The sequence below is a fragment of the Cytobacillus sp. Hz8 genome, assembly GCF_042263505.1.
Classification (GTDB): Bacteria; Bacillota; Bacilli; order Bacillales; family Cytobacillaceae; genus Bacillus_BE.
Genome location: NZ_JBHKFI010000021.1, coordinates 1 through 57,671, shown reverse-complemented (window position 1 = coordinate 57,671; position 57,671 = coordinate 1). Strand labels below are relative to the sequence as shown.

54 protein-coding genes and 1 pseudogene (1 of these 55 running past the window's edge) are annotated in these 57,671 nt (G+C 38.3%); 7 read left to right on the top strand and 48 right to left on the bottom strand.

Translation table 11 applies throughout. The features are described from left to right. From ACE38V_RS19655 to ACE38V_RS19630, 6 genes are all read right to left on the bottom strand, one after another. Nucleotides 1–501, bottom strand: partial view of a spore germination protein gene (locus tag ACE38V_RS19655; protein WP_375843969.1) — the beginning only. It extends 1,089 nt beyond the left edge of the window; only the first 501 of its 1,590 coding nucleotides appear in the window; it begins with the start codon at nt 499–501; the stop codon falls past the left edge of the window. Nucleotides 502–792: 291 nt separating this feature from the next. Further along, nucleotides 793–1,098, bottom strand: a complete 306-nt coding sequence (locus ACE38V_RS19650; protein WP_375843967.1) for a barstar family protein — start codon at nt 1,096–1,098, stop codon at nt 793–795. Nucleotides 1,099–1,407: 309 nt separating this feature from the next. Continuing rightward, the gene (locus tag ACE38V_RS19645) at nt 1,408–3,288 is read right to left on the bottom strand and encodes a beta-glucoside-specific PTS transporter subunit IIABC (protein WP_375843965.1); all 1,881 of its coding nucleotides are present in this window, start codon (nt 3,286–3,288) and stop codon (nt 1,408–1,410) included. Between the two features lie 75 nt (nt 3,289–3,363). Next, on the bottom strand, nt 3,364–3,813 hold the full coding sequence (gene rpiB, locus ACE38V_RS19640) for a ribose 5-phosphate isomerase B (protein ID WP_375843963.1): 450 nt from the start codon (nt 3,811–3,813) through the stop codon (nt 3,364–3,366). Beyond that, a complete protein-coding gene (rpe, locus tag ACE38V_RS19635) occupies nt 3,813–4,481 on the bottom strand; it encodes a ribulose-phosphate 3-epimerase (protein WP_375843962.1) in 669 nt (222 codons plus the stop codon). The genes rpiB and rpe overlap by 1 nt, the downstream gene beginning before the upstream one ends. 183 nt (nt 4,482–4,664) lie before the next feature. Then, nucleotides 4,665–5,678 carry a LacI family DNA-binding transcriptional regulator gene (locus ACE38V_RS19630; RefSeq protein ID WP_375843960.1) on the bottom strand — a complete coding sequence of 338 codons (1,014 nt, stop codon included), beginning with the start codon at nt 5,676–5,678 and terminating at the stop codon, nt 4,665–4,667. Between the two features lie 298 nt (nt 5,679–5,976). Between ACE38V_RS19630 and ACE38V_RS19625 the strand changes: the two are divergent. After that, nucleotides 5,977–6,825 (top strand): annotated as a pseudogene (locus ACE38V_RS19625) (transposase); the annotation flags it as partial. A 590-nt stretch (nt 6,826–7,415) separates the two neighbouring features. On the opposite strand, the gene ACE38V_RS19620 reads toward ACE38V_RS19625, so the two are convergent. The 3 genes from ACE38V_RS19620 to ACE38V_RS19610 all read right to left on the bottom strand — a co-directional run bounded on the left by ACE38V_RS19620 (nt 7,416) and on the right by ACE38V_RS19610 (nt 11,166). Then, the gene (locus ACE38V_RS19620; protein ID WP_375843958.1) at nt 7,416–8,483 is read right to left on the bottom strand and encodes an endonuclease/exonuclease/phosphatase family protein; all 1,068 of its coding nucleotides are present in this window, start codon (nt 8,481–8,483) and stop codon (nt 7,416–7,418) included. A 190-nt stretch (nt 8,484–8,673) separates the two neighbouring features. Further along, nucleotides 8,674–9,141 carry a UPF0158 family protein gene (locus tag ACE38V_RS19615; protein WP_375843956.1) on the bottom strand — a complete coding sequence of 156 codons (468 nt, stop codon included), beginning with the start codon at nt 9,139–9,141 and terminating at the stop codon, nt 8,674–8,676. Between the two features lie 831 nt (nt 9,142–9,972). Then, nucleotides 9,973–11,166, bottom strand: a complete 1,194-nt coding sequence (locus ACE38V_RS19610; RefSeq protein ID WP_375844001.1) for a PDZ domain-containing protein — start codon at nt 11,164–11,166, stop codon at nt 9,973–9,975. Nucleotides 11,167–11,513: 347 nt separating this feature from the next. Here ACE38V_RS19610 and ACE38V_RS19605 point away from each other — a divergent pair, with 347 nt between their 5' ends. Then, nucleotides 11,514–12,119, top strand: a complete 606-nt coding sequence (locus tag ACE38V_RS19605) for a cupin domain-containing protein (RefSeq protein ID WP_375843954.1) — start codon at nt 11,514–11,516, stop codon at nt 12,117–12,119. A gap of 69 nt (nt 12,120–12,188) precedes the next feature. Here the strand turns inward: ACE38V_RS19605 and ACE38V_RS19600 are convergent, their stop codons facing one another. The 4 genes from ACE38V_RS19600 to rpsN all read right to left on the bottom strand — a co-directional run bounded on the left by ACE38V_RS19600 (nt 12,189) and on the right by rpsN (nt 15,136). After that, the gene (locus ACE38V_RS19600) at nt 12,189–13,037 is read right to left on the bottom strand and encodes a metal ABC transporter permease (protein ID WP_375843952.1); all 849 of its coding nucleotides are present in this window, start codon (nt 13,035–13,037) and stop codon (nt 12,189–12,191) included. After that, nucleotides 12,971–13,690 (bottom strand): metal ABC transporter ATP-binding protein, encoded by a 720-nt coding sequence (locus tag ACE38V_RS19595; RefSeq protein WP_375843950.1) that lies wholly within the window; start codon nt 13,688–13,690, stop codon nt 12,971–12,973. Before ACE38V_RS19595 ends, ACE38V_RS19600 begins: the two co-directional genes overlap by 67 nt. Nucleotides 13,691–13,788: 98 nt before the next feature. Beyond that, nucleotides 13,789–14,760 (bottom strand): metal ABC transporter substrate-binding protein, encoded by a 972-nt coding sequence (locus ACE38V_RS19590; protein ID WP_375843999.1) that lies wholly within the window; start codon nt 14,758–14,760, stop codon nt 13,789–13,791. Between the two features lie 106 nt (nt 14,761–14,866). Then, nucleotides 14,867–15,136 (bottom strand): 30S ribosomal protein S14, encoded by a 270-nt coding sequence (gene rpsN, locus ACE38V_RS19585; RefSeq protein ID WP_375843948.1) that lies wholly within the window; start codon nt 15,134–15,136, stop codon nt 14,867–14,869. 481 nt (nt 15,137–15,617) lie between these two features. Between rpsN and ACE38V_RS19580 the strand changes: the two genes are divergently transcribed. Together ACE38V_RS19580 and ACE38V_RS19575 are read left to right on the top strand one after the other, a co-directional pair. Beyond that, entirely contained in the window at nt 15,618–16,616 is a 999-nt protein-coding gene (locus ACE38V_RS19580; RefSeq protein WP_375843946.1) for a permease, read from the top strand. A gap of 12 nt (nt 16,617–16,628) precedes the next feature. Next, the gene (locus tag ACE38V_RS19575; protein ID WP_375843944.1) at nt 16,629–17,570 is read left to right on the top strand and encodes a TIGR03943 family putative permease subunit; all 942 of its coding nucleotides are present in this window, start codon (nt 16,629–16,631) and stop codon (nt 17,568–17,570) included. A gap of 442 nt (nt 17,571–18,012) precedes the next feature. Here the strand turns inward: ACE38V_RS19575 and ACE38V_RS19570 are convergent, their stop codons facing one another. The 10 genes from ACE38V_RS19570 to hpf form a co-directional block, all read right to left on the bottom strand. Further along, on the bottom strand, nt 18,013–19,128 hold the full coding sequence (locus ACE38V_RS19570; protein WP_375843942.1) for an RNA-guided endonuclease TnpB family protein: 1,116 nt from the start codon (nt 19,126–19,128) through the stop codon (nt 18,013–18,015). A gap of 218 nt (nt 19,129–19,346) precedes the next feature. Continuing rightward, nucleotides 19,347–20,783, bottom strand: coding sequence for a S41 family peptidase (locus ACE38V_RS19565; protein ID WP_375843940.1), 1,437 nt, complete (start codon nt 20,781–20,783; stop codon nt 19,347–19,349). Between the two features lie 231 nt (nt 20,784–21,014). After that, entirely contained in the window at nt 21,015–22,265 is a 1,251-nt protein-coding gene (locus tag ACE38V_RS19560) for a murein hydrolase activator EnvC family protein (protein ID WP_375843937.1), read from the bottom strand. Nucleotides 22,266–22,428: 163 nt separating this feature from the next. Then, entirely contained in the window at nt 22,429–23,322 is an 894-nt protein-coding gene (gene ftsX, locus ACE38V_RS19555) for a permease-like cell division protein FtsX (RefSeq protein WP_375843936.1), read from the bottom strand. Further along, nucleotides 23,312–23,998, bottom strand: coding sequence for a cell division ATP-binding protein FtsE (ftsE, locus tag ACE38V_RS19550; protein WP_375843934.1), 687 nt, complete (start codon nt 23,996–23,998; stop codon nt 23,312–23,314). The genes ftsX and ftsE overlap by 11 nt, the downstream gene beginning before the upstream one ends. A gap of 560 nt (nt 23,999–24,558) precedes the next feature. Then, nucleotides 24,559–24,912: a cytochrome c551 gene (gene cccB, locus ACE38V_RS19545; RefSeq protein ID WP_375843932.1), complete on the bottom strand. Its 354-nt coding sequence runs from the start codon at nt 24,910–24,912 to the stop codon at nt 24,559–24,561. A gap of 51 nt (nt 24,913–24,963) precedes the next feature. Next, nucleotides 24,964–25,824, bottom strand: coding sequence for a YitT family protein (locus tag ACE38V_RS19540; RefSeq protein WP_375843930.1), 861 nt, complete (start codon nt 25,822–25,824; stop codon nt 24,964–24,966). Between the two features lie 451 nt (nt 25,825–26,275). Then, nucleotides 26,276–27,386, bottom strand: a protein-coding gene (gene prfB / locus ACE38V_RS19535) for a peptide chain release factor 2 (protein ID WP_375843928.1) whose coding sequence is annotated in 2 segments (ribosomal slippage) — nt 26,276–27,313 and nt 27,315–27,386 — 1,110 coding nt in all. Because the reading frame shifts where the segments join, the coding sequence is not laid out codon by codon here. 187 nt (nt 27,387–27,573) lie between these two features. Continuing rightward, on the bottom strand, nt 27,574–30,087 hold the full coding sequence (secA, locus tag ACE38V_RS19530) for a preprotein translocase subunit SecA (RefSeq protein WP_375843926.1): 2,514 nt from the start codon (nt 30,085–30,087) through the stop codon (nt 27,574–27,576). A 436-nt stretch (nt 30,088–30,523) separates the two neighbouring features. Continuing rightward, nucleotides 30,524–31,078 carry a ribosome hibernation-promoting factor, HPF/YfiA family gene (gene hpf, locus ACE38V_RS19525; protein ID WP_375843924.1) on the bottom strand — a complete coding sequence of 185 codons (555 nt, stop codon included), beginning with the start codon at nt 31,076–31,078 and terminating at the stop codon, nt 30,524–30,526. 390 nt (nt 31,079–31,468) lie between these two features. Here hpf and ACE38V_RS19520 point away from each other — a divergent pair, with 390 nt between their 5' ends. Then, the gene (locus ACE38V_RS19520; protein ID WP_375843922.1) at nt 31,469–32,536 is read left to right on the top strand and encodes an HD-GYP domain-containing protein; all 1,068 of its coding nucleotides are present in this window, start codon (nt 31,469–31,471) and stop codon (nt 32,534–32,536) included. 78 nt (nt 32,537–32,614) lie between these two features. On the opposite strand, the gene ACE38V_RS19515 is transcribed toward ACE38V_RS19520, so the two are convergent. The 21 genes from ACE38V_RS19515 to ACE38V_RS19415 all read right to left on the bottom strand — a co-directional run bounded on the left by ACE38V_RS19515 (nt 32,615) and on the right by ACE38V_RS19415 (nt 50,000). Continuing rightward, entirely contained in the window at nt 32,615–32,995 is a 381-nt protein-coding gene (locus tag ACE38V_RS19515; protein WP_375843920.1) for a DUF8042 domain-containing protein, read from the bottom strand. Between the two features lie 79 nt (nt 32,996–33,074). Further along, a complete protein-coding gene (gene fliT, locus ACE38V_RS19510) occupies nt 33,075–33,428 on the bottom strand; it encodes a flagellar protein FliT (protein WP_375843918.1) in 354 nt (117 codons plus the stop codon). Beyond that, nucleotides 33,428–33,829 carry a flagellar export chaperone FliS gene (gene fliS, locus ACE38V_RS19505; protein ID WP_375843917.1) on the bottom strand — a complete coding sequence of 134 codons (402 nt, stop codon included), beginning with the start codon at nt 33,827–33,829 and terminating at the stop codon, nt 33,428–33,430. Before fliS ends, fliT begins: the two co-directional genes overlap by 1 nt. 30 nt (nt 33,830–33,859) lie before the next feature. Beyond that, on the bottom strand, nt 33,860–35,983 hold the full coding sequence (gene fliD / locus ACE38V_RS19500; RefSeq protein ID WP_375843997.1) for a flagellar filament capping protein FliD: 2,124 nt from the start codon (nt 35,981–35,983) through the stop codon (nt 33,860–33,862). A gap of 24 nt (nt 35,984–36,007) precedes the next feature. Continuing rightward, complete coding sequence (gene flaG / locus ACE38V_RS19495) at nt 36,008–36,379, bottom strand: flagellar protein FlaG (protein ID WP_375843915.1); 372 nt, start codon at nt 36,377–36,379, stop codon at nt 36,008–36,010. 284 nt (nt 36,380–36,663) lie between these two features. Further along, a complete protein-coding gene (locus ACE38V_RS19490; RefSeq protein WP_375843913.1) occupies nt 36,664–38,271 on the bottom strand; it encodes a flagellin N-terminal helical domain-containing protein in 1,608 nt (535 codons plus the stop codon). A gap of 221 nt (nt 38,272–38,492) precedes the next feature. Next, nucleotides 38,493–38,711 carry a carbon storage regulator CsrA gene (gene csrA / locus ACE38V_RS19485; RefSeq protein ID WP_375843911.1) on the bottom strand — a complete coding sequence of 73 codons (219 nt, stop codon included), beginning with the start codon at nt 38,709–38,711 and terminating at the stop codon, nt 38,493–38,495. A 3-nt stretch (nt 38,712–38,714) separates the two neighbouring features. Then, nucleotides 38,715–39,161, bottom strand: coding sequence for a flagellar assembly protein FliW (fliW, locus tag ACE38V_RS19480; RefSeq protein WP_375843909.1), 447 nt, complete (start codon nt 39,159–39,161; stop codon nt 38,715–38,717). 16 nt (nt 39,162–39,177) lie between these two features. Further along, the gene (locus ACE38V_RS19475) at nt 39,178–39,747 is read right to left on the bottom strand and encodes a DUF6470 family protein (protein ID WP_375843907.1); all 570 of its coding nucleotides are present in this window, start codon (nt 39,745–39,747) and stop codon (nt 39,178–39,180) included. A 46-nt stretch (nt 39,748–39,793) separates the two neighbouring features. Next, nucleotides 39,794–40,693 carry a flagellar hook-associated protein FlgL gene (gene flgL, locus ACE38V_RS19470; protein ID WP_375843904.1) on the bottom strand — a complete coding sequence of 300 codons (900 nt, stop codon included), beginning with the start codon at nt 40,691–40,693 and terminating at the stop codon, nt 39,794–39,796. Nucleotides 40,694–40,708: 15 nt separating this feature from the next. Then, complete coding sequence (gene flgK, locus ACE38V_RS19465) at nt 40,709–42,295, bottom strand: flagellar hook-associated protein FlgK (protein ID WP_375843901.1); 1,587 nt, start codon at nt 42,293–42,295, stop codon at nt 40,709–40,711. 14 nt (nt 42,296–42,309) lie between these two features. Beyond that, nucleotides 42,310–42,792 (bottom strand): flagellar protein FlgN, encoded by a 483-nt coding sequence (locus tag ACE38V_RS19460; protein ID WP_375843899.1) that lies wholly within the window; start codon nt 42,790–42,792, stop codon nt 42,310–42,312. 17 nt (nt 42,793–42,809) lie between these two features. Then, nucleotides 42,810–43,076: a flagellar biosynthesis anti-sigma factor FlgM gene (flgM, locus tag ACE38V_RS19455; protein WP_375843897.1), complete on the bottom strand. Its 267-nt coding sequence runs from the start codon at nt 43,074–43,076 to the stop codon at nt 42,810–42,812. Nucleotides 43,077–43,243: 167 nt separating this feature from the next. Then, nucleotides 43,244–43,645: a TIGR03826 family flagellar region protein gene (locus ACE38V_RS19450; RefSeq protein ID WP_375843895.1), complete on the bottom strand. Its 402-nt coding sequence runs from the start codon at nt 43,643–43,645 to the stop codon at nt 43,244–43,246. A gap of 96 nt (nt 43,646–43,741) precedes the next feature. Beyond that, on the bottom strand, nt 43,742–44,464 hold the full coding sequence (locus ACE38V_RS19445) for a ComFC family protein (RefSeq protein WP_375843893.1): 723 nt from the start codon (nt 44,462–44,464) through the stop codon (nt 43,742–43,744). Next, nucleotides 44,464–45,900 (bottom strand): ATP-dependent helicase ComFA, encoded by a 1,437-nt coding sequence (locus ACE38V_RS19440; protein WP_375843891.1) that lies wholly within the window; start codon nt 45,898–45,900, stop codon nt 44,464–44,466. The genes ACE38V_RS19445 and ACE38V_RS19440 overlap by 1 nt, the downstream gene beginning before the upstream one ends. A gap of 34 nt (nt 45,901–45,934) precedes the next feature. After that, nucleotides 45,935–46,777: a DegV family protein gene (locus ACE38V_RS19435; RefSeq protein WP_375843889.1), complete on the bottom strand. Its 843-nt coding sequence runs from the start codon at nt 46,775–46,777 to the stop codon at nt 45,935–45,937. 95 nt (nt 46,778–46,872) lie between these two features. After that, nucleotides 46,873–47,109, bottom strand: coding sequence for a hypothetical protein (locus ACE38V_RS19430; RefSeq protein WP_375843886.1), 237 nt, complete (start codon nt 47,107–47,109; stop codon nt 46,873–46,875). A gap of 569 nt (nt 47,110–47,678) precedes the next feature. Next, nucleotides 47,679–47,822: a sporulation histidine kinase inhibitor Sda gene (gene sda / locus ACE38V_RS19425; protein WP_375843884.1), complete on the bottom strand. Its 144-nt coding sequence runs from the start codon at nt 47,820–47,822 to the stop codon at nt 47,679–47,681. Between the two features lie 317 nt (nt 47,823–48,139). Next, nucleotides 48,140–48,826, bottom strand: coding sequence for a response regulator (locus ACE38V_RS19420; RefSeq protein WP_483863921.1), 687 nt, complete (start codon nt 48,824–48,826; stop codon nt 48,140–48,142). 25 nt (nt 48,827–48,851) lie between these two features. After that, nucleotides 48,852–50,000, bottom strand: coding sequence for a sensor histidine kinase (locus ACE38V_RS19415; protein WP_375843882.1), 1,149 nt, complete (start codon nt 49,998–50,000; stop codon nt 48,852–48,854). A 519-nt stretch (nt 50,001–50,519) separates the two neighbouring features. On the opposite strand from ACE38V_RS19415, the gene ACE38V_RS19410 reads away from it, so the two are divergent. Next, a complete protein-coding gene (locus ACE38V_RS19410; protein ID WP_375843881.1) occupies nt 50,520–51,152 on the top strand; it encodes a YigZ family protein in 633 nt (210 codons plus the stop codon). A 150-nt stretch (nt 51,153–51,302) separates the two neighbouring features. Beyond that, entirely contained in the window at nt 51,303–52,397 is a 1,095-nt protein-coding gene (locus ACE38V_RS19405; protein ID WP_375843879.1) for an LCP family protein, read from the top strand. A 398-nt stretch (nt 52,398–52,795) separates the two neighbouring features. Here the strand turns inward: ACE38V_RS19405 and ACE38V_RS19400 are convergent, their stop codons facing one another. The 4 genes from ACE38V_RS19400 to ACE38V_RS19385 form a co-directional block, all read right to left on the bottom strand. Continuing rightward, nucleotides 52,796–53,857, bottom strand: coding sequence for a glycosyltransferase family 4 protein (locus tag ACE38V_RS19400; RefSeq protein WP_375843877.1), 1,062 nt, complete (start codon nt 53,855–53,857; stop codon nt 52,796–52,798). Between the two features lie 235 nt (nt 53,858–54,092). Continuing rightward, nucleotides 54,093–54,815, bottom strand: coding sequence for a WecB/TagA/CpsF family glycosyltransferase (locus tag ACE38V_RS19395; protein WP_375843874.1), 723 nt, complete (start codon nt 54,813–54,815; stop codon nt 54,093–54,095). Nucleotides 54,816–54,994: 179 nt separating this feature from the next. Next, complete coding sequence (gene tagH, locus ACE38V_RS19390; protein ID WP_375843872.1) at nt 54,995–55,804, bottom strand: teichoic acids export ABC transporter ATP-binding subunit TagH; 810 nt, start codon at nt 55,802–55,804, stop codon at nt 54,995–54,997. 13 nt (nt 55,805–55,817) lie between these two features. Then, entirely contained in the window at nt 55,818–56,618 is an 801-nt protein-coding gene (locus tag ACE38V_RS19385; protein WP_375843870.1) for an ABC transporter permease, read from the bottom strand. Between the last annotated feature and the right edge of the window lie 1,053 nt (nt 56,619–57,671).

The window sequence follows — 57,671 nt, the reverse complement described above, 5'->3', positions numbered from 1 at the left end:
CGCTTCTGCAGTTGGTTCTTCAATATTTCTCTTTTCAGATCCTCCAATTTCCACAAGTAATGCCTTCCTGCTTCCTTCAACTAAAAAGGCGACTCTCCCTCTTAAGATGCCATTGACCATATTGATTATTTTTGGTTCTTTTTGGACTTGTGCGATGGCTACAAGCTGCTGTTCGATCATTTGTTCTACTTTATAAATACTCTCCGGTGAATCCTGAAGCACATCAAGGGTTAATGGTTTTAATACGGCCTGATCCAAAGTCATAGAATCGCTTAAACCATCAATATAAATCAAAAGAAGTTTCATTCCACCTTGGGAATCAATGTGACGGAATACGATATCTGAACAATCTTGAAAAATCTCTCTGAGAATCCGCTCATTTATAGCAAGTTCCCTATTTAAATCGACCTCTTGAATATTAGGAAGCTTAAACATTCCAGATTCAATTTCGTTTAAGATTTGGTCATATACAAAACGCTTCCGATTCCTTTTCCAGCTCATATCAAAATCGTCTCCCTAATGCTCAATGAATGCCTTAACCAAAAATAAACCAATTCCACTTTAACTTGCCCTTCAGCTTAATTAAGTATTCATAACATAAGCGGCCAACCATTCCTGAAACATACTAGGATAAGTACAGCAAAAAATTGCGTCGCTACGTAGATTAATATCAAAAATGGGGACTAGAGGATGGTTCCTTGCTTCCAAATAAAAAGGAAGCAGAGAAGCGTCCCTTGCTTCTATAATAAGCAAAAACCTTGAAGGCAAACAGCCAATCAAGGTTTTAGAATTTTACTTATAAACGACTTTGCATTTCCAATGCGGATATTGTTCGTTAAAATCATTTAAGAGATTAATGAAAATTTGGGAATCTTTTGGTAGTCTCTCTTCAAAGTTATTCCATCCCTCAAAAATCAAAGTTTCAGGTAATTCAATTAGTCCAGTAATTGCATCCCAAAATGCATCCCAGTTCATTCCATAAAAATCGGGTAATTCAAGATTCTTTTTTAACAAACAATGAAGTTCAGTTGAATTTTGAACTGCACTCACATCCAGTATAAGCTTATCTTGTTTTGATTCATTCTCCTGTGACTTCAATATAATCCCTTCCTTTATTTATAAGCTCCAATAAAATGAACAACAATTATGTTGCTTTCACTCTCTTTACATTTGAATATAAATAGCCCAATATTAAATCACTTATTTAAACTAAAATCATAAAGGGTAAGTACAGCAAATAATGGCGCCATTTACAGAATTAATATCAAAAATGTAAGCTAGAGGCCGATTCCTTGCTTCCTTCCAAATAAAAAGGAAGCAGAGAAACGCCCCCCTGCTTCTTTCGTAGAATTAATTAACCTTCTGAACGGCCACTATCTCACCTCATCAGCTAAGTAAGCTTATAATCTAATTTAACTGTAAAACTCTGCTTCCGTGTGTTACATTTCCAAACCTTAAAGGTTTAATGGTTTCAAATGAAGGTGTATTAGTAATAATAACAGGTGTATAAATAGGATATCCTTTTGCTTTAATTTGTTCTAAATCAAATTCAGCAATTAAATCTCCTGCTTTGACACGTTGATCATGCTGTACATGTGCTGTGAATAGGCTACCGTTTAATTCTACTGTATTAATACCAATATGAACTAAAACCTCTGCTCCATCTTCAGTTGTAATTCCATATGCATGTTTTGTTGGGAATACGGTAGTCATTACACCATCAACTGGCGCATAGACTTTTCCTTCCGATGGAATAATAGCAATTCCTTTTCCTAATAAACCTTCAGAAAAAACTCCATCTTCAACTTCTTTTAAATCAACAACTTTCCCATTGATAGGGCTGTTAATTACTTTTTCTGCTAAAACAAGTTGTTTAGGTGTAGCTGTGTTGTTTTGTCCTTGTACTTCAGTTGTTGGTACTTCGCCTTTTACATCTTTATCTTCTTTAAAACCTAGAAGGAACGCAACGACTGCTGACACTACGAAACAGATTAATAAACCAATTAAATAATGAATTAATGTATCACCAGCAAATGCAGGAATTGTTGTTAATCCGCCAAATACGAAGGCATTAGAGATAACTCCATTTCCTCCCATATAGGCACCACCAGCTGCACCACCAATAATAGCTGCAATGAAAGGGCGTTTTAATTTAATCATAACACCGTAAATCGCTGGCTCTGTGATTCCGGCAAAGAAGATTGATAAAAGTGCAGATGCTGAAAACGATCTCATTTTTTTGTCTTTGGTTTTTAATAGAACTCCAAATGTCGCTCCTGCTGTACCAAAGTTAGCAGCAGCTGTCCATGGAACGATACGGTCATAACCAACAGTACTGATATTACTGATCATAATTGGGTTTACTGCCCATTGTAATCCAAATACAACAAATACATTCCATATACCACCGACGATTAGACCTGTTAACCAACCATTTGCTTCACTTAAATAGTTAATACCGCCGGCAATCCATTCACCTACATACACACCGAACGGACCAAATACAATTACAGTTAAAGGTACTATGAGAGCAAAAGAAATTAATGGAACAAATAGAATTTGAATATTTTTTGGAATAACTCTTTCTAAATATCTTTCCAAATATGAATAAATCCAAATAGATAAAAGAATCGGAATAACGGTTGATGAATAGTTCATTAGGATAACCGGAATTCCAAGGAAGGACGACATGGCACCATTACCTAAGTCTCCCATTAGGGCTGTAAAATCTGGATGCATAATCGCTCCACCAATAACAGCAGCGACATATGGATTGACACCAAATCTTCTAGCTGATGTAAACGCTAATAAAATTGGTAAAAAGTAGAATACACTTAGTGATGCAGCAGATAAAATACCGTATGTACCTGAGTCTTCACTAATCCAACCTAATTGATTACAAATCATCAGGATTCCTCGTAATACCCCAGCACCAGCTAAAGCAGGTAACAACGGTGTAAAAATACCTGAAATGACATTAAAGAAACGGCCGATCACATTCCCTGATGGTTTTTCATCTTCCTTATTAAAGGTACCTGGTTGAACGTCAATAAGTTTTACCACTTGCTCATATACTTTAGGAACCTGTGTACCAATGATGACTTGGAATTGTCCCCCTTTATTGACAACAGATAAAACATCTGAAGATTGCGTTATAGCCTCTTTATTAACTTTAGAATCATCTTTTAATTTAAATCGAAGTCTAGTTGCACAATGCGTTACTGAAGATATGTTGCTTTTACCGCCGATATTTTCGACAATCACTTGAGCCAATTTTTCATATGCCATTTCTTGTCCCTCTCTTCTTTTCTCTATCTGAATTTTTTGTTTAAGTATATGAAAGAAAATTAGTATTGATATGAATTAGCATAGATAAGCTTCTTCAATTTCCCTAAGCATATTCACTCGATTAGCATGTCTTCCCCCTTCAAACTCTGCATCTAACCAAGTTTTTATAATCATTTTGGCTAACTCACTGCCAACCACTCTTGATCCAAAAGCCAAAATATTTGTGTTGTTATGTTGTTTTGATAACTGAGCTGTATATGGTTCACTACATACAACCGCTCTTACCCCTTTTACTTTGTTCGCAGCAAGTGAAATACCTACACCTGTTCCACAAATTAAAATACCACAATCAACGTTTCCTTTTGCTACTTCTTCCCCCACTTTTTTACCATATATTGGATAATCGGTACGTTCAGTTGTTTGCGCACCATAATCCACTACTTCATGGCCTAAGCTCTTTAAAAATTCGATGGTAATTGCTTTTAATTCAATTCCAACATGATCATTTCCAATTGCAATTTTCATTATATAGCCTCCACCAATTCTGATTTTTTAATTTCATTGATGATCGTTTTATAATCTTGTTCTTTACCAAACAATGCAGAAGTCCCTAAAATAAATCCTTCTACTCCTAAAGGACTTAATTCATTAATTTTTTCACGTGAAATCGCGCCATCAACCATAATCGTAAAATTCTTTTCTTCACGTAATATAGCTAATTCCACAATTTTTTCATTCACAAAATCTAAATATTTTTGTCCGGCAAAACCAGGATTAACTGTCATAACTAACACATAATCTACTAGACTTAATAATGGTTCAACTGTCGTTACAGATGTTCCAGGATTAATTGCGATTCCCGGCTTTACTCCATTGGAACGGATTCGCTCAATCGTTCTAGCTGGATGCATATCTGTTTCTGGATGAAAGTAAATAATGTCAACTCCCTTTTCTGAAAACAAGTCGATGTACTCAGCAGGATTTTGAATCATTAAATGAACATCCACTAATTTATTTGTCTTATTTCGGATATACTCTAAGTCCTGTAATCCCATTCCAAAGTTTGGAACAAAGCTACCATCCATAATATCTATATGATAGATATCTATGTTTGCATCATCGAGTGCCTTAACTTCTTCTTCTAATGATCTAAAATTAGCACACATCATAGAAGGACAAATCAATTTTTTCATTCTTGCACCTCTTAAAATTTTTAGGGTAATCGTTTACTCAATACGCAAAAAAATAGGATTTTTTAAAGTGAAAATACCAGGTATTTGTTATACTTTGATTAATCGATTACTCATTCTACAAAAAATAATAACAAATAAGGGTAATCGTTTTCTCATTTGGCATAAAGGAACCATTTGTTTCCTTTACGTTGTTTTTCTTACAATTAACTCTACTGGTATCTTGATGTGTTTTTGATTAATGGCCATATTTTCCTCAGTTAATAATTCATAAAATAACTCAGAAGTTACTTCCGCTATCTTGTGAACATCTTGTCTAATAGTAGTAAGTGGAATCTCTGAATAATTAGCAATAGTATCGTCATCAAAACCAACTACCTTCACATCTTCAGGAACCTTTAAGCCTAAATCTAAAAGTTCCCTTACCACACCAAGCGCTAACCAATCATTTGTAGCAAAAACGCCATCGAAGGTTCTTCCACTTTTTAATTCATTACGAATGGCTTCCTTGGCTTTATCGATATTATGTTTTCGATCGTCAGCAATTTCAACAACTGAATGAAGAGTAAAAGGATATATTTTCTCTGCCAATGCCTTTTTAAATCCTTCAATACGATCATTAACAGAGGAAAGGCTGCTTTGTTTTGTTAATACGATAATGTTTTTACATCCTTTATCAATTAAATGCTTGGTTGCTAGGTATCCGCCATGTAAATGATCCGATTCAATTATCGCTAGGTTATTCGCCATTCTTGGTCTTCTATCGATCGTGACAATCGGAATTTTTCTACTTAACAAGGATGCCTCGATCTCCTCTTGACCTGAAATGCAAATAAGACCATCAACCATTTTTGAATCTAAGGATGAAATGTAAGCCTTTTCTTTTTCCTTACTCTTATCTGTGTTACAAATAAAGGTAGAAAATCCTTTATCAAAGAAGTAACTTTCAATTTTGTGAACAATTGTTGAGAAAAACTCATTACTTATGTCAGGAACAATAATACCAATTGTATTAGACTTGTTCATCCTCAATGTTTTTGCTACAGTATTAGTACTATATTGGTATTTTTCAATGATATCAAGAACCTTTTTTCGCGTTTCCTCTGAAAAACGACCGTTATTATTGATTACCCTTGAAACAGTAGCAACAGATACATCGCAAAGCTTTGCAATTTCTTTAATAGATATTTGATTTTTCATAACTCACTTCTTCCTACGCGAAAACGTTTACCCTTTTATGTATTTATTTTAGCATATTTATTTGATAATGCAAACGCTTTTTAAAAAAATGGTTAATCGTTTACTCGAAAATAGCAAAATTGAAACAGGGACAGAAATTGGGTACCAGGTACCGTCTGGAAATTTCCATAGGATGGAAACCAATCGAGAACTAGAAATATATTACCTGAATTATCCATAGAAATTCATTGATGTACTATTTGGGGTATCATCAGGAAATCACATTCCCTGACAGCACCCCAAATAGTATTTTTTATAAGAAGAGAGAGAACAATGGTTGATTGAGAAGGCTGAACGCGAAGCTAATCTCCCTCTTTTTGAAAAGAAAATAGAAGAACAGTTGGACGTTCCTTTAGATCAACTTCGTGCCGAAATTTTCCAAAATCCAGAATGGGGTGTGAAGAAAAACAGCGAAGAAAAGAACGTTTTTTGGTATGGCTATAAGGCGCATTTAACTGTTGGAACAAAAAGCCAGTACATTCTTCAATCCCTCTTTTCTTCTGGTAATTTGAATGACGGAAAGGCAGCGATTCCTTTATTAAAAGGAAGCCATGAACGTGTACAACTTCCCACTTTACTTTATCAAAAGATGGATGCAGGATATGATTACGAACCAATTTATGAACAAATTCATCAAATGGGCCAACAATCGATTATTGCCTATAACAAGCGTAATGAGCCGGAGTCAGTCGGTTTTGATAAACATTTCGCGTCCACTTGTTTCCAGGAACACTCGTATCGGTATGATAGTTTAGATCCAAAGTACGAAACACTCAAATACACACGTCCAAAGGAATGTAAAGACTGTCCCTTAGCCAATGAAGGACTATGTCAAAAGATTTATAAAGTAAAGATCACAACAGATCTTCGAAAATATACAGCACCTACCCGTGGTTCAAAAGTTTGGAAAAACATCTTTAAAGGTCGTACAGCCGTGGAACGAGTGAATGCTCATCTTAAGCTATACTTCCAATTAGACAATGTACGTTATCGGACTGGAAAACGCGCCAAAGTTCATTTTGACCTAGTGACCTTAGTATATAATGCTTCAAAATTAGCTGCTGATCGCATAAATGCCGCATTAAATAGTCAGAAACAAGCTGTATAAGTTTTAAAAATTAAAGAGAGTAAAATTCTGAAGGTCTGTGTTTCTTTTAAAATAGGAATTATGAAATTGACTCTAGCAAACGTTTATTAAAAATAAAGAGAGTGAAAGCAACAACAATTATGTTGCTTTCACTCTCTTTACATTTGAATACAAATAGCCCAATATTAAATCACTTTATTTAAACTAAAATCATAAAGGGTAAGTACAGCAAAAAATTGCGCCGCTACGTAGATTAATATCAAAAATGGGGACTAGAGGATGATTCCTCGCTTCCTTCCAAATAAAAAGGAAGCAGAGAAGCTTCCGAGGCCACTAAAAAAGTCCAACTAATTTAAAAGCTAAGACAAAACATTACAATATATTGAAAATCAACATTCTTTAAATACTAGTTATAGATGTCCTTATAAGTTGTTTTTGATGTCTAGGTACTTTTTCAGCAATCTCCAATTTATTAAGGGAGTTTTAAATAAGTTGAGCTCTGATGAACCTATTTAAAGTATTGCACGTGGTTTCCTACATTTTATGAAGGGAAAATAACAAATTGTTCATATTCAATCTTTTAGGGACGTCTTTTATCCTTCCCTCTACCTTTACCTCTGTGGTGGTCCACTGGTCTCATCGCAACTAGAACTTTCATCTGAACTTTCGTCGCTGCTTTCATCATGGTAATGGTCATGATGTTCTTCTAAATGTAAACTTGCAAACACTCCTGCATGGTCAGAAGGCCATAGTGCCGTTGGTGTACGATCCTCTTGCTCTTCTCCTACAACGTCCACTTTTTCAACTTTGAAATTGCCTCGAAAGAGAATTAAATCTATTCTAACAAATAGTTGCGAGATCAAGTTTAATAAATCAGCATCCTGGCAACATGTTAATCCATCGCCTTTTCCTGCGATCTCCCATGCATCTTTAAATCCAGCAGCAATCAAATTGTTGTATGTTGGACCACTGCCGTCAGAATTTGAGTTGAAATCCCCTATGAATACTACGGGAAGTTCAGTAGCTCCCGGGCCATTTAAAAGTTCATTAGCTTGAGCGAGTTGTATTTGAAGTGTAATGGGTTCTAAAGGTGAAACGGGTTGTAAATGAGTATTTACGAGTCTAAATTTCTTTCCGAATATTTCGACATCAACAGACACCCAACCAAAAAGGAGTTTTTCAATATTACCGCCAATTGGAACGGGAAGAAAAGCTGCAAAATTCTTTGTTTGTATATTTGAGAACTTAAGTCCTGAATTTTTTTGCACCAAAATCACATCTCGATCTAAAAATCGAACGTTGAAGCCGCTAGTACTAGGTAACGTAACATCCGTAGTGTCTACAATTGCTAAAACCTGATAATGCAATCCTCTTTTTTTTAACTCCTTGAGAAGGATCGAAACAAAATCATACTCTACTACTACTTTAGAATTTTGAGGTAACAAAAGTTGCCATATTGCTGCTTCTTGAAGACCTATTATATCTGGTTTTTTTCTTGCAATTTGATCAGCAATAGCTCTTGCTCGTACCGGAAAATTTGTTGCTTGAAACTGTCTAAAGATCTCAGTAACACGTTGTGGGAGTTCCGCTGGAGTGGTTCCTACTGCAGGCCTTAAGCTAGCTCCAAAATAGATGTTCCATGTCATGATTGTTTCACTTTTTTGTGGTCGAATACCCATTTATGAAAACCTCCTATTAATGTATCAGAATATACTATTCTAATAATCAATCTACTGTATCAGCAGCTGTAGGAGAAAATAAGTGGATTTACAAACGTACTATAATCAAGTTGTTATTGCACTAATCTGTCCCTTTAGTTCAATAAGAAAAGATGATTTCCTTTTATTTTAGTTCACATCGTATTTTACTCTATTCAATAAAGTCTATTTTATTTTCCTGGCACCATTCAATCGCAATTTGTTTAAAACACTCGTCTCGATATGAATACCATTGGTCTTCTAATCCATAATCAATAATTTTATCCTTAAATCTCCTAAAGGCTCCCTTTCCCTTAATTGCCGTAGATAAAGAATCCTGCTTTCGTTGATCACTCACTGTTAAGCAAAAGTTTTCCATTATCTCATATTCATTCACATCATATTTAGTAGGTAGTTCTATATAATTTTCAAAGTTTTCCACCACGTCAATTGCCAATATTCTATTTTCAGCTTCCCATTCAGGTAAATGATCAAATGGTTGCTCGTCCTCAGCAGCTCTCAAATCCTCCGAGGTGACTATCACTATTTCACCCGTTTTAATATTTAGTAAAGAACGTGATTCTTCAAACTGTATTTCCATTTCCTCAATAATATCTTTTACTTTGACTTGTATACTCATTAATAGATCACCTTTTGATATTTTTTTACTAAAGCCCCGTTACTTTATGTACTTTCCTTCACAAATAGATGAAGATAGCCTATATTTTATAGTAACCATTTTTTTAATCTCGCTAAATTTTCTTCTAGAAATAAAGTATTTTTTCAATTCTTCGACGTTTACACCATCCAATACTATTGAAAGCATCAGTAAATCGATAGAAAGGTACATAACCATACGTCCTTTAATTTTCTACAAAAAGGATATTTGGGTTTGCTTTTGGGAGAGTCCTCGTAAGCTTTTAGAAAAGAGAAGAAATTATTTGGCCATTCCTCAAAAATCTGTGTGATTCTCGTTATCATATCATAGAATCTTTTATCCTTCGGGTTGTATTGAATTAAACTACTACCCAATTTAGTTTCGTCTCTAAGAAACAGCTTTTTAAAAAATGGATAAATTAATAGTATATACTTCAGCTCGAAGTCTATTATTAGTGGGTTAAAATAAAAGTTGTTAGGTAAAATATTCCGTGGTCCGTGATGTAAGTGTATATTTACCTTATTCAGTATCCAAGCATTTGAATCATACTCGTTCCCTATAGTTAGACTATTTATAAAATTAAAAATATTTTCATCGTATCTTGATCTGCTCACGCAAAGTAACTTATCCCTAATACATTGCCCATTTAAAAAATAGAGAAACGACTAGGTCGTCTCTCTATAAAATCATTTCAGTTAATCTTCAACTCCCATTTACATACCTATTCCTGGGATCTATGAATACAATCCGAAAGATTATAAAAATCATTCCGGCTAAATATGCTTTCATTCTGGAAGTCTATGAAAATTTACATCAAACCGCTTCATTTCCCCACTTATTATCGTCTTGCACAAAGAGAATCCCTAATTCATGATGATCTCCTTCATATAATGCACGTTGGACAAAGCGGACCTCACCGTTCACATCGAGGATTTCTAACTTACAGTGAGCACGGTTTTTTTGCAGGGATTCATAGAAATTTTTTTCATCGTGAATAATGGTGCCATTCACCTTGCTAATTAATTCGCCAACCTCTAATCCCATTTTATATGCTGGGGAATCCGGAATAATCCCGAGAATCATTAAACCGTAATTCTTTTTGGAAAAATAAAACGGGAGATTTTCTTCAAATAATCTTTGACGATAGGAAATGAATTCTCTTCCGATGATTGCTAGAGCTACAATTGCAATGGCAACAAGCGGAATCCAGATACTTGCGATGGATAACAAGGCAAGTACTCCGCCAAAGAGAATGACCCGCTTTCCAACAAAACGGATTGCATCCCTTGGAAGCATTCCTTGTATCAATTGATAATAGCCTACAGCAAAAGGAACGAGGAAAAGAGAATAGCTTTCCCCCCCAATGGAAAACACCGGCCACCATCCGAACGGCAGTGAAATCGCATCACCTGGAATTAAGAGAAAAATCGGAACCATCCACAATCTTTTAACCTCATGGACTCCAACACTCAACCCCCGTTTGCTTTTCACAATCTTGGGTGAAGTGCCTTTGACGCCATTCTTTACTATCAAAATTCCCTCTCCAATGAGAAGAAGTGTTAATAACAGAGCGATTGATGGAAAAATTCCCCTGTCTAAATCCTTAAAGGCTCCATTAAAAAATGGAAGGGATAAATCTTTTCCAGCAAGAAAGATCAAAGCAAAAAAGGCAAATCCAACGGTATAAATCGGCGATAGCCAGCGAATCTTTGTCGTCGCACCCCATAATAATGTAAAGGCCGCTGTTAAAAGAATAAACGCAACCGGCACAACTAACCCGACAGCCATAATCATAATCGATGCAACCAGCCCAATAACTATTCCAAGCGGAAGCAGCTGCCGCAATTCAAAATAAGCATTCTCTACCCGTATATGAAAATTTCTTCTTTCCCGTTTGACACGAGATACTCCGAAAAATGCAGCTAATAAAAAGAGATAATAGAAAATTGGATGAAGAAATAACATCCCCAGTCCCTTTAATAGTTCCAATAGCCATTCCTGAACCAATCTTGCCACCAACCTCTTCACATGGTTCTCCATGATCACGAATTTTAACTCTATTACTCTCTATTTTACCAAAACCAATAGGTAAAACCTATTGCTAGTTTTTTGAAATCCGAAAAAATTAGGAAAGTCTTTGGAGAGATGTTTTTGTCACCAGTATTCCGGTTCCATACGTTGATAGAGAAAAATCATCATAAGAGTGGCTAGCATTTAGAAGGGTAGTAGAACTCAACTCAGGTCATCTTCTTAAAATGATTGCTAAAATCGTTTTTTTATTTATCACACCAATCATCATTTATGTGCATAAGATGCCTATTAGTAAATGTTGAAAAGAGAGGTGAAGAATATTAATGGATTATACATCCCCATCGGCTCAATACAGTTTTGACATTAATAAAAGCCCTTTTTTCATAAAAGATAGTAAAAACTATATAAACATTTTGGGTATTAAACAACTGAATACGCTCGAAAATATATCTCTATTAGATATTTTCCTTAGCACGAATAATGTTGTGGAACCACACTATCATCAAAATGCAGCTGAACTCGTCTATTGCATTTCTGGTTCTGCGACTGTGTCGATTTTAAATCCATTTACCAAACAAGTCCTCCATTACACCATTACCCCAGGACAGGTGGCAAATGTTCCACAAGGCTGGTGGCATTATGAAATAGCCATAGTTGATAATACTCATCTTTTAGCCATTTTCGATGCTCCAACACCAGAAGTCATCCTAGGTTCGGATATTTTGAAGTTCACTCCTGCAAATATCATGGCCCATACCTATTGTCTGGACGAAAATCAATGGAAACAAACGGTTGCACCTGTTAAACCTTCAACCTATATCGGCCCACATAAGGGCTGCGAAAGAGAGAGGAATGCAGCTCAGCAACCTATCGCTCAACAGCATTCACAGTCTTCTTACGCTCCTTCCTATTGGCCATATTGGTATTAAACAATGGACATGGAAGACCCATGTCTTTTTTGTCTCTATTTTCTTTCAAAAAAAAATATTTTGGATGAATCAATTGGATTGATAAAGATTTTTCTGCCCTTTTCTTCGTTTTATCGATACAGCCATTTTTTGCACGATAAAACCAAACATTAAAATCATGACTAATAGTAAAGCAACCGTAGCACCTGGAGGCGTTCCAAAAGAATAAGAGGAAACCAAGCCACAATAAATACTAATGATGGCGATAAGGATTGCCGTCCCAATGACCATCTTAAAGCCCTTAGCAAAGCGAATGGCAAAGGCAGCGGGCAAAACCAATAATGCAGACACTAAAAGAACACCGATAATCGGGATAATCACAGAAATGGCTAGACCAACCAATATACTGAAAGATACGGACAGCAAATGAATATTAATGCCGCTCGTAAAAGCCGTATCCTCATCAAAAGTCATTAAAAACAGAGGCCTTCTGAAAAAATAGAAATAGAATAGGATAAGGGCGGTGACTCCTGCTAATACATAAAGCTGTTCTGAGCTAATCGTGACAATCGAGCCGAATAAATATTGTTCGATATTGGTGGACATTCCACCTGAACTAATACTTAGCAAAACCAATGCAAACGATAATCCCGCTGTCATTAAAATCGCGATGGATACCTCTGAATAGGCTCGATAGGCCCGTCTCATGTATTCAATTCCAACAGCTCCTAATATGACTACAAGAATACTTGAAACTGTTGTATTTTGCTGAATAAAAAAGCCAATGGCAACTCCAGCTAATGAAATATGCGACAAGGTATCTGCCATCAAGGCCTGTCTTCTTAATACAAGAAAGATACCCAGAATGGGAGCTATAATGGCAATGAATCCACCTGCCCAAAACGCTCTCTGCATGAATTCCAGGTTAAACATGTCCATCCAGTCTGTTCTCCTCTCTCTAAAATTAGCAATTTATCTATATATTTTTCTACTTCATCTCGTTCATGGGTAACCATCACAACCGTTTTTTGATGGGCCTTCACTTGATGAGAAAGAAATTTGTAAAACTCTTTCCTGCTTTCAGCATCCATTCCCGTTGCCGGTTCATCCAATATAAGCAAATCTGGATCCGAGGCAAGAACCCTCGCTATAACGAGCTTCTGCTTTTGTCCCCCAGATAATTCACCAATCTTGCGATAGCGCAGCTCCCACAGGCCGACCATTTTTAAAGCATTTTCTATATACTCACGATCCTTTTGGTCTAATTTTCTGAACCAACTTCCTTTTTTATACCTGCCTGAACGGACTAATTCATAGACTGTACTGGGAAATCCCACATTAAATGAAGCAATTTGCTGCGGAACATAGCCAATGGTAAGAGCTTTTCCAGCCGCATTTGTTTTACTGACGGTAACGGTGCCTGTCCATGGTTTGATAAGCCCAAGCATAATACGCAGCATGGTGGATTTGGAGGCTCCATTCGGGCCAACAACCCCAACAAATTCCCCGTTTTCTATTTGAAAGGACACTCCATTTAATGAAGCCGTATGTTCATACCCAAAGACAATATTTTGCAAAGAAACAAGCTCCATCTCCTACTTCCCTCCTCCAATGAAATGAAGAGCTTCCTCATAATCTAAAACATTAAGGAAGCCCTTATCTGACTTGAAAAATATTTACCTAGTAATCTTTATTTAAGAGAGTTTGCCAGTGATTTTAAGTTATTCTCCATCACTTCAATGTAGTCTAAACCCTTTTCTTGATCCTCTTTACTTAAGCCTTCCAATGTATTTAATACCTCTGTTTTGGCTCCCAACTCATCAGCTAATGTTTGTGCAACCTTTGGTGAAGTCGTTTCCTCGAAATAAATGACTTTGATATGATGCTTTTTAGCAAAATTCTTGAGTTCGGCAAGCTTGGAAGGACTTGGTTCTTCCTCTGGAGATAATCCGGCAATCGGAACCTGAATGAGCCCATACTGTTTTGCTAAATAACCAAAAGCGGCATGTTGTGTAATGATTTCCTTGCTAGCAGTGTTTTGTAATGTCTTTCGATAAAGCTGGTCGAGGTCCTTCAGCTTTTGAATATAAGCTTGACTGTTTTTCTCATAATCAACCTTATTTTGTGGATCCTGCTTGATTAGCTCCTCCGTAATCATTTGGACTTCATGCTGGGCAAGAACCGGGCTTAGCCAAACATGCGGATCTAAACCATGCTCCCCTTCCTTTTCATGGTGTTCAGCATCGTCCCCGTGTTCATGTTCATCTTCTTCTACTCCTTCCATCAAGGAAATGCCTTTACTTGCTTCAAGAAAAATCGGACCGTCTTTCCCCAAACTCTTTTGCAGGGAGGAAATCCATGTTTCCATATATGAACTGTTATAGACAAGAATATCCGCCTTCTGAATCGCTGCCATATCCTTTGGTGATGGCTCCCACTCATGCGGCTCCACATTTGCCGGAATTAAAAGATCGACTTGTGCCTTGTTCTTGGCAATATTCTTGGTGAATTCATACATTGGATAGAAGGTTGTAACAATATGTAATGGCTTCTTCTGCTCCTTTGACTTTTCGCTTGAGTCAGCACCTTTACTGCTGCACCCACTGCCTGCAATGACGATCAAACAAGCCATCAACAGACCTAATAATGTTCTCCAATTCATTCGTTTCATTTTATTCTCCTTTTCTATAAAAAATGAAATCGAAACGATTATGAAAATCGTAATCATTTCGATTTTAAAATCAGTCCTATTCGTTTTTTCAATCTTATTACCAGCTTGCCTTTTTCACTCCAGGAATCTGTCCTTTATGTGCAAACTCTCTAAAAGCAATTCTAGACATTTGAAACTTTCTTAAATATCCTCTAGGTCTCCCGGTTACTTGGCATCGATTCCTTAGACGAGTTGGCGATGAATCTCTTGGAAGTTTTTTTAGTGCCTCATAATCCCCATTTTCGATTAGCTCCTTTCGAAGAACGGAATATTTCCTCACCAGCTCTTGCCGCTTCAGTTCTTTTACTATCTTTGATTTCTTTGCCACTCAATGACCTCCCTTGTTTTCATCTACTAAGCTCAAATGGCTAGCGGATCGTTACCCAATAATAGACTTATTCATTATAAAACGTAATGATTCCTATTTACAAGCTTTTTTTCTCTTTTATTTTCCGATCCTCTCGTCACTCCCCTTCTCATACGGCTTTTAATAAATAAAAATGACTCATCTACATAACCGTTCAAAAGGCCTAATATATCAAGGGTTTGTCCTTTTCCTTACAACGGATAAATATCAATCTAGACCCATCTTCTCATTTACAAAAATAAATTTTTATTTTACAATTCAAATCGTAATTATTACGATTTGTTTCAAATAAGTTGATTTGGCCATCCTTCAAGATCTTCACATCCATTCTTATAGCTTTGCCTAACTATTAGGAGAAACTCCATTTTTTATTCAAGAAACAAACATACTCTATTATCGAGCCCATATATTTAATAGAAATATCGATTTTTAGGAGGAAATTATGTATCGCATTGTCCGAAATCATATCATCGATGTCTCTGGTATGATCCTCATTGTATTAGCTTTAATCCTTTTGTCTATCAGTTCCAAAATAAAACTATTTAACGAGCTGGATCCGTCATTATTAAATTTAAATACGATTTTTTTAAGTATTTTAATAGAGGCACTCCCCTTTGTATTAATTGGGGTTTTGATCGCAGGTGCTATTCAAATCTTTGTCACAGAAGAGCATATCAGGCGGTGGATTCCTCAAAATAAGTTTTTCGCCGTTCTCATGAGCTGTGTTGTTGGAGCGCTTTTTCCTGCTTGCGAATGCGGAATTGTTCCCATCGTTCGCAGACTCATTGGAAAAGGAGTACCGCTTCATGCAGCGATTGGCTTCATGCTGACAGGCCCCTTAATCAATCCGATCGTCATTGCTTCAACCTATATGGCATTTGGAAACAATATCAAGATGGCCGGATTGAGAATGGGACTAGGCTTTCTGATTGCTGTCATCATCTCACTTCTCGTCAGTTGGTTATATAAGGGAAATCAGCTAAACTCACCGATACATATAAACGAATCCCATACCCATTCAGAAAAAGCATCATTTTCAAAAAGATTTTGGTCTATGCTAATCCATTCGATTGATGAGTTTTTCGATATGGGGAAATATTTAATCTTCGGCGCTTTTTTAGCTGCATTTGTTCAGACTTATTTACCTGCGAAAACGTTGCTCGAAGCTGGAAATGGGACCATATCATCTTTATCGATTATGATGGGACTTGCTTATGTGTTATCCCTTTGCTCTGAAGCAGATGCCTTTATTGGAGCTTCCTTTAGCAGTCTCTTCCCAACTACAGCGATTTTAGGCTTTCTCATATTAGGTCCAATGATGGATTTAAAAAATACAATCATGATGGTGAGTGTATTTCGCTGGAAATTTGTTTTTGGGCTTCTTGCTATCATAATTTCTATCATTTTTGCAATGCTAATGCTTTTTAACCGATTTCTATAAGGGGGAAAAATCGTGAAGTTTCATTTTCAACAGGCGATAAGAGCGTTTATTTTGCTCTCTTTCTCCGTCCTACTATTCAAAATGCATTATTCCGGGGAAATCACCAGATTCATCAATCCGAAATACGAAGGTCTTAGTCAATACGCCTCCGTGATATTCCTGATCTTATTTTTTATCCAAATCACAAGAATCTGGAGTGAAAAGAGCCATCATCATGAACATGGCAGTCATAAAGACCATCACCACGACTGCGATCATCATCATGATCATGGAGATTCTCCGTTAACCTTCAAAAAGGCTTTTGCCTATTTCATTATTATTTTCCCATTGCTTACTGGATTTCTGCTTCCTTCAAAGGTGCTTGATGCCGCAATTGCCGAGAAAAAAGGTGGGATGTCGGTTTTAGCAAAACAAAAACAAGCAAGTAAACAGGCTAAAAAACCTCCGCAAAGCCAGGAAAAGCAAATTGCACCAGAAGAGCCCGTTATTAACGAAAAGCTCGTTGACATTTCTCGTGTGGGTGAAAAGGAGCTAACGCAGGAAGAATACGATCAATTAGTCAAGCAATTAGATCAAAGTCCCTCTATCGTGATGAATGATGATCTCTTTTCCAGCTACTATGACGAAATTAGTATGAATGTGAATCATTTTAAAGGTCGAAAAATTGAATTAAAAGGATTTATCTATTCAGAGGATGGACTAGCACCCAACCAGCTGGTGATTGCTCGATTTTTAATTACTCATTGTGCTGCGGATGCAGGAATCATTGGATTTTTATCAAAGTTCTCAGATACAACATCACTAACAGCCAATTCATGGATAGAGGCCAAAGGTGTTCTAGATACGACCACTTATAAAGGGACGAAAATTCCATACATTAAAATTACCAAGTGGAAGAAAGTAAAGGAGCCAAAGGAACCATATTTGTATCCCATTAATGTAAAAATACTATAATGTGTGATCCAACGATCAAAACTTTGAAGGGTGAAATGGAGAAAAAAACACTGATTATCTCCATTTCACCCTTTTATCAATTTCTTTTTCATTTTTTTAAAAAACCAAAGGTAATATCGATAAGAAATAAGCAAGGTTACATACATGGTTATCCAAGACCATGTATGTAATTTATTAAATCCATTTTTCTTTCTAAAATAACTTCAATCACCTTGATAACAGTTGGAAAGAACATGGTATACACAATCTTATTAATTTGAAAACTCGAAGGAGTTCGAATCGATTTTAACGTTCATTCAGGGAATTTCACAGCAAAGTGAACTACCCACCACTTAGCTAACCTTACGGTCTGCTTGTCGTGGGGGCTTCTCGACTTATCGTTCCTTTTACTAGCTAACGAAAAATGACCGAGCTAACCCTCTTGTTCCAAGAGTTTTTATTTTTATGCCAATGCTAATAAGTGTAATCCTTCGTTTTTGATATTGATGGCTGAATTATAGTCTCGATCTGCCACATAACCGCAAGAGCATTGATATATGCGTTCAGATAGTGACATTGGCTTTTCTGCACCACAACAAGAACATTTTTTTGTAGAAGGAAACCATTTATTAATTTTTACTAATTGTTTCCCTTGTTCTTTTAGTTTGTAGCCTAAGAACGTAGTGAACATGCCCCAACCATTATCATGAACGCTCTTACCAAAGCGCAGGGCTTTAGATAGACCTTTCATATCTAAATCCTCAATAATAACGGCATCATAGTTTGACGATAATTCTTTTGAATTATGATGAAGAAAGTTCTTACGTTGATTTGCAGTTTTTTCTTGCAGTTTAGCTACTTTCAAACGTTGTTTTTCCCAACGTGCAGAACCTTTCTTTCTGTGAGATAAGATACGCTGTTCTTTAGCTAGTTTGTCCAATGATTGTCGATAGAAACGAGGGTAATTGGCTTTCTCACCCTGTTCGCTTTCAACATATAGACCATCCATAGCAAAATCTAGTCCAACAACCTTTTGAACGATGACAGACTTAATCTCTTTCTCATATTCTGTCAAAATAGAAATATAGTATTTCCCTGACTTTGTTTTGGAAATGGTACAGGATTTTATTTTGTAATCAGCAGGAATTTCTCTATGTTGTTTGATTTTCACAAGCTTTATTTTAGGCAATTTGATACAACTGCCTTTCAATTCGATGTTTCCATTTACCAAATTAGTCGTGTACGACTGCTTATTCTTTCGACTTTTGAACTTTGGAAATTCAGTACGACCTTCAAAGAAATTCTTATAGGCATTTTGCAAGTTAATTTGTGAATTGGCTAAAGCTAATGAATCCACTTCTTTTAAGAATGGAAATTCATCTTTATACTTAGCAGGAGTCGGAAACTTTTGTTTTTTGAGCCTATCTTTGTCATCTTTGTATTTTTTGTAAATCTCTTGTCGTTCTGCCAGCATTTTATTATAGACAAATCGGGCACATCCGAAAGTCTTTGCTAATAATACTTCTTGGTCTTTATTTGGCAATAAACGAAATTTGAAGGCTTTATTTTGCTTAGTCATATCCATTCACCTCATACATTTAGAACATTTGTTCCTATTGTATCATAATGAGGAAGATTTTGGCTATCACCAATCGAAATTCATCTCCCACCTACTCATCGGGCTACGTCCTTCGTATTCCTTGAGGATGGGAGACTTCTTTCGGAAATCTGTTAAAATTTAACCTCAAAAATCCCCCTGCAAGAATTAATCATTCACAGGGGGATTTTTTTGCTGGGTCAATCCTCGGCCAAATATCGCAATGCCGTCTGCAATTGCAGATCATTGCTTTCCTTTTTCATCGTTTCGACTGCTGCTTGTTCTAATGCTGCAGCTGTGGTTGAGTCAATTTTCCCTGTTAACGGAAGCTTGTTTTTCTGCTGAAAAGCCTTTACGGCGATTTCCGTTTGTTCGCTAAAATAGCCATCCTTTCTCCCAGGAGTAAGTCCCAGACCATCTAATATTTGCTGTGCATTTTTGATCTGTTCATTATTCATATCCTTTTCTAAAGGCTTTTCGATATCTAACGGATGCGTTTGATAAATTTCTGGTTGTTGAATTGCAATATCCGGCTTAATTCCTTTTTTATGAATCCAGTTTCCATCTGGAGTTAGCCATTTATAAAGGGTTAATTTAATATTGCTTCCGTCTCCCATCGGCACCGCCTGCTGAACCGTTCCTTTTCCAAAGGTGGTTTCTCCAATAAGTTTATAATCTTCTGCTTCCTGAAGAGCCCCTGCTAATATTTCTGCAGCAGAAGCACTTCCTTTATCCACAAGGACCGCTACAGGATATTCTTTTTCTGATTCAAGTGTGGAAAAATAGCGTTTCTTTGCCCCATCGCGATTTTCGATTTGCACGTATGGATGGTCCTTGGAAACAAATTGCTTTAAAATCTCCTGCACGCTGGATAAAAGTCCTCCAGGATTTCCCCGGACATCAATTAATAAGCCATCTAAGCCTTTTTGTTCTAAAGCCTGCAATTGTTTTGAAAACTCTGATGCAGTGTCTTCAGAAAAGGTGGTAATCTCCATATAGCCAATGTTCTTTCCATCCTTTTCTTTTAAATCGGAATAAACCGTAATCTGCGGTATTTCGTCGCGAGTAATCTCAAGCGTAATCGGTTCATTTAATCCAGAACGAGCAATTTGCAGCTTTACCTTGGTTCCTTTTTTTCCTTTAATTTTAAGTGTGGCCTCCGATAATTCTAATCCATCGACACTTTTCCCATTGATCTTTAAAATTTGGTCATTGGGCTTTAAACCTGCCCTTTCTGCAGGTGAATCCTTAAATGGGGAGACGATGACAATCTTGCCATCAACCTTGCTGACCTCAGCTCCAATCCCTTCAAAAGTGGAATCAAGCGTCTCGCTAAATTGCTTACTCATCTCTCGGTCCATATAGACGGAATATGGGTCTTCTAATGTTGATAACATGCCTTGAATGGCCCCTTCGACTAAAGTGTCTTCCCCCACCTTTTCCACATAATTATTGACAATAAGATCATAAGCCTTTTCTACCTTATCTAAGTCTTCGTTCACGCTTGCGTGAGAGTTGTGTTCGGATAAATCTGCTGAACCGTTTTGAAAATCCATCCATGAGAACATGGTGTACATGCCCCCGGCACCGATTAAAAGCGATCCTATGGCGATAAGGGCTACCCATCTATGCTTCATAAGCATCCTCCATTTCTTGCTGAAATCTAGGCTACCAAAAAAATAATTCTCATTGAGCTTTTCGATTCAGTTCAATATATGTAGGAAGAGGACAAGTTATGAAAGAAACTCGAAGATAATAGAAAGCATCCTCCATTTCACAGAAATTTTTTTAGGTGGATTTTAAAGCAAAATAAAAACAGCGAAAGAAGCTTTTCGACTTCCTTCGCTGTTTTTATTTAATATATCCGATTAAAACGGAACAATACTTCTTGGGTCAATCGCATTAGATTTAGCTTGGTTCCATGGACCACGGTGCAACTCAAAATGTAAATGTTGTCCTGTTGAATCCCCGGTGCTACCCATAATTCCAATTTGTTGTCCCTTATGAACCGTTTGTCCTGCGCTCACTAAGCGTGAACCGGATCTCATATGAGCATAAACCGTTGTATAGACTTGTCCATCAATATTGTGAGAGATAAATACGACTTCTCCATAGCTGCTAGAACGATAAGATTGAATAACGACACCGTCGGCTGCTGCTACAACTGGATTTGTTCCACCTTGGGCAATATCGATCCCAGCATGATAGCTTCCCCAGCGATATCCAAGACCGGATGTTATCATACCAGCTGCTGGTCTTGTAAAAGTTCCAGAGGAAACATGTGGTGCACTATTGACAGAACCACCGCCACCGCCTCCATTGCTACCGCTTGAAGAACTACTTTGACGTTGCTTTTCAAGTTCTAGTGCTTTTTGAATCGCTGATTGCTGTGCTGCTAGAAGACTTTCTTCTTCTTCAAGAGAAAGCATTTCAGCATGAGCATCGTCCTCTTTATCTTCTAACTCAGACATCAGCTTATTCTTTTCAGTCTTTTTCGCATTTAGGCTATCTTTCATCGTTTGCAAATCCGCATTCTGTTTCTCTAAATCTGCTAATTTATCTTTAATTTCTTTTTGTTTCTTCTCTAAAAGGTCTTTATCCGCTTTTTGCTCACGGAGAATATCTTGGTCAGCTTCCACGATGGTCGCTACAGCACTAACGCGGTCAATAAAGTCGCTAAAGCTTTGTGCCCCCATTAATACATCCAAGTAACTCACATTTCCGCCGTTTTCTTGGAAGGAACGGGCGCGCTCTTTAAGAACCTCATTACGCTTTTCAATGCGTTTTTCCAATTCGTCTATATCTTTTTGAAGCTTATCAATTTCCTTATTAGTATCTTCAATTTGCTCTTGCTTTTCAATAATTTTGTTTTGGGTATCTTGAATCGTCATATTCAACTGCGAAATTTCTTGCTTTACATCCGCTTGTTTCCCTTTTAACTGATCAATTTCATCATTTTTGTCGCCAATTTTCGAGTTGACGTTTGAACGTTTATTTTTAATTTGATTTAATTCGTCCTGTTTAGAAGCAAATGCCTTATGAGAAGTAGGAACTCCTGTTGCAAATGTACCAATTGTTAATGTTGCGATGACTGATAGTGTTAATATTGATTTCTTCATCGATTTCTCCTTTCCATTATGTACGGGTTAATCGTTGTACTCTCTACTAACCTTCAAATCTACTTAATTAACACAAAAATGAAAGAAGGAGCCTGTCCAAAAAAGCGAAAAATCGCTACTCCTACAGGCCTCCCCTTCCTATGTGTAGGCAAACTAGTGCCTATTAAACTTTTAAGAACTTTCTTACTGACATTAAGCTTCCCCAAATTCCAATTAGGGCTCCCATGACAACTAGTAAAAAAGCGACTTGGTAGACAAACGGACTATAATCCAGAATCTGAATAAAGTTCCCTTCCAGTCTTGGCTGTAAATAGCCATAGGCATAATAATAGGCGGTGCTAACAAGCGCAATTGGAATGATAGAGCCCAATAATCCTAACCAAAGGCCCTCTAAGAAGAACGGCCAGCGGATAAACGCGTTCGTTGCGCCAACCAATCTCATAATCTCAATTTCATTTTTGCGGGCAATAATCGTAATTTTGATGGTATTTGAGATTAAGAACATCGCCGTAAAAAGCAAGCCAATGATCAACACTAATCCAACATTTCGGCTAACTTTAATGGATTTGAAAATATTTTCTACTTTCCCTTGGCCATATTTCACCTTATCCGCATATTGGAATTTCTCAATTTGCTTCGCTACTTTGATTGTATCTGTAGGATTTTTCGTCTTTACGATAAATACATCGTTTAGTGGGTTGTCCTGCTCAAATAGCTTGTAGGCTTTCCCTTCTTCTCCCATACTGTCTATCAGATGCTGTAATTCCTGTTTCTTGGATGAAAATTGGACACCCTTCACTTCTGGGATATTCTCAATTTCCTTTCTCAATAAGTCCCGTTGTTGTTGATTAGCAGTGAGATCGATGTGCACGCGGATTTCCACGTCCTCCTCGATGGTTGTCGCCACGCGGTTAAGATTCATCATAATGACGAAAAAGACGCCGACTAAAATTAAGGTCACAGTCACGGCACTAACAGACGCAAATGTCATCCAGCCATTTCTGCTTAAGCTTTTTGCACTTTCACGAAAGTGACGTCGGAGAGTTCTAGCCTTCATATCCGTAATCACCTCTTTGTTCATCACGTGCGATTCGACCGCTTTCAATCGCAATAACCCGATGCTTGATTGTGTTCACAATTTCTCTGTTGTGTGTAGCCATGACCAACGTTGTACCCCTTGTGTTGATTTCTTCGAAGATATTCATGATTTCCCATGAAGTATCAGGATCCAAATTACCAGTTGGCTCGTCGGCAATCACGACTTTCGGAGAATTCACAATCGAACGGGCGATGGACACCCTCTGCTGCTCGCCGCCTGAAAGCTCGGTTGGCAGCATTCTTGCTTTATGCTTAAGACCAACTAAATCCAATGTTTCCATGACGTGTCGTTTAATGGCCTTCGGTTGCTCTTCAATAACTTCAAGCGCAAAAGCAATATTTTCAAACACAGTTAGTGTTGGCAACAATTTAAAGTCCTGGAAGACGACGCCGATGTTACGTCTTAACTGAGGGACGCGATTATTTCTCAATTTCCCTAAATTCACACCATTGATCATAATCGTTCCTTTTGTCGGCTTTTCTTCACGATACATCATTTTAATAAAAGTAGATTTCCCTGCTCCACTAGGGCCTACTACATATACAAATTCACCCTGCTTAATCCGAACATCAATCCCATTCGCAGCAATGACACCGTTCGGATATTTTTTATATACATCTTGCATTTCTATCATTCATATCACCTAAGTTTTGTTTTAAGTTTTTTGAGTAAATAAGAACTGCGCTAATCTAAGATAGCGTGTCCATGTTGCGATATCCGAGGCAAAAGGTTTTTATTTAGGTTCAAAATAAGCAATCCATTTCATTTCATATACCATTTTTTCATAGAACAATAAAAATAAGAGGACGATTCGACAAAATTCCTCATATTCTTACAAAATCTTCTTCACTTCAGCACATTAACCATTATAACATCATATATCTGCAAATTGGTCGGTAAAAATATTACATTTTCTTTTCAAGAAACCATTATATCCGACATTTTCCTCTTTTTTAAATAAAATACGATAAAAAATGCCAATATCCTGCTTTTTAGGTCGAAAGTTGTATGATGATTTTATTATAAATATCGATCATTTTTCCGTTAGAGGGTATTAAAGCCCAGCATGAGAGAATATGTTAATTTTTAGTAAGTGAATTTTTGAGCAAAAAAAAGAAGGAATCAATTGTCACTTTGGATTTGTAGGTAAAAGTTGACTAATTGATCCTTCTCTTTTGTATTCATTTTGTCATATTATTTTTTGCTAGCTAACCATTCAGCAACAGTTGAGGCGTCATCGCCTTGTAATTGACCGGCAGGCATTGCATTTTTTCCGTCTAAGATGATTTTTTCAATTTCATCTTTGGAATATTTTGCCCCTACTTTTTGTAAATTTAGGCCTACTCCACCTTCTAAATTTGCACCATGGCAGCTAGAACATTTTTGGCTGAATAATTTTTCAGCATCTCCGCCACTGGCCGTTTCCGTTGTTGTTTTGCCTGAATCACTTGAGCTAGTATCTTTCTTTTCCCCAGCGTCATCCCCGCCACCACACGCAGCAAGTACCAGAGAAGTACCCATTAATAATGCTAGCAGTTTTTTCTTCACATAAACTCCCCCTCAGGATAATAAACGTAATACATGAATATTATACCAACTCTATGCCCTTTTGAAACCCTCACCAAGCACCTCAGCAGCATCCATGACAATGACAAATGCAGAAGGGTCAATGGTTTTTACAAGATGTTTCAATTTTGTGAATTCTGATTGATCGACTACTGCCATCAATACTAAGCGCTCAGATTCTGTATAACCGCCGTATGCTGATAGTTTTGTCACTCCACGGTTAATTTTATTCAAAATCCCATCGCGAACTTCATTTTGCTTATCGGTAATGATCATCGCCATTTTCGAATGGCCAAAGCCAACCTGCACCAAATCAATCGTTTTGCTGGTCACAAACAACCCAATTAACGCATAAAGTCCACTTTCAATGTTAAACACAATCGCTGCTGAAAGAACGATTAATCCGTCAATCATCATTACACAGGTTCCAAGTGTGAGCCCCGTATATTTATTAATGATTTGCGCAGCCAAATCCGTTCCACCTGTTGAGGCATTCCCACGGAAAACGATGCCTAAGCCCGTTCCGACACCAATCCCCCCGAATAATGCCCCCAATAAATGATCATTCGTCCATGGTTCGACATCTTTCGTCAAAAACACAATAAACGGTAAGAAAATGGTACCGACTAAAGTTTTTACTCCAAAATGTTTTCCTAAAAAAATAACCCCGGCAATAAATAAGGGAATATTAAAAGCCCACTGCACAAACGCTGGTTCCCAGCCAAAAACCGTATGAGTAATCGTACTAATCCCACTCACCCCACCGGAAGCCACCCGATTCGGCAGCAAAAAGACATTAAAAGACATTCCTATAATGGCTGATCCGATCAAGACGAAAAGATATTCAAACGCCATTTCCCATTTTGGATGATAGATACGCTGTTTTCGTTTCATTATTGTCACTCTCTCTCCTTTGCAATGATGCACGACGTCAATTTATGTGATAGCTTTTGCTTTCGTTTTAGCTTTAACTCGCATGTGAGTATGTAATCTACTTTATTGATAGTTTGGATGTTGTATTGTTTTTCTATGAGGAGTTTCTCGGCGCATTCCGAAGAATCCTATCATACAAGACGTTCCGTGTTATGCCGAAAGTGAGTATATCATGGACATTGGAAATGTGTAAATGCCAGCGTGTTGCCGTATTAAAGGGGTGAATTTGTGAAGGTGTGAAGTCGGTTGGTTCATGTTGGGGGCGGGAAGGTGCATTTTGGTGAGCTTTATTGATAAAGAACACTCCTTCTTCATGTTCTCCCCACAAAAAAACACACAATCCCCCCAAAAAATCCACAAAAAAAGCCCTTACCACCCAAAATCGATAGTAAGGGAAAAATTTTCCTAAATATTATTCCGCCAAACTCAACTTCGACCGCAAATAAGCATCAATGAACACATCAATATCTCCGTCCATCACTGCTTGCACGTTCCCAACCTCGGTGTTGGTGCGGTGATCCTTGACCATGGAATAGGGATGGAAGACATAAGAGCGAATTTGGCTTCCCCAGCCAATTTCTTTTTGTTCGCCGCGAATCTCGAGTAGTTCTTGCTCCTGTTCTTCGATTTTGCGTTGGTAGAGTTTTGCCGTTAACATTTTCATCGCTTGTTCACGGTTTTTGATTTGTGAACGCTCGTTTTGACAGGTTACAACGACACCTGTTGGAAGGTGGGTAATTCGAACCGCTGAGTCAGTTGTGTTGATATGCTGTCCACCTGCACCCGTTGCACGATACGTGTCGATTTTTAAATCGGTTGAACGAATTTCAATTTCGATTTCATCATTGAATTCCGGCATCACTTCACAGGATACGAAGGAAGTGTGACGGCGGCCAGATGCATCAAATGGAGAAATCCTGACAAGGCGGTGCACCCCTTTTTCAGCCTTTAAGTAGCCATAAGCATTATGACCTCTGATTGCAAGCGTCACACTCTTAATCCCTGCTTCATCACCTGGAAGATAGTCGAGCGTTTCCACCTTGAAGCCTTTTTTCTCCGCCCAGCGAGTATACATCCGCAGAAGCATGGAGCCCCAGTCTTGGGATTCTGTTCCGCCAGCACCAGGATGGAGCTCTAAGATGGCATTATTTTTATCATATTCCCCGCTTAAAAGCAGATTCAATTCGAATTGGTTGAGACGATTGGCAAGCTCACTCATTTCGTCCTCTAATTCCTGCTGAAGCTCAGCGTCACTTTCCTCTTTGACAAGTTCGTAAGTGAGTTCAAGATTTTCATAGGTTTCATTCATGTCATAAAACTCGTTTACCTGATCCTTTAAACCATTGGCTTCAGAGATAACAGTTTGTGCTTTTTGCTGGTCATCCCAAAAGTTCGGATGCATCATTTCATCCTCAAGCTGGGCAATGCGCGCCTCTTTGTTTTCTAAGTCAAAGAGACCCCCTAAAGTCAGCTAATCTCTTAACTGTTTTTTCTAATTCATTGCGGATATCGACTAATTCCATGTACATTCACCTCAAAAATATTTATATTCAACATTACTTTATTTGCTGTCTGGTTTTTTATTATCAAGTTTCCTCATTCAGATTGCAACCTTTAAAAATGGGCACGGGCGAAAGTCCCAAAAAAAGAGTCGGCAAACCTATTATTTCAGCTTTGCCGGCCCCTTTTTTTATCTAAGCGATATCGACTTTATTCAAATCTTCCGTGGCAGTTCTTGTATTTCTTGCCGCTGCCGCATGGGCATGGGGCATTGCGGCCGATGTTTTCTTTCTTACGGACTGGTTTTTTCTTCACCGTTTCTCCTTCTTCTTTCGGATTCACGGCTTGACCTTTGGCGACTTCTTCACGCTCTAGGTTATTGCGAATTTCTGCCTTCATGATATATTTCGCCACATCATCCTCGATGGAGGAAATCATCGCTTCAAACATCGCAAAGCCTTCTTGATTGTATTCGCGTAAAGGATCGATTTGTCCATAGGCGCGTAAATGGATTCCTTCACGAAGGTGATCCATGGCATCGATATGATCGGTCCATTTGGAATCGACGGAGCGAAGCACGATAACCTTTTCGAATTCACGCATTTGCTCGTAGCCAAGCTGCTCTTCTTTCTCATCATAGCGTTCTTTGACCTTCGCGAAGATGAGATCCACCATTTCTTCATTGTCTTTATCAAGCAATTCTTTCTTCGTAATATCGCCTTCATGAAGAAGATTTCCTTCCACATAATCAATAATGTTTTCCAGTGTTTCTTGCAATTGTTCATCATTATCCAAATCATGGGCACTAATATTGCGCTCAATGGAGGTTAAAATCATATTTTGAACAATATCGTGAAGACTTTCTGATTCAAGTACTTCATTCCGTTGCTTATAAAGAATTTCGCGTTGTTGGCGAAGAACATCGTCATATTGCAATAATTGTTTACGAGCATCAAAGTTGTTTCCTTCCACGCGTTTTTGCGCAGATTCAACGGCTTTGGAAACCATTTTACTTTGAATTGGCTGCGTATCATCCATACCAAGCCTTTGCATCATCGATTTCATATTATCGGAACCGAAGCGGCGCATTAATTCATCTTCCATGGAAAGATAGAATTGCGTTACCCCTGGGTCTCCTTGACGACCAGAACGTCCACGAAGCTGGTTGTCTATACGACGGCTTTCATGTCGTTCTGTACCAATGACAGCAAGTCCGCCTCTCTCTGTCACACCTTCACCAAGCTTAATGTCTGTACCACGACCAGCCATGTTTGTTGCAATCGTCACGGCACCCTGTTGTCCGGCATCGGCAATGATTTCTGCTTCACGACCATGGTTTTTCGCATTTAAGACATTATGCGGAATCCCTTTTTTCGTTAAATATTTGGAGATTAATTCGGATGTTTCAATCGCAACCGTACCAACAAGAACCGGTTGTCCCTTATGATGGCGTTCTGCGATATCCTCCACAACCGCTCGGAATTTACCGTTCATGGATGAAAAAATTAAATCAGCACGGTCATCCCGAATAATCGGTCTATTCGTTGGAATGACGATAACATTCATATTGTAAATGTTACGAAATTCTTCTTCTTCTGTTTTCGCAGTACCAGTCATCCCGGCTAATTTTTCATACATTCGGAAGTAGTTCTGGAAGGTGATGGTCGCTAAAGTCATGCTTTCATTCTGAACCTCTAGACCTTCTTTTGCTTCAATCGCTTGGTGCAAGCCTTCACTATAACGGCGACCTTTCATTAAACGACCTGTGAATTGGTCAACGATGATAATTTCGCCTTCTTGAACAACATAATCAATATCAAGGTGCATGCTGGCATGTGCTTTTAATGCTTGCGAAATATGATGATTTAACGTCACGTGTGAAACATCAAAGAGATTTTCAATGCCAAAGATCGTTTCCGCTTTCGTCATCCCTTCTTCGGTTAACTGAACACCCTTTGTCTTCTCATCATAAGTGTAATCTTCATCCTTTTTCAGCATGCGAACGAAAGTATTAGCCTGATGGTATAAGGATGTTGATTTTTGCGCCGTACCAGAAATAATCAAAGGCGTACGGGCTTCATCGATTAAAATGGAGTCAACTTCGTCGATGACAGCATAATAAAGGGGACGCTGCACTTTTTGCTCTTTATAAAGAACCATGTTATCCCGTAAATAGTCAAAACCCAACTCATTATTGGTGCTATAGGTGATATCGCAAGCATAAGCAGCTTGTTTTTCTTCTTTTGATAAGCCATTTGTATTTAAGCCAACCGTTAGACCTAAAAATTCGTAAAGTTCACCCATTTCAGTCGCGTCACGACTAGCCAAGTATTCGTTGACAGTGACAACATGAACACCTTTTCCAGAAAGTGCGTTTAAGTATACAGGCATGGTAGAGGTTAAGGTTTTACCTTCCCCAGTTTTCATCTCGGAAATATTCCCTTCATGTAGGGAAATACCTCCCATGAGCTGAACTTTATACGGATATAATCCTAATACCCGTTTCGCTGCTTCACGCACTACCGCGAAGGATTCCACAAGCAAATCGTCTAAAGACTCTTCATTTTGATATCTTGCTTTAAATTCTTCCGTTTTTTCACGCAATTGGTCATCTGTTAATTTTTCCGTTTCAGAGGCAAGTGCTTCAATGTGATCAGCCATTTTCTCAAGACGCTTTAAATCCTTTTTGTTCTGATCAAACACCTTATTTAAAATTCCAAGCATACAAACGCTCCTTTTATATTGGATACAAGAGAATTTTTCAAGCCCATTAAATAGGCAAAAGTAGGATAAAAAGGACTGGATGATTGTCCTTCTTTTATTTAAAGAAAAAAATTCGCCTTTTAATAAGCCGAATCCTCCCATAAATTTTCGAGTCATTCTGTATTAATATTACCACTTACGATTTAGAGTGACAACTAATGTGAGAGAGCGCTGTGAAATTGGGCTTTGCGGTCATCACCTAAATGCTTTTTTTGCTCAGCCTGAGTTGCTGGGCGAGCGGCAAGTCTCCTCGTCGTCCCGTACATTCCTACAGGAGTCTGCATGTATTCAGGATGCTAAGTTCTACTCCTCATTTATTAACTTTGAGAAAACTTGCCGTACCTAAAAACCCCTACGAAATTTTCGCAGGGGTTGAACATTCCAATTTAATGTACAATTAATGAGCTTCAATTAAGCCATAACGACCGTCTTTGCGTTTATAAACAACGTTTGTCCGATTCGTTTCGGCATTTGTGAATACGTAGAAGCTATGTCCTAGCATATTCATTTGGAGAATCGCTTCTTCGCTATCCATTGGCTTTAAGTCAAAGCTTTTTTGGCGAACAAGCTCCAAATCTTGATCATCTTCAACAGCTGGAGTGTCCACATCTTCGGTTCCACTCGTAAATAGAACATTAACATTCCCTTTTTCCCGGAATTTACGGTTTACTTTTGTTTTATGCTTACGAATTTGACGTTCTAATTTATCAGTAATTAAGTCAATAGCCGCATACATATCTTCATTAGATTCCTCAGCGCGCAACACCAATTGTGGAAGCGGAATGGTTACTTCAACTTTTGACTTTTTATCACTATAAACCTTAAGGTTCACATTGACATTTGCATTAGGTATTTCAGTAAAATAGCGCTCCAATTTAGTAATCTTCTTTTCCACATACTCTCTAATTGCTGGAGTTACCTCAATGTTTTCTCCACGAACGTTATAATTCATAGATGAACTCCTCCTTCTTATATACAAATACTCTGGCTTTCTTCGGACAATCCATCCCATTTCTCATCTTCCCGAAGGCCACTTAGTCTTATAAAAAGACTATGTAGATACATTCTATTTTAACCTATAAAACTCCTGCTAAAACAGGGAAAAAGATTGAATAATTTTGTCGAAACTGTGAATGACGAATTGGACCGCCATCTTCTGCGCTTAGCTACAAACGTATATCATTCGTAAAAAATTTTACAAATTAGTAGTAGTTTGAAATGATGCAGGGTAAATGACAGGATTTGTCGAATTATTGATATAGAGAGAAAAATGACGTCCTTAAATGAAGTCCGAAGTTATGAATATTGTCCAGGTTCTGAACCTAAGTGAGGAGAGAGAAAAATGGAACAATCACAAATTTCACTTGATTTGGTCGGCAAAGCACTCGGTGAAGATATCTACTCTGAACAAGGCATTTTACTTTTAAAAAAAGGTACGATTTTAAAGGAAATTCATATTCTATTGCTGCAAAATTACCGTTTTGGCGAGAAAATCTCCATCGATTTAAACCAAGCAGTTCCCTCCGTGGATCCGAAGAAATCCCGTACAGCCAAGCCTTATAAATCCTTCCTCGAAGAAATAAAGGACCTCTTCCATCACATCATGAATGGAGAAAATGTTGATTTTTCCGAAATAAGAGGGACATATAAGCTACTCGTTGAATTATCCCTGCAGGACTTAGCCATTATTCCTGTGATTCAGACCGAAATCAGCAAGGAAGAATATTTATATCAGCATAGCGTCAACACAGGAATTATTGCCGCCATCATTGGAAAAATACTTCGCTTTAGTCAAAATGATTGCTTCTTGCTTGCCGATATGGGGCTATTCCATGATATTGGCATGCTCAGAGTCGATGAGGAATTATATGAACAAGAAGGTCCACTCACGAAAGAGGAGTTTGAGCAGGTGAAAAAGCATACCGAACTGGGCTATTCATTTTTAACCAGCATTGCTAGGTTGGACCCTCTCATCCCTCAAGCGGCTCTTTCTCATCATGAAAGATTGAACGGAACCGGGTATCCTCGACAGCTGAAGCAAGAGGAAATTCCGTTACTTATTCAAATCGTCTCCGTCGCTGACTGTTTCAACGCCATGAGTATGAAACGAAATTATGGAAAAAGGAAATCCCATTTTGATGGAGTGTATGAGCTCATTGACCAGACCCATAAAAATTATCTAAACCCTGGGATCGTGATTCCGTTTGTCGAGTATATTATGAGGCAACATCTGCATCAGCAGGTTCGGCTCAGCAATAATGAAATAGCGGAGATTGTTTTTATTCATGAAAGTGAGCCGCATCAGCCTTTGGTGAGAGTTGGAGAACAATATATTGATTTGCGGGAGGATTTGTCTTTGCGGGTAACGGGGGTTGTAGAGGCAGATGTGAAAGAGAGTGTGTTGAATTAATTTTTAAATGGGAAAAACCGACTGTCAAGTCTTTAGCAGTCGGTTTTTGTCATCCTAAAATCGTGTGATATCTTCAATCTAATTGACCATCCGCAGCTGCCCCTGAACCATAACCTTCCATGCAGAAAAAGCAGGATACAATTGCTCCCGAATGACGGCTTGCTTCGCATTAGGTTCATTCCAGACTCCATCTAACTTCTCAGCCTGTTCCACTACAAGCGCAAAAGCTTGAAGATCGTCTACCAATGACGATTTATCCTTTAACAGAACAAATAGTTGTTCATTCGTTTTATTGATTTGCTGAAAGGCGGAAAAAATATCACCAATTAGCTGATTGACAGCCGTAAGTTCAATATTTTCATAACTATTAAGGATATAGGAAAAGGCCTCTTCAACGGTATCAAGCAAGTCTATATATTGACCAATCATTTGAAATTGATCTTCGGTTAATTTTGTCAAAAGATTCACCTATTTTCTTGGTAGGATAGAATGCCTGTCACCGCCTGAATTTGACAAAATCCAGGCGGTGACAGGCATCTTATTTTCTCCGATCATAAAACATCCCATCAGAGGCGGATAGTTTTTGATAGGGATTCACGTATTTATTCGTTGAGACTTTTTTCTGCTTTAACCCTTTGATATCTAGCTGGATTTGTCGTTTTTGCTTTTCAAGGAGATTCGACAATTTTTGATTTAAAGCAAAAATCTTTTGCATCATCGCTTGATCCTCTTGGTTTAACGGCTTTTTGATCTCCCTCATCGTGGTTTCACGCAGATTGAGAAGCTGCTGGACGCGTTCAATTCTACCATCACGTTCTTCTGGTTGTACCGATTTTTCCAGAATTTCGATTAATTCACTTGTGTATTGATAGAACTGCTGAACAGGATTCATTATATTTGTCCACCTTGGCCAAATTGCTTTTGGCGATTGATTTGAATGACTTGTTTCCAGGTGTCGCGAAATTCAGTAACAATGCCAGCTGCCTCATCAAGTGCAGCAATATCATTTTTCGTATTTGCCTCAATCAGCTGACGATTGACAAAATCGTATAAGCTCATCATATTTTTTGAAAGCTCAATATCCATATTTAATGTAACCATTAGTTCGCTAATGATATTTTGGGCTTTTTGTAAATTAACGTTCTTTTGTTCGACATTTTTTTCAGTGATTGCTTTACGAGCTAGGCCAATAAATTTCAAGCATCCATTATATAACATTAAAGTTAATTCACTGGGTGAAGCCGTCGTAACTGCATTTTGTTGATAGGATTCATATGGATTCTTAATTGCCATTTATTTTTTCTCTCCTTTTTGTTTCAGGAATTAACTACTAAAGTAGTTAGACAAATATGCTGACTGTGAATTGAACTGTTGAATTGCTTGCTCCATGGCGGTAAATTGGCTATAATAACGATCTTCCATTTGTGTGAGTTTATCCTCGAAAGCGTCTATTTGATCACCCACGCTATCAAGCTGCTTCCCTAGTGTGAATGTATCATTGACTGAATTTGCGTTCCCAGCCTTCAATTTTAGCGTATCCATTGTATTTGATACTGTATCATATAAGCGTTGAACAATACCCTTTTGATCACTAGTTACTCCGTCGCCTCTAAAAAGATTTTCAACAGAATCAGGATCGGTTTCAATCGCTTTTTTTAGAGCAGCTTCATCAATCTCCAACTTTCCACCTTCAAGATAGTTGGCAGTTGTGGTAATTCCTATTTTTGACAATTGATTAAAAACAGACGATACTTTATCATTCATTACCGATTGAGAGAAGTTTGAACGCATTCCATATAATACAGATGATAGGGTTGAATCATTTTTCAACAGCCCACTTTTTGCCTTGTCTTCCCATTGTTCTTGTTGTGTATCTGAAAGCTGTTCACGCTGGTCATCCGTTAATGGAGCGTAATCACGGTCCCGATCTTCATCGATTTTTGATTGTATTTTTCCTATTAAGTCATTGTATTTTGTGACGAAATCCTTGATGTTGTTGAAAATAGTATCCGTATTATTGCTGATTGAAATGCTTTCAGCATGATCCGAGAATGTTTGCTTAATAGTAAAAGTAACTCCGTTCATTTCAAAGGTATTGGAGGTTCTTTCTGTTTCAAGACCGTTTATAGATAGTTTTGCATTTTGACCCTTTACCGTAATATCTGAATTATCAAATCCTAACAATTTATTTATAAAGTCGCCAGATGTTGCCATTTCATTAGCATCATTGCCATTTCCATCTGGATTAGACGTATTAAAATTCCCTGTTTCCGACCGAGTCAATGAAAATTTTCCTGTAAATGAATCATAGAACATGGTTGCTCCAACACTGGAATTGTTTATTTTACTTATTACACTATTTAAAGACTCAGAACCAGAGATTAGAAAATTAGCATGCCTTTCTCCATTTGATGTGGAAGTATCCATGGAGAAGTCCGTATATTGGTGATCATAGGTAACGGATAAGGTTGATATCGTATCAGCATCTTCAGCTGGTAAAGGAAAATCTTTATTAAAGGTGATTATCCCTGTATCCATGGCAACCGTACCAACTTCTTTACCATTAGCATCTTTCAATACTGTCCCTTCAACAGTAAACTTTTTTGTATCAACTGCCTTACCGTCCTTGTCGATAACATTGAGGGTAACATCTGTAATACTATTAATTGCTCCTTGAGATAATTGCATGGCCATAGTATCTTTTGTTAATGTACTACTTTCAGTTCGATTTTCTGCAACATAATCTATTTTTACAGCACTATCCTTAGCAATAGAATTAGCGAATTGCAACGTTCCCTTACCATCATCAGTTACTTGTAAAATGACTTCATCATCTTCAAGAGGTCTTGCACCAACTTCTTCTTGAGAGACTACCTTATATCCAATTCCATTTACCTGTACACTAAAAGAATGAAGTTGATCTATATCAACATTTTTCATATTTTCAATTGTAATACTTTTTCCATCAGCAGACATATTATCACTCGAAGTATTAACGCTACTACTTAAAATAGCACCCACTTTCCATACACTTGGGTCCGTATCCTTTAAGCTACTATTTTGTCCATAAATGCCTTTAGCAGCGTCGAAAGTAGAACCTAATTTGTAAATTGGATTATCAGTTACTCTTGTTTCAGCACTAGCAAGCTGTGTTACATTTGAAATTGTATAAGAAGATATACTTGCTGCACTGCTAGCAGTAGCCGTAAGTCTAGCATCATTTGTTGAGGTCGTTTGACGTGAGCGATAATTCGTTGTTAACTTCATTTGCGTTAACTGAGACCTAAAATCAAGAAGTAAGGTGTTCATAGAACGATAATCGTCACGCTGCCATTCTAATATTTGTTTCTTTTGCTTTAATTTATCGAGGCCCATGCTTTGTGCCTTCATTAATTGTGAAACCATGGAATCGATATCCATTCCACTAGCTAAACCACTAATTCGCATCGTACTCAAATTTTTCCACCTACTTTATATTTTTTTATCCACCATCAATCCAAGAAATTCTTTCATGGCCGCATACATATCTAGTACTTTTTTGGAAGGAATCTCGCGAATGACTTCATGTGTATTTTCATCTATTAATTTTACATAATATTCATCTAGTTTTTCATGATATTCGAATTTCAATGAGGTCCTTGATGGTTCAATAAAATCGTTTAATCCTTTAACGACTTCTTGAACTTTTTTCTGTTGGAATTGCGTTTGTTCTTGCGAATCTTCTTTCACATCGTTTGTTGATATATTTAGTGCCGTTTTTGTTTGTAATGCTTCTGGTTTATATTGAGCTTCTGTAATTCTAGGCTGAGGGGATACAGTGCTTGTACTTAATTGATTGATCATATCCATTCCTCCTCGGATAACACTCCTAATTGTTATATCGACAAATAAAATCAAATTTTGAGCATTATCATTCAATATTCATTTCTCTATATAATAAAGGCTGACAAAAATACGATCATAATAGATCCAAAGCATTGGAAAAGGATTTACAATATCAAGAGGATATCAGGTTGGAATATTAGCCAATTATATCTATATGTATGTTTTTGAATGAAAAAGAATGGTCTTGAGGATATAAAAAAAAGGCTTTAGGACTAAGCCTAAAGCCTTTTGTGAATGTTCTATTAACGTAATAATTGAAGTACGCCCTGCGGTTGTTGATTAGCTTGTGCCAACATTGCTTGCGCAGCTTGTGCAAGAATAGAACTCTTCGTTTGATTCATCATTTCTTTCGCCATGTCTACGTCACGGATACGAGATTCCGCAGCAGTTAGGTTCTCAGAAGATGTACCTAAGTTGTTGATTGTATGGTCTAAACGGTTTTGGTATGCACCTAATTTAGAACGTTCTGCTGAAACTGAGTTAATAGCATCATCTAAAACTTTAATTGATGCTGTAGCGTTATCATGATTAGAAACGTCTAATGCATATTCAGCACCAGTACTATCCGTTCCATTTGTTACATCTTGATTTGCATTCCAAGCTACATTATATGTTTTTCCATCAACTGTTACAGTTTTTGCAGTAGCCTGATTAGGACTACTAATCTGTAATGCTGCAGAACGCATATCGCCAATTTCAATTTCAAAGCTTTGTCCAGTATTTGCTCCAATTTGAAGGGAAGCATTGAAATCACTTTTAACTTCCGCTTCAAATGGTGTAGCATCAGTTGTTGGAGTTGCTTGTACCAATGTAATAACATTAGTTGAAGATGAAGAAGAAGTATCAACTGTGTTATCAGCTGATTTAATTGCAGCTAACAAATTGGTAGCTGTTTCAGTTGTATCTGCTCCAACAACAAATTGCCCAGCAGATGCTGTTGTACCTGCAGCTACTGCAGTATAACTCTTACCATTTATTTCTATTTTTTCCCCAGCTGCTAAATTTGTATCAATGCTAATAGTAGATGATCCTTTTGTACCACTGCTTGTTGTTTGGTCAGCACCGCCAGCTAAATTAGTTACAGCATTAGCAGTTACCGCAGTAGTCCCTCCACCAGTTACAGCATTTAATAATCCCATTGTGTCTGTATCACCATTTAAAGCTGCCTTAATTTCATCTGCTGTACTTGTAATGGCGCCTGCTCCATCAGTTGCTAAATTAACTGTAATTTTATTACCAGATACAACAATACCCAATGCTGCACTATTAGCTCCAGGATCTGCAAATTCTATTTGAATATTGTCGCCTGCTACACCAGCAGTTTTTGCTTCAAATGTTAATCCTTGTAAATCTAAAGTAGAAGCCACTGCAGGTGTAACTCCTGCACCTACACCAGCTTGTGTTGCACTTACAGTAATTGCACCAGTTGGAGTTTGACCTTTAAGCAACTTTTGAGTATTAAATTCAGTCGTATTACCAATACGATTGATTTCAGAAGTCAATTGATTCATTTCTTTCTGAATTTCGCCACGATCTTCTGTAGTATTTGTATCGTTAGAAGCTTGTGTTGCTAATTCACGCATACGTTGAAGGATAGATTGAGTTTCACTTAATGCACCTTCTGCAGTTTGAATCATTGAAATACCATCTTGAGCATTTGATGAAGCTTGATCCAAACCACGAACTTGTGCGCGCATTTTTTCAGAGATTGCAAGTCCTGCAGCATCATCAGCTGCGCTATTAATGCGAAGCCCTGAAGATAATTTTTCCATTGATTTTGATTGTGCATTGTTTGCATTGTTTAATTGACGGTACGTGTTAAGAGCCGCAATATTGTGATTAATAATCATGTAAACTTCCTCCTTGAAATCTTCCCCACATCCATGTGGTATATTTTTAGAGCCAACAACGTCGGCCGACCATTGTCATGCTCTATTTTTTATATCGACAGGATCTCCGATAGTTTTATAGTTTTCTACATAAATTTTTATTTCCTAATAATAGCAAAGGACCGGAACCTGTCGTTCAGGTCCTTTAATCAAATCATGAATCTGAGCACACCCAATATCAATTACTTCTTAAACAACTTCTTCAACGCATCCCCATTCAACTTCACCGCCATACTATTTTCCTCCTGAATTGACAAATAAATCTCCTTTCGAAAAATATCAACAGATCCCGGTGCTTGAATTCCGATTTTGACTTGGTCACCATCGACTTCCACAACGGTGATTTCGATGTCTTTTCCAATCATGATGGATTCGTTCTTTTTTCTCGATAAAATCAGCATGGTTTATCCCTCCATCCCGTTAGGAAGGTTGGCTTGAAAGATTTTTGTTCGCAGTTTTAATTGTTTGTCCTGGAGAATAATTTGTTTTCCTAATTTTTTCGTTTGATTGATCACGATAGGTGCTTGAAAATTTGCAGTGGTGTCAGTTAATGGCTCATGAACAGTTAATATTGCAAAAACGGCTACATCCTTTGGTTCTGCTATCTCTAGCTTTTCTTTGACGTCATCGTCCAAATCAAAATGGTAATTAGGATCGTGTAAAAATGGATCTGCTAAGACGAATGCAATATTTTCGTCCTTTACCGATTGCAACACAAAAAAAGGAGTGCCCTCCATCGGTAAAATACAAAATTGCTGTTCATTTAAAAATCCAGGTATTCCACCTTCAAAATGGACGATTTCTTCATTTTTTATACGAATTGCCCCAAAATATTTCGTCCGAATGTCCATTACCTCTTATCACCTTCTATATAGAATCGTCGAAAAGATTAGTAAAGTCGATTTTTAATGAATTCCATTGCTCGACACTTACATCCACTTTTCCTTGCTCATAATTATGAATTGGCCTTTGAATTTTTGCATCAATGATTGGCTTTTGTGGTTCAACCTTAATATTAACCTTTGCTGGTTCATAATTTATTTTTACACTAAAATAGCTCGGTATCCAGCCAATAGTAAATTCTCTTGTTTTTTCGCTGTTTCTTTTTGCTTGATCCGCAATCGGATTTCCTTTATTTTCAATCGCCATTAATTCTGCGCCCTCTTCAGCTCTTCTTGCCACACCCTTCAAGAAATCCTCATAGCCATATTGTGCCGCCTCCTCTACCCGCTTGGAGATAGGCTTTAAATCCATATCCTCCCACGCCTTTGTTTGATCAATATTAAGTCTCCCAGGTATTGTCTCTATTTCGAGCTTCGCCTGTGGCTGCTGAATGGATTGAATGGCGTGCGGCTGCTCAATAGACTGCTTCGGTTGCTGAATATGTAGCCCGATTTTCATCGGAGTGGATTGTAAGCGAATTTGTGCAAGCTTCATCAGAATCACCTCTCTTAAAGAAAAAGGCTATCTTAGAAAAGATAGCCTATCTTAAAAAGTCCAATAACGTTGGCTGAATGACCTTAGAACCAACACCAAGTGCTGCTCTGAATACACTTTCAGCTGATGAGAATTGCGTCATGACCTCAGCAAAATCAATGTCTTCATTTTTTGACATTTGATCAGTTGTAAATACTTCCTGTTGAGAAATGCGGTCTTCCATCAATTCTAACCGATTTGTTCTCGCCCCAACATTTGCTTGTTGCGCAAGGAATCGATCAATATGGGGATCGATTTTTCCTAAAAAAGATTGAATACCCGCAGAGTTATTATTTTTTAAGTCAGCAATAAAGGTGTCTAGATCTTGAAATAGGTTATTTCCTTTATCATCTGAAAATAGACTTTTTCCACTCGTATTTACTGGCAACTTAATTCCTGAAAAAATTTCAATTGATACCGTTCCATCATCGTATTGCGGTGGGTATACTGCTTCGCCTGATGTTGGATCAGTTGATGGACGAACATTTGTCTTTGTCCCATTAAAAATATATTTCCCACCCACTTGAGTATCACCAATATTAATGAGTTGTTCCTTCAATTGTTCAATCTCTTGAGCAGCATCTGTTCTTTCATCTACCGTCATCGATCCATTACTTGCTTCGACAGTTAGATCCCTAATACGCTGCAAAACATCGATACCCTGACTAATTGCATCATCTGTGCTATCCAACCAGCTCTGCACTTCACCGATATTCTGTCCATACTGATCAATTTGATTCAATTCACTTCGATATCCCATTGCCCTCATCGCAGCGACTGGGTCATCTGATGGTTTGCTAAATTTTTTATTCGAAGAAACTTGCTCCTGAAGTTTGGCCATTGTTTCGTAATTGCTGCTCAAATTTCGCAGCATTTGATTCGAAAGCATTGATTGAGTTACGCGCATGTATTAATCACCTTCCTATCTACCAACGGTTCCCATCCCATTGATAATTTTATCGAGCATTTCATCAATTACTGTAATCGTCCTTGCGCTGGCATTATACGCTTGTTGGAATTTGATCATATTTGTTAATTCTTCATCAATTGACACCGCACTGACCGATTGCCGATTTTCATCAACAGAAGCCGCCAAAATTTGTGAGTTGCTTGCATCCTTTGCAGCACTTTGAGAGTTGACACCCAGTTTTCCGATAAGCCCGGAATAGAAGGAATCTAGGTTTCCGGATAATTTATCTTTTACAGTTGGATCACTGTAGTCTGAAAAATTCTTTGTTCTTAAATCCGCAAGTAATTGGGCATTCTTATTGTTACCTGAATTTCCATTATCGACACCGGCAGCAAACTTCGATGGATCATTTTTAATCACATCTGATACTTTGACAGCCTGAGCATAGTTACCAGTAGTTGTGTTGAGAACACTTGGATCAAACACAAAGAAATCTTCATTTGATTTTTCTGTCGCATTTAATGCATAGCCTTCTCTATGAATGGCATTAAACTCATCCACAAAAGCCTTCGTCATCTTATTCAGATTATCAATCATCTCAGGATAATCGCCTTTCGTTACGCCATCCTCCTGATACCCATAAGCCTGAATTAACCCGCCAAGTTCCCCGCCAATGCTAAAGCCGCTTAGCGCTTTACCACCAATTTTAATTTGCTGAATCGGTCCGTTAATCGTATTTGGGTCGGTGTCGATATCCACTAATTCCAATTTATTAGTCCCAATGATTCCAGAGCCTCTTGAAACACTCACTAAATTTTGTGGTGGATTATAGGACGTGCCATCCTGTTGGACGATTTCAATATTATAGAGACCTTCAGCGATATCCTTCGCATTCCCGTAATTGACAGGGACGACATTTGTGACCTTAATATTGACGAGTTTTGAAAGATTATCAACTAATAAGTCCCGTTGATCATAAAGGTCATTTGGCAAATAGCCATGTGGCTCGACCTCTGCGATTTGTTTATTTAAGCTATCAATCTGCGAAACTAGTGCATTGATATTTTGCACATCCACATTGATTTCGGTTCCGATATCGTTTTGAACTCGCGTAATTGAATTGTAGTAATAATTCAAAGTATCAGCGACCATTTGTCCGGTTGAAGCGACAACATCGCGGGCACCTGAGTTTTCCGTATTGCTTGCTACGGTTTGCAGGGCACTCCAAAATTTATCGAGTACGGTTTGCAAACCACTGTCAGATGGCTCATTCATAATCCCTTCCATTTTTGAAAGGGATTCACTTAATGAGCCGTAATATCCGACCTTATTGTTTTCGACTCGGTACTGAAGATCGAGGAAGCCTTCGCGAATCCGCTGAACAGAGCCGCCTTCCACCCCTGTTCCCATTTGCCCGGGGATTTGCACCCGATCCATTCCGATTGATGGATAAGGAGTCGTCTGAATGAAATTCACCCGTTGTCTGGAATACCCAGGTGTATTCGCATTCGAAATATTTTGTCCGGTTGTATATAAACCGCTCTGTTGAGTAAACATCCCGCGTCGTGCAATTTCTAATCCCATAAAGGTTGAACGCATGCTGGTTCCTCCTGTTAAACTCTTGAATTAAACATTCCTTGAGTGTTTTTTTCTTTCTTTTGGCTTCCGGCAGGCGGACCATAGTTTATCGCATCCGGCTGCGGATTTAATAAATTTAATGAAACATTAACAAATTGTAAGGATTGATGAATCAATTGCTGATTTAAAAAGTTTTGCTCTTTTAATTCAAATACAAGCTCAGATAAATTATTGGCTAGTTCAGCTAAGCGGAATTGCTCTATTTCACCGATTAGGACGTAGCAATCTGTAACGGTTGGATTTTCTTTTTCAGGAACAAGACTTGCAGCCGCTTGCTGCCGTTCTTTTTCAAACATTTGAATCGCAGCGACATGCTTTTGCTCATCCTTTAAAATTTGGTTGAGGGCGTCCATGTCACCTTTTTTGATCACGTCAGTCTTTTTTACGGCAATCTCGTAAAGACTTTTGTGAAGCTTATATAATTTTTCCATAGAAGAAAGTAATTTTTCGGCGGACATTTTCATCCCTCTCCTTTTTATTTGTTAGTGAAAAAGTCAATCATGCTTCCCGCGATATCTGCCGGTTTCACTTCATAAGAGCCACTTTGTACCTGATTCTTCAGTTCTTCTACGCGCGCTTGGCGTTGAGCAGAGATTTGCGACACATGCTGCATTTCTTTTGCTGCAGAAGAAATTTCAATTTTATCCGTTGCCTGATGAGCTGCTTTATTTGTGGCATCGAACTTGTTCATCTGGCGTTGATAAGGATTAATTCCTGACGCTCCTAAGTTGTTAATCTTCATGATTCATCCCTCACTTTCTTTCCGTGCAATCCTCTATACTTCTATTATCGGATAAAAGCGAGGAAAACTTTAATAAAAATTTATCGATGAACTTATTTTTCGTTCTATTGGACTAAAAACGAAAGAAAAAGGGTCGACCAACTTATTTAGATCCACCCTTTTGTTCCCTATTCTTTATTCGAATAATATGTTGTCCGATTTAATTGCTTTTTTCGTTCAGCATCCGCATTATAGATTTCCAAGTCATTCTTCAGCTCACCAGCGCAGCTTTCACAGAGCTTTCCCCTTTGAATAATCTTACCACAGCGATCACAAGGATAGCCCAGATTCGGGAAATGTGTCACTTGAAGGCGTCCGCTTTTGATAAATTTGAGGATGAGCTCCTCCTCAACGCTTGTTGCTTTTTCAATTTGCGGAATCGTTGCTGCTCTGTTTTCCCGTTTTCGCATAAATCGGTAGACGGCTTCAAATGCCGCTTCTTCTTCCTTCCAGCAATCCTGGCACAAATCACGAAGCTTCGTTTTCATAAATAATTTGCCGCATTTCGGACAGTTCTCAAGTTCCCCCATTATCTGAATCTCCTTCATTCGACATTATTTTTTATTATATCGTGAAAAAGAAGCCATGGAAATGAAAAAAGTGTTAAAAATTTTTAGGAAACAAGACTACCCACGCGCCAAAGTCAAAGACATCACACTCTCAGCTCCCGCCTCCTTCAATGCCTTCGCCGCATGATACAGTGTCGACCCCGTCGTATAAATATCATCAATTAACAAAATGTTTTTCCCTGCAATCCCACCTGAGCTTTCCTTTACTCGAAATACCTGAGCAAACTCAATCCGCTCTAAACGAGATTTTTTTGATTGCTTTTCTGAATGGGTTCTTTCAAGGAATTCGCAGGAAGAATAACCCGCTTCGCGCACAAGTGCCTTGGCTTGATTAAACCCTCTTTCTAAGAGTCGCTCTTCACTTAACGGAATTGGTACAAGCAAGTCATATGGCAGCAACTTTATTTTTTCCCGAAAAAGAGGGGAGAACGCTTTTGCTATCACATAATCTCCACGGAATTTAAACCGGGCAATCGTTTCCTTTAAAAAATCATTATAGGAAAAAAGCGAAATGTTTTGTTTCAGGCAGCCGTTCCATTGCTCATCCTGCTCCCAGCGCACACAATCGAGACAGAGGTCAGCTTTACGATATTGCCCTTCCAAATACGCAAATGGGCGATGGCAAAGCCGACATGTTTCTCCAGTAATCAAGTCAAGCTGGTCCTCGCAATCCTGGCAGAGATAGCGCTTCTTTTCCTTTGAAAAAAGCTGCCTCCAACCAATTTTCGGCTCCATCTTCTTATGGCACAAAAGACATTGGTCCCTTTCAAAAATGGTCATTAATCGATCAGCCCCCCTTCCTTTGCTTCCAGATTCATTTTTTCAATTTGTCGCTTGGCTTTCACCATCGCTTTTGTTTTTCCATAATGAAAAAAGGTAATGTCTCCCTTCGGAAACTCAGCACTGCGGCCAACACGGCCGGTAATTTGCACCAAAGCACTCTCGGTAAAAATGCGATCTTCCGCCCCTAAAACGGCCACATCAAGATTTGGAAAGGTAACTCCTCTTTCCAAAATCGTTGTCGTTAACAGAAGCGGTATTTCTTTATCGCGCATGTCTTGAACTTTTTTCTTACGATCCGGGTCCTCTGCATGGACGGATTCTATTTTTGGATGAAGATTTTGGAGAATAGGAAGAATGTGCTCCATCTTGGCAATTTTCGGAGCAAATAGAAGCATTGGCTTTTGCTGGTTTAAACGCTCGTTAATCCATTTCAGCACATTTGCCGGAAGTTTTTTCTTTTTGAGGAGCTTCTCCCAGTTGCCACACCAGGAAAATTGCGGAACGGGAAGAGGGTATCGGTGGTAGCGTGCCGGAATCGTCACATAGTTTCGCTTCTGTTGCCGGCATTCTTGCTGCCATTTTTCGTTGGGAGTTGCAGTTAGGAAGATGCAGGAGGAGGTCGGTTTACGTGCCTGTTGCACAGCATATTGTAAGGTTTCATCCATCGTAAAAGGAAAGGCATCGACCTCATCAATAATGATTGTGTCAAAGGCTTGAAAAAAGCGCAGGAGCTGATGCGTGGTCGAAATGGTGAGGGGAGCGTACAAATGGCGATCCTCACTGCCACCATAAAGGGAAGCTACCGGAATATGGGGGAATACTTTTTTCAATCGCGGAGTGAGTTCGAGTACCACATCCGTTCTCGGAGTGGCGATACAAACTCGTTTCCCATTTGCTAATGCTTCGTGGATTCCCGCAAATAGCACCTCTGTTTTGCCAGCGCCACATACGGCCCAAACAAGGATTTCCTTGTTTTGCTGGATTGCTTCTACCACCCGATTGGATGCCAGGCCCTGTCCGTGTGAAAGGGTACCTGTCCATTCAAGGCTGGGGTTATAAATGAGATCGGCGGGCTCAGGTCCATTCCAACTTATAAGTGAGGTGCAGGTGCTCACCCTTCCCATCATGATGCATTTTCGGCAATAGACACATTCCTTTTGACAGCGGGAGCATGGGTAGGTGGCAAAAAGTTGAGGATCTTGATTATTGCAGCGAAGACAGCGAAAATGATTTTTTTCTTGAAGGATTCCTGTTCGAAATTGAAGATAGCCGTGAGCTTCATGATGGAGAATTTCAGTTTCTGAGTAAGGGAGATCTACTTTTAAAAGCTGCTTGCCTATAAGCATTTTTTGCAGGTCTTGGTTGTAGTCACAAATATGATTTTCTGTTTTCAAACTCTCAACTCCTTTTTTGATAGAAAAAACGCCACCCATTCCTTATCGATTTGAGTAGCGTCTTGTAGTTAGCTCATTCTTTTTTCATCCAGCCGAGCCCCATGGCTCCCTCACCAAGATGAGTACCAATGACAGCTCCAAAATAGCCGATGGAAAATTCCACATGTGGTAAAAGACGCTCGAGCTCTGCTTTCCACTCTTTTGCATCCTCTTCGCGATTGGCATGGATGATGACGGCTTGATAGAGTTCGCCGCTTTTTGTAGCTTCTGTTAATAAATCAACAATGCGATTCATCGCTTTTTTCTTCGTTCGAATCTTTTCAAATGGAACGATGACCTTATGTTCAAAGTGAAGCAGAGGTTTTACTTTAAGGAGGCTTCCGATAATAGCTTGTGCACTTGTGAGGCGGCCGCCGCGTTGTAAATGGGATAAATCGTCGACCATGAAATAGGCATGGACAGATTTTTTTAGTCTATCTAGTTTCTCGATGATTTTTTCTGGAGGCATTTTTTCCTTTGCCATTTTTGCAGCTTCAATCACATAGAATCCTTGCACCATACAGCTGATTTCCGTATCGTAGGCATAAACGTCCAAGTTTTCAACCATTTGCCCAGCCGTGATGGCGCCTTGATACGTACCGCTGATTCCGCTCGATAAGTGGATGCACACCACCGCGTCATAGTCTTTGGCGAGCGCCTCAAACAGCTCCGCAAACTTTCCAACAGGAGGCTGTGAGGTTGTCGGCAGCTCCTGATGCCGGACTTTTTCAAAGAATTCTGCTGCGCTGATATCCACTTCCTCCTGATAAGTTTCCGTACCAAAGGCGACGATTAGTGGAATCATATGTATATCATATTGATCTCGTATTTCTTTCGGTATGTAGGCCGTACTATCCGTAACAACTGCCGTTTTCATTATCATTTACCTTCCTTATTCTATTACTTTCGCTGATTTTGCAAAAATGAATGTATTCTTTAATCGGTCTTTTATGCTCTTCACCGTAAGGCTTCTTATTCGGAGTTGATGGTTTTGGGGATTATCCATGGTGTGTGAATAGACTTTTGTTTCGGAATTGTCTGCTTTGGATTTGTTTGCTTTGGAATTCGGGTTTGCTGTCCGAAATTGAACCTTATTTCAGACTCGGTTGCATCAAAATACACGGTCCTGTCCGAATCGGAGGCTGTTTCGGACTCATTTGCTCCAATTTCCGCTTTTCCTGTCCAATTAGAGCCCTCTTTTGGACTCATTTACTCCATTTTCCACTTTTCCTGTCCAAATAGACCCCTCTTTTGGACTCTTTTGCTTCATTTTCCGCTTTTTCTGTCCAATTAGACTCCTCTTTTGGACTCTTTTGCTTCATTTTCCGCTTTTCCTGTCCAATTAGAGCCCTGTTTTGGACTCATTTACTCCATTTTCCACTTTTCCTGTCCAAATAGACCCTGCTTTTGGACTCTTTTGCTTCATTTTCCGCTTTTCCTGTCCAATTAGAGCCCTCTTTTGGACTCTTTTGCTTCATTTTCCACTTTTCCTGTCCAAATAGACCCCTCTTTTGGACTCTTTTGCTTCATTTTCCGCTTTTCCTGTCCAATTAGACCCCGCTTTCGGACTCATTTGCTTCAAAATCCACGATTTCTGTCCGAATAACTCTCTGTTAATTTTATTCCAAAAACACCCAATCCAAAGAAAAGAACCTTCTCCTAAAATGATAGTTATCATCCATTTTATATGAAATCCGCCGAAATTGCATTAAGGATATCTCTTAAAGGAAAAATAAGTAAATGCTTTGATGTACACCGGCAGTCAATCACCTACAAAATTAAACGGCATTTGAAACATCGATGCCCCTCTTATCAATTTCGCCCCTCAAGATTTCTAAAAATGACCTTTCTAATTGAAATTCTGTTGCCTTGAAATACGCGTGCAAAAGTTCCTCATCCGTCAAAATACATAAACCTGACATTTTTATCACCCCGACCTATTCAGTGACTCACCCAATAGTAATTTACATTATATTACTTTTATACTATTTTTTGGTCGCACATAAAAGAGCAATCAGGCTATTGTCATTATTTATTCAAATTAAATCAGGGTGATTTTGAGGAATGGAGCTATGAGCCTAATAGGAAAATAGAAGGATATTCGTGAATATTGGGCATCTGTTAAAAAACCTGCTTTTTAAAGCTGGTACATATTTATATCTGGTCTTTCACGGGGATTCCTTTTACAATCAAAAAAAACACGCCTACTCCCTTCAGCGTGTTTCATCATTCAGATCATTTATCGTACTTCCACCCAGCCATTTTTAATCGCCACAACAACCGCTTGTGTCCGGTCATTGACATTCATTTTTTGCAGGATATTGCTGACATGGTTTTTAACGGTTTTTTCACTGATAAATAAGGCTTCCCCAATCCCACGATTGCTTTTTCCGTCTGCTAAAAGCTGAAGAACCTCACATTCGCGACGGGTTAATAAGTGAAGAGGACGACGAATTTCGACCTTTTGCTTATAGCCAATGCCACCACTTGATTCATTTTCAGCGAGACGGCGATATTCCTTCACCAAATTATGAGTGACTCTTGGATGAAGATAAGATCCACCCTCTGCGACAACCTTCACTGCTTCAATTAAAGCATCCGCATCCATTTCCTTGAGTAAATAGCCGCTTGCCCCTGATTTTAGGGCATGTGTGACATAATTTTCATCATCATGAATCGAAAGGATGATGACCTTTGTTTCAGGATATTCTTCTATTAAAAGGCGGGTTGCTTCCACACCATTTGTATTCGGCATATTGATATCCATTAAGACGACATCTGGTCTAAACTTTTCAACGAGTTCCACTGCCTCATTGCCATCATCGCCTTCAGCTACAATCTCAAAGGAATTTTCAAATTCCAATATACGTTTGACACCTTCTCTAAATAATTGGTGGTCATCGATAATTGCTATTTTTGTTATCATATCTTTCTCCTCCGTATTCCTTCCATCACTTATTAGCTGTTAACGGAACTTGAATGAGCACAACCGTTCCTGCGCCTATTTTTGAATCAATAGACAATTCGCCTCCCAGTATTTCTACTCTCTCTCTCATACCGATTAGCCCAAATGAATTCGAATTCTTTTGTTTTTTATTAAAACCTTTGCCATCATCCCTAATGATAGAGGTGATTCCGTTCTTCGTAATTTCAATTTTCACTTTGATCTCGCTTGCATTTGCGTGCTTAAGTGCGTTCTGAACAGATTCTTGTATTAATCGGAAAAGGGCAACCTCATATTTTGCAGGCAAGCGCCTTTCTTTTCCCACATTTTGAAAGGATATTTTTGTTTTCTCATGATATTCTTCGATTGTTTGTAGGTATTTTTTGAGGGTTGGAATTAATCCTAAATCATCAAGTGCCATTGGACGCAAATCATATATAATTCTCCGCACCTCATATAAGGCATTTCGCACCATCTTTTTAACATTTTTGATTTCCTTGATAGCCTCATCTGTCCCTCGTTCTTTAAAGATCCTTTCAATTAAATCGGAACGCATCATCACGTTTGCCATCATTTGGGCTGGTCCATCATGAATTTCACGGGATAGCTTTCTTCGCTCTTCCTCTTGTGCTTCAATAATTTTCAAGCCAAAATCTTGAATTTGCTTTGCATCTTCTAATGCTTGGGACATTTCCTTCAAATCACTCGTTAAATAATTCATGACAACGGAAATTTGTGAGACCAGATGCTCTGCCCTGACAATTGTTTCATTGAGTCCAGACAACTGTCGTTCAATTTCATCGCGACGCTCACGCAATTCCTTCTCGCGCAAGCGGAGAACCATTAATTCCATTTGCAGCTTATGCGCATACTCATATGCATTCCGAACCTCTTCCTCTGAGAAATCCTTAAAATGCATACTCACCTCAGAGAGACGTTTTCGCGCAAATCGTGTTTTAACTTCCAGCTCGTCACCTTCATCAATGACCTGACTTACCCTCATTCGAACTTCCTTTAGCTCATCAGCGAATGATTCATAGTTTTGTCGGCATTCTTCTCCAATGCGAAAAATTTCATCTTTGCTGGTTCCTACCGTATCAATCATATTTTCTAAAATATGATCGAGTGCCTTTGTATCAATCTTTTTCCTTTTCATACCCATTCCCCTAGAGATGTTTACTCATTAATTAATATTCTAACTTGAATGTAAAGCATATTTATAAAATTTCCACCACAAAACGGAAAATTCGGTAAAAAGACATAGCCTAAATCAGAATAACTAAGCCAAAACTCCTATTTTTCATCTAGTTACCCCTTACTATATCAAACTTCTCGTTAAAATATTCAAAAAAATGCCCTAGGAGAGAAAAAGAGAAAAAATATTCCAAAAAAGCGATTAGAATGAAAAGAAAGTGAATCAATACACTCTATCATAGAGGAAAATTTAGATTACAAATATTAAAATTTCCTTTCATTTTTGCGAAAATTTGATGTGAGGACTTCGTCGAATTATAATGAAATATGTCTAATTAAATTTATAGGCTGTTTATTAAAGGAAGTTATCGATTTAGATAATCAATAAACTAGCAGTCTGAATACTTGAATGGTAGGACTATAAAAGCCGCCAACGGGAAGTAAAGTAGATTCAGGACGCAAAATTGAAAGGAGCCTTTGCATGCTGCCCCGTTACCATACTGTAAAAGGTCTGGGTGATCATGAAATTGTCATCCAAAAATCTCGATTTATCGCTCATATCAATCGGGCAGTGACTGAAGAAGAAGCACAGCAATTTATTCTCTCCATCAAAAAGAAGCATTGGGATGCCACCCATAACTGCTCCGCCTATTTAATTGGAGAGAACGACCAAATTCAAAAGGCCAATGACGATGGGGAACCAAGTGGAACAGCCGGAGTTCCGATTCTAGAGGTATTGAAAAAAAAGAAGCTGAAAGACACAGTCGTTGTCGTGACAAGGTACTTTGGAGGGATTAAGCTAGGCGCAGGCGGTTTAATTCGCGCATACGGCAAATCGGCATCTGAAGGCATTGAAGCAACCGGTATCGTAGAGTGCAAATTAATGAAGATTATGCATACGAAAATTGATTATCCTTGGCTTGGTAAGCTTGAAAATGAACTCAGGTCCTCTGAATATACGATTAAAGAAATCCACTACCTGGATAAGGTAGAAATCGAGGCCTTTGTCGACGAAAATAAAGTCTCCCGGTTTTGCGACTGGATGATTGAATTAACCAATGGACAATGTGAGCTGCTTGAAGGAGAACTCCTGTATTTAGAAGAAGATTTGTAAAATTCTCTAAAAAATCTATTATCCTTAAAAAATATATTTTACTTAATTCATTAATCGTAATAAAATATTCTTAGTATTTTTGTCCCTTTTTGACAAAACCCGACATTAGGTCAAAATATTCATTTGATTTCATAATAAAGGAGATACCCTATGCCAGATAGACGTTCCTTACAAAAACAAAAAAAGAAGAAAAAGAAAAAGCGGTTGATCGCCTGGATTCTCACTCCAATTCTCGTACTAGCCCTCGGCGCAACTACTTATGGAGCCTATTTATACAATCAAGCTAAAGAAGTAGTGAATGATTCTTACAAACCTGTTGATCGCACTTCTGCAAAAAGAATGGAAGATGTTACACCAAAGGTTGATAATGTTTCCATCCTTTTTATCGGTGTGGATGCAAGCATGACCCGCGGACAAAATGGCGCACGCTCTGATGCCCTTCTGCTTGCCACTTTCAATCAAAAAGCTAAATCTGTCAAACTATTAAGTATTCCAAGAGATTCATATGTTTATATTCCAAGTGAAGGAAAGCAAGATAAAATCACACACGCCCATGCGAATGGCGGAGTGGCCTCAACAATCGAGACCGTTGAAGGATTCCTTGATGTTCCTGTGGATTATTATGTAAAAGTGAATTTCGAAGCCTTTGTAGATATCGTAGATGCCCTTGGCGGAATTAAAGCTGATGTTCCTTATACCTTAACAGAGCAAAATTCTAATGACCAGCAAGGGGCTATTACCCTACAAAAAGGCATGCAGCAGTTAAACGGCGAACAAGCCTTGGCCTTAGCTAGAACAAGACATTATGACAATGATATCGAACGTGGAAAACGCCAACAGGAAATCTTAGAAGCCATTATGAACAAAGCCCTTTCCGCAAAATCATTTACCAAATACTCTGATTTAATGAAAGCAGTCGGCAAAAACATGGAAACCGACTTAACATTCGACCAAATGAAATCTTTCTTTAATTATGCTGCGGCTGGTCCAAACCTTGATATCCAGTCTCTCACTTTAAAAGGAAGCGACTTATATTTAAGCAATGGCGTCAACAATATCTACTATTACCAATTGGATGAAGCAAATCTAAGCGAAATCAAAGCAACCTTAAAAACACAGCTTGGTTTAGCCGATTCCAGTGATAGCAGTCAAACAGACGTCGGCACAACCGGTAGTGACGGAACAACCGTTGGCAGCAATAACACCGATTCCGCAGCAGGCGTGACGGATTCTGGTTCAAATTGAGATGAATAATGAAAGGCTAACCTTGAGGGGCTGGCCTTTTTTGTTGGGGTTTTTTGATTCTCTTAGAACTGTTGTTGTACTGAATTGATTGCATTGCACTTTTTTTAGAGCTAAATGGGTAGTTATTACGGATTCTTTCATATATCCTATCTTAGTTAAACTAGTCATCCGCAATATGTGTTTACATGCTTCCAAATCCTATTTTCAGTAAGGGTATCACACCTCTTCTTTTATGAAGCCGCCGATTTTGTTTATACGAAGCAGCACAATCCTTTTATAGGTTAACCAAAAAATCTGCTCATTGTGTCTTATACAAACTGTTTGTGAAACTCTAATCCAAGTCCAACAAAAAAAATCCCTCTCGCACACATCGCACAAGAGAGATTTCTTCTGTAAACTTATCTATTTTTCGCAGGAGAAATTTTGATTCCCCGAATCATTTTTAATAATGGTCGATAGTCTTTCCCAACTAAGCCGATCGCCTCGACAAAGATTTCGATGAGCAAGAGGATAACGACTATTAATAATATAGAGCCCCAAATTTTCGCTTGGGAGAAAATTAATGCACTCAAACCAAAGAACGCAGCAATCGCATAAATAATTAATACCGTTTGTCTGTGGGTAAATCCTGCTTTTAATAAGCAATGGTGCAAATGGGATTTATCCGGTGCCGATAACGGCTGTTTATTAAGAAAACGACGGAGAATGGCAAAAAACGTATCTGAAATTGGCACACCCAAAATGAGCACCGGTACAATAAAGGAAATCAAAGTGACGTTCTTAAATCCAAGTAACGACATCACGGAAATCATATACCCTAAGAACAAGGCTCCCGTATCTCCCATAAAAATCTTTGCCGGGTAGAAATTGTAGAAAAGAAAGCCCAATGTGCTCACAAGAACGATGGAGGAAATCGCAATCACATACGTATTTCCCATCAAAATCGCCATTCCAGAGATCGTAATTAAGGCAATCGATGAAACACCTGCTGCCAGTCCATCCAACCCATCAATTAAATTGATCGCATTGGTTACGCCCACAATCCAGAGTAGAGTCACTGGAATCGTAAAGAAACCGAAATCAACTCGTCCGCCAAAAGGAAGATTAATGAAAGAAACCTCAGCACCGCCCCATAAAATAACAATGAGAGCCGCAACAATTTGGAACATCAACTTCACTCTTGCTGAAAGCTCAAAGACATCATCCAGGATGCCTGCCACAATAATGACAAAACTTCCTACTAATAATGGAATGTGTACGGATTTGGATGTATCGATTAACAGCATTCCCAGCATAAAGCTGATATATATCGCAAGGCCACCTAGTCGGGGCATAATCTTATGATGAACTTTTCTTTGGTTAGGTCGATCCATTGCTCCAATTTTAAACGCCAGTTTTTTCACAAATGGAGTAATAACGATAGAGCATAGGAAACATAATATTAAGGTCACGTAGAACAATGCCTGACCCTCCCTTATCAATAGAATGCCCTTTTAATCCTATTTCATAAACAGGCATTTCATTTTAATACGGCTAAATAAGTCGTCCATATCGAAAATATTATATCACATATTTTTCGAGTTGAACGGATAATTTTTTACGATAACCGCGCGATTCGACGATTCTCACATATCCCGTTATCCTTTACAACCCTAACAGATTAGACGAGATTTTGAGTAAATAGGTTACATTTTTTTATCCAAATCGATGTTTAAATACTTTGATGACAAATCTTGGCAGTGCAAGCATTCTCCGCCAACGTGAAGGCTGCTTCAGGAGACGGTACAGCCATTCGATTTTTAACCGTTGCCAAAAGAGTGGTGCTCTTTTTACCTCTCCTGCCAATACGTCAATCGAACCGCCAACACCAATAAAGATCCCTTGAGAAAAGTTTGCAATGTTTTCAGCAATCCATTTTTCCTGTTTTGGCATCCCTAAGGCAACTAACACCAAATCAGGTTTTGTATGCAAAATTTCCGTTTGAATCGCATCATCCTTCCAGTCAAAAAAGCCATTGTGATGCCCAACGACCTCAATGTTTGGATATGTTTTTTTTATATTCGCGACCGCCTTCTGATTAACCTCTTCCCTTCCTCCAAGAAGATAGAGTTTCCAGCCGCACTGATTTCCTTTTGTCAGTAATTCTACCGTTAAATCATAGCCGGTAATACGTTCCTCTAAAGGCGTATGTAAAATTTTGCCCGCTAATAAAATTCCATTTCCATCCGGCACCACATAATTGGCCAGCTGGACATACTTTTCGTACTCCGCATCCTCTTGAGTATACATAACAATTTCCGGGTTAGCGGTTACGATAAATGTTTTTTCCTTTTTCTCAATTTTTTGCGAAAGTAACGATGCCATTTGCTGAAAGCTTGTTGAAACAAAAGGTATCCCTAGAATATCCACTGTTTTCATGATTATGTCCTCAACTTCTCAAAAATTCCGCTATAATATTTTCCATCATCTCTATTTAACCGAATTCTTGCGAAAAAAGAAAGTGAAAAAAAACCCTGTCAGCTCGACAAGGTAAAAAGAAAGCAATTATTAGTAGCTTTACCTATTTTTTTAAAATTAACCGTTTCGCTTGCCCTTCGTTACATAGCAGTAGCTGCATCAAGGGTAGCGCGACGCTTGTTGGCTTCTTCACGATATCTTTTCTTTTCTTTATCGGTCATTCCCTTATAATCCTTAAGGAATTTTTCATAAGCCGGAATCACTTCATTAATATCGCCATACATTTTTAATTGGCCAAATTCCAACCAAATCGCTTTATCACAGAATTTTTTCATTTGTCCAATGGAATGGCTGACAAAAAACATCGTCTTGCCACGATCCTTAAATTCATTCATCTTATCCAAGCATTTATCAGCAAATGCCTTATCTCCAACGGACAAAGCCTCGTCAATGATTAAAATATCCGGATCCGTGTGGACGGAGATTGAAAATCCCAATCTCGACTTCATCCCGCTGGAATACGATTTAACCGGCTGATCAATGAATTTCCCTAGCTCGGAAAAATCAATAATATCCGGCTCGAGCTCACGGATTTGCTGTTTATTAAAGCCAAGCATCAAACATTTTAATTCAATATTTTCCCGGCCTGTTAGTTGATTATTCAATCCAGCCGAAACAGAAATGAGGGAAGGCTGCCCTTTTGTTTCAACACTCCCGCTCGTTTCCGGCACAATCCCTGCTATAATATTCGAAAGTGTCGATTTCCCGGAACCATTAATTCCTAAAAAGCCAATGACATCCCCTTCATCAACTTCAAAGCTAACATTTTTTAAAGCATAGAAGTCCTCGCCATAGCTTTTAGGCAAAAAGATATCAAGCAGCTTTTCTCTCGCTTTCGAATACAATTTATATTTTTTCGTTAAATTTTTAACGATGACAGACTTTTCCACTTAATCACTTCCATTATAGATAATCGATAAAGTGTCTTCTAAACTTCACATGAAGCACAGAACCGATAAATAATAAGACAAATATAGCACACCAAAAATAAAGGGTGTAAATCCAATCACTAATAAACCAACTTGTCCCAAGGAGAGAGGCCCGATAGCCTTGTACTAAATAGTACAAAGGATTTGCCTTCATCACCAATTGCAGCCAATGCGGAAGGCGATCAGATGCCCAAAGAATGGGAGTTAAATATAATAAGACCCTCATAATCGATGTCACGACATTTTGAAAATCACGCACAATGGTCGTTAACGTCGAAGTAATCAACGCCAGAGCAAATAAAAAGATGACCGTCGCAACTAAGAAATAGGGCAATTGGACGTAATAAATACTAATTGGATATCCCCACAGCTGAATTAAAATGGACACCACTACAAGCAGCATCATATGCGGGTATAGCTTTGAAAAAATCACATAACTTGGGATAACGCTCATCGGAAAATTCATTTTAGACAACATCTTCAAACGCGAATAAATCGACTTAGACCCCTGAGTAATCGCTGGATTAACAAAAAACCAAAGAACAATCCCTGCTAACATCCAAGGAAAATAATGAATATGATCCACGTCTTTTCGATTACTTACATATCCAAACACAAACCAATAAATCGCAATCTGGATTCCCGGATTTAATATTTCCCAAAGCATTCCGAGATAATTATTATTATTGCTCGTTTTCAGTTCATATAAGGATAGTCTCCTAATTAAGTAGAAGTTTTGAATTTGTTCCTTAATTACCGTAAAAATAAAGCTCATTATAAAAAGGATCCTTCCAAGTTAAAATAATACAGCAAACAAATATGCGTATTTTGCCATAATGATATTATACGGAATAGTCCATGCTGATACAACTACCCAAACGATGTAACTTTCATAAACAATAAGAAGAAAATGAGCATCTCCCTCTTGGCAGCGATGTGCTTTTATCTCCATTATTGCCGAGGATTGCGGTTTGGAATCAGGATTCAGTTGGAATTTGTTATTCTCTTTGGTTGGGGTTGGGCGCTGAGTTTGCGTGTGGGGCGTTTCGATAGGAGATTTTGTGTTTGATATGAGGGGTAGGTCATTTGAATTTTGTTTAAAAAGTGAGGTTGTTCGCGAAAATTGAATTTTATTCGCGATAATGTCCACTTTGTTCGCGACTTTCTTATTTTATTCGCGATTTCGTCTATTTTATTCGCGACTCTTATTTTATTCGCGATTTCATCTACTTTATTCGCGACTCTTATTTTTATTTGCTTCTACTTCTTTTTTGTTCGCGATATTTTCTTTTTATTCGCGATAATTTTGCTTTATTCGCGATAATTTTGCTTTATTCGCGAAAAACGCCATTTGCTCGCGATTTTTCTTTTTTATTCGCGGCTTTTTTCTGCCTCTCAACCTCCGCTTCTCTCTTATTCGCGATAATCAATTTTTATTCGCGATAATGTCCACTTTGTTCGCGACTTTCCTATTTTATTCGCGATTTCGTCTACTTTATTCGCGACTTTCTTATTTTGTTCGCGATTTCATCTACTTTATTCGCGACTCTTATTTTTATTTGCTTCTACTTCTTTTTTGTTCGCGATATTTTCTTTTTATTCGCGATAATTTTGCTTTATTCGCGAAAAACGACATTTGCTCGCGATTTTTCTTTTTTATTCGCGGCTTTTTTCTGCATCTCAACCTCCGCTTCTCTCTTATTGATGACGTAAAATAGTTTGTGTAAGAAAAATCATAGACAAAAAAAAGAAGACAAAGTACTCTCGGTTTGTCCAGAACCTTAATGAGAGGAGACTTTGTCTTATGTCTAACACTAATATACCTCAA

What these genes read in the sequence shown, in the direction of transcription:
- ACE38V_RS19475 (WP_375843907.1), bottom strand. Translation starts at nt 39,747, where the DNA reads ATGAAGCTTGCACAAATTCGCTTACAATCCACTCCGATGAAAATCGGG.
- ACE38V_RS19580 (WP_375843946.1), top strand. Translation starts at nt 15,618, where the DNA reads ATGTATCGCATTGTCCGAAATCATATCATCGATGTCTCTGGTATGATC.
- ftsX (WP_375843936.1), bottom strand. Translation starts at nt 23,322, where the DNA reads ATGAAGGCTAGAACTCTCCGACGTCACTTTCGTGAAAGTGCAAAAAGC.
- sda (WP_375843884.1), bottom strand. Translation starts at nt 47,822, where the DNA reads ATGTCAGGTTTATGTATTTTGACGGATGAGGAACTTTTGCACGCGTAT.
- flgK (WP_375843901.1), bottom strand. Translation starts at nt 42,295, where the DNA reads ATGCGTTCAACCTTTATGGGATTAGAAATTGCACGACGCGGGATGTTT.
- ACE38V_RS19490 (WP_375843913.1), bottom strand. Translation starts at nt 38,271, where the DNA reads ATGATTATTAATCACAATATTGCGGCTCTTAACACGTACCGTCAATTA.
- ACE38V_RS19460 (WP_375843899.1), bottom strand. Translation starts at nt 42,792, where the DNA reads ATGTCCGCCGAAAAATTACTTTCTTCTATGGAAAAATTATATAAGCTT.
- flgL (WP_375843904.1), bottom strand. Translation starts at nt 40,693, where the DNA reads ATGCGCGTAACTCAATCAATGCTTTCGAATCAAATGCTGCGAAATTTG.
- fliW (WP_375843909.1), bottom strand. Translation starts at nt 39,161, where the DNA reads ATGGACATTCGGACGAAATATTTTGGGGCAATTCGTATAAAAAATGAA.
- ACE38V_RS19430 (WP_375843886.1), bottom strand. Translation starts at nt 47,109, where the DNA reads ATGAGTCCAAAAGAGGGCTCTAATTGGACAGGAAAAGCGGAAATTGGA.
- ACE38V_RS19440 (WP_375843891.1), bottom strand. Translation starts at nt 45,900, where the DNA reads ATGGGTGGCGTTTTTTCTATCAAAAAAGGAGTTGAGAGTTTGAAAACA.
- ACE38V_RS19445 (WP_375843893.1), bottom strand. Translation starts at nt 44,464, where the DNA reads ATGACCATTTTTGAAAGGGACCAATGTCTTTTGTGCCATAAGAAGATG.
- flaG (WP_375843915.1), bottom strand. Translation starts at nt 36,379, where the DNA reads ATGATCAATCAATTAAGTACAAGCACTGTATCCCCTCAGCCTAGAATT.
- ACE38V_RS19590 (WP_375843999.1), bottom strand. Translation starts at nt 14,760, where the DNA reads ATGAATTGGAGAACATTATTAGGTCTGTTGATGGCTTGTTTGATCGTC.
- ACE38V_RS19645 (WP_375843965.1), bottom strand. Translation starts at nt 3,288, where the DNA reads ATGGCATATGAAAAATTGGCTCAAGTGATTGTCGAAAATATCGGCGGT.
- ftsE (WP_375843934.1), bottom strand. Translation starts at nt 23,998, where the DNA reads ATGATAGAAATGCAAGATGTATATAAAAAATATCCGAACGGTGTCATT.
- secA (WP_375843926.1), bottom strand. Translation starts at nt 30,087, where the DNA reads ATGCTTGGAATTTTAAATAAGGTGTTTGATCAGAACAAAAAGGATTTA.
- ACE38V_RS19450 (WP_375843895.1), bottom strand. Translation starts at nt 43,645, where the DNA reads ATGGGGGAACTTGAGAACTGTCCGAAATGCGGCAAATTATTTATGAAA.
- ACE38V_RS19415 (WP_375843882.1), bottom strand. Translation starts at nt 50,000, where the DNA reads ATGAAAAGGAAAAAGATTGATACAAAGGCACTCGATCATATTTTAGAA.
- ACE38V_RS19565 (WP_375843940.1), bottom strand. Translation starts at nt 20,783, where the DNA reads ATGAAGCATAGATGGGTAGCCCTTATCGCCATAGGATCGCTTTTAATC.
- ACE38V_RS19595 (WP_375843950.1), bottom strand. Translation starts at nt 13,690, where the DNA reads ATGGAGCTTGTTTCTTTGCAAAATATTGTCTTTGGGTATGAACATACG.
- ACE38V_RS19385 (WP_375843870.1), bottom strand. Translation starts at nt 56,618, where the DNA reads ATGAGCTTTATTTTTACGGTAATTAAGGAACAAATTCAAAACTTCTAC.
- fliS (WP_375843917.1), bottom strand. Translation starts at nt 33,829, where the DNA reads ATGGCAATTAAGAATCCATATGAATCCTATCAACAAAATGCAGTTACG.
- ACE38V_RS19405 (WP_375843879.1), top strand. Translation starts at nt 51,303, where the DNA reads ATGCCAGATAGACGTTCCTTACAAAAACAAAAAAAGAAGAAAAAGAAA.
- ACE38V_RS19570 (WP_375843942.1), bottom strand. Translation starts at nt 19,128, where the DNA reads ATGACTAAGCAAAATAAAGCCTTCAAATTTCGTTTATTGCCAAATAAA.
- ACE38V_RS19420 (WP_483863921.1), bottom strand. Translation starts at nt 48,826, where the DNA reads ATGATAACAAAAATAGCAATTATCGATGACCACCAATTATTTAGAGAA.
- ACE38V_RS19560 (WP_375843937.1), bottom strand. Translation starts at nt 22,265, where the DNA reads ATGAAGAAATCAATATTAACACTATCAGTCATCGCAACATTAACAATT.
- ACE38V_RS19630 (WP_375843960.1), bottom strand. Translation starts at nt 5,678, where the DNA reads ATGAAAAATCAAATATCTATTAAAGAAATTGCAAAGCTTTGCGATGTA.
- csrA (WP_375843911.1), bottom strand. Translation starts at nt 38,711, where the DNA reads ATGCTGATTTTATCGAGAAAAAAGAACGAATCCATCATGATTGGAAAA.
- ACE38V_RS19410 (WP_375843881.1), top strand. Translation starts at nt 50,520, where the DNA reads ATGCTGCCCCGTTACCATACTGTAAAAGGTCTGGGTGATCATGAAATT.
- ACE38V_RS19620 (WP_375843958.1), bottom strand. Translation starts at nt 8,483, where the DNA reads ATGGGTATTCGACCACAAAAAAGTGAAACAATCATGACATGGAACATC.
- rpiB (WP_375843963.1), bottom strand. Translation starts at nt 3,813, where the DNA reads ATGAAAATTGCAATTGGAAATGATCATGTTGGAATTGAATTAAAAGCA.
- ACE38V_RS19540 (WP_375843930.1), bottom strand. Translation starts at nt 25,824, where the DNA reads ATGAAACGAAAACAGCGTATCTATCATCCAAAATGGGAAATGGCGTTT.
- ACE38V_RS19605 (WP_375843954.1), top strand. Translation starts at nt 11,514, where the DNA reads ATGGATTATACATCCCCATCGGCTCAATACAGTTTTGACATTAATAAA.
- fliT (WP_375843918.1), bottom strand. Translation starts at nt 33,428, where the DNA reads ATGAATCCTGTTCAGCAGTTCTATCAATACACAAGTGAATTAATCGAA.
- ACE38V_RS19520 (WP_375843922.1), top strand. Translation starts at nt 31,469, where the DNA reads ATGGAACAATCACAAATTTCACTTGATTTGGTCGGCAAAGCACTCGGT.
- hpf (WP_375843924.1), bottom strand. Translation starts at nt 31,078, where the DNA reads ATGAATTATAACGTTCGTGGAGAAAACATTGAGGTAACTCCAGCAATT.
- ACE38V_RS19435 (WP_375843889.1), bottom strand. Translation starts at nt 46,777, where the DNA reads ATGAAAACGGCAGTTGTTACGGATAGTACGGCCTACATACCGAAAGAA.
- ACE38V_RS19395 (WP_375843874.1), bottom strand. Translation starts at nt 54,815, where the DNA reads ATGAAAACAGTGGATATTCTAGGGATACCTTTTGTTTCAACAAGCTTT.
- ACE38V_RS19600 (WP_375843952.1), bottom strand. Translation starts at nt 13,037, where the DNA reads ATGGACATGTTTAACCTGGAATTCATGCAGAGAGCGTTTTGGGCAGGT.
- flgM (WP_375843897.1), bottom strand. Translation starts at nt 43,076, where the DNA reads ATGAAGATTAACAACTTAGGAGCGTCAGGAATTAATCCTTATCAACGC.
- ACE38V_RS19615 (WP_375843956.1), bottom strand. Translation starts at nt 9,141, where the DNA reads ATGAGTATACAAGTCAAAGTAAAAGATATTATTGAGGAAATGGAAATA.
- rpe (WP_375843962.1), bottom strand. Translation starts at nt 4,481, where the DNA reads ATGAAAAAATTGATTTGTCCTTCTATGATGTGTGCTAATTTTAGATCA.
- fliD (WP_375843997.1), bottom strand. Translation starts at nt 35,983, where the DNA reads ATGCGAATTAGTGGTTTAGCTAGTGGAATGGATATCGATTCCATGGTT.